Below are 57,671 nucleotides of genomic sequence, written 5' to 3'. Positions count from 1 at the left end.
ACTTTCCGTTGACAGTGACACGCAAATTACGCTGACCAGCAACGCTATTAACGTGACAAATGGTGCGGTATATGTTTCCAGCGTTTCCGGTGGGCATTTCTCCGAAGAACAGCCCTACTTTGCGGTCGAAGTGCGCAAGATCACGTCGGCCGTGGATTCCACCCCTGTTCCTGTGCCCGGTGCCCCCGCGAGCTCCCCTGGCCAGTTGTTCTTCACCTTCAACTTCTCCAACCAGCCAGGGACCGTGTGGCATGACACCACGAACAACACCCGGAACTACGCCTATTCGGAATTCATCACTTTTGACATAGCCCCCGGCAATGCCAAACTGCAGGTGGGCGACTGGATCGAGCTTGAACTGGTGGCGGCGGGTTGCTCTCCTGGCGGGCACGAAGGCCATGTGCATGTGGACAGCTTTAGCTTCAGGCTCCCCGACGTGTTGTGGGTGAGCGTCTCTGGCCCCGTGTCTGTCAGCAGCGCCAATGGCACTCAGATCACCTACACCTATACCTACACCAACAAGACCAGCGACCCAGTGAGCAACGCCACTGTGACGCCGGTGATGCCGCAAGACAATTCGGCCGTCCCTCAGAACGTGACCTACGTGTCTTCCAGCGGAGGAAACTGCACGCCGGCTTCTGGTGGCGCCACTGCCACACCGCCAACGCCAGGCGGCTCCCTGAGTTGCAACGTGGGTACGTTGGCGCCGGGGCAGTCAGGGTCTTTTACTGTCACCGTAGTTGTTCCCGATGGGGCAATGGGGCCCATCAACAACGGGAACTACACCATCGCGGGTGACGCGGTCGATCCGCTTCCCGGCCCCATGTGGAAAACGGATCTGGTCAGCCCTTCGACGCTCAGCGACATGGACGTGGATGCCGTGACTCTGAACCTGCCACCGACTGCCAATGTAGGCACGCTTTACACCGGCTCGTATACCTGCACCAACAAGGGGGCTGCTGCCGCGGATGTTGCAACATGCGATGCCGCAAACCTGCCCGCAGGCGTGGGCGTCTCGGCATGTACCGTCAGCCCGGCCAATACGCCCTGGACCCAGCCAGGTACCGTGCCTTCCGGAGAGACTGTGACATGTCAAGTTTCTGGAACACCCACCACAACGGGTAGCGTGACCGTGCATGTGACCACCGGGGCCGACAACGATCCGAATACGCTGAACAATGAACGTACCGCCATCATCGCCATCGCTGGTGTCCTACCTACGCCTGACATGGCGATCGACTTGGCAGGTATTCCGCCCTCAGGGACAGTTGGTGTGCCCTACAGCGGTAGCTTCACATGCCAGAACATCGGTGCCGCCACGGCGCTCACCGGCACCACCTGCGCCGTGGGAGGGCTCCCGGCAGGGGTGAACCAAGGGGCCTGCAGCATCAGCACAGGCGGCGCCTGGATCGCCGGAAACGCCGTACCTGCGGGGGCCTTCGTCACCTGTGCGGTGAGCGGCACGCCAACCAGCTCTGGTGGTTTGACCGTGAACGGCACCACCGGCGCCACGGGCGACATCAATGTCGGCAACAACACAGCATCGAGGCCTGTGTCTATGACGACGGCCCCGGATGTACTGGTGGATGTGAGCGGGTTGCCTGCCACTGCAAGAGTGGGTGTCTCTTACACGGGGAGCTACACCTGCACCAACGCTGGTTCTGCCGATGCGGTGGCCAGCACGAGTTGCTCTGTCGCCGGTCTGCCTCCGGGCCTGTCCACGAGCTCCTGCACGGTCAGCCCTGGGGCCTCGGCATGGGTCGCAGGGAACGCCATTCCCCAAGGCCAGACGGTGACATGCCAGGTGAGCGGCACCCCCACGACCTTGGGGACGGCTACCGCCAACGGCACAACGGGTGCAGCAGGCGACGGTGATACATCCAACAATACGCAGTCGCGCGTCATCGCCGTAGAAGCGGCCAATGCTCCGGCATCGATTCCCACGCTCTCGGAATGGGGACTTGTCATGCTGTCCAGCTTGATGGTCATGATGGGCCTGATCCGCCGCAAGCGCGCGCTCTTCCCGTAGTAAATGGATTGCGCTAGGCGGTCGTGATGGTGTCCACCAAACGATACCGGTGGACACCATGACGCGTTCAAGCTGCAACTCCTTTTCAATTGCGAAATATGTCGCCCAACTGCGCGTCCTCACTTCGGTCGGCTGCGCGGACGTCCGCTGTTGCCACGGCAGGCACGGTGCGAACCCGACAAGCAATGTGCGCAGACCGCATAGGGCCACGCCAAGCAGTCACACGGGCGCGCTGTCGGTGGACGTCCGTCAGCTGAGGCATATGCGCGTGAACGCAACGCGCGGGCACGCCATCCGGTTGCGTCCATTGCAGCGGCTTTTCATGGTGGCGCTGCCAGGGCCAGATCAAGGCGCAGCGGACAGCAGTTCGCGAGGAGGCTGCCAGCCCGGCAGTTGCTGGATTCGACGCAGCCAGGCACGCACGTGTGGCGGAACATCGAGCCCCACGTCATCCGCCCAGAACAGGTAGCCGCAGAGCGCGCAATCAGCGACCGATAGTTGCTCGTCGAGGATGAATGCGCGTCCGTCGCTCAGCTCGGCCTCAAGCCGCGCTATGTCGCGCTGATAGCGCGCCAGCAGCCATTCCGGTGTGCCGCCGGGATACTCCTGCGGGGCAAACTGGCGGGCAAACCGAACATGTGGCAGCGACAGGCCGAGACGATTGGCTTCCCAGAACAGCCATTCGCGCACACGCGCCATGCGCTGCGGGCTCTCGCCACCCAGGCGCTGCAGGCGCTCTGCCAGCAGGCACAGAATGGCGTTGGACTGCACAAAGCTCTCCGCTCCCCACACCAGGAGCGGTACCTCATTGAAACGCGCCAGGCTGCGAAATGGCTCCGGTCGTTGTTCAGGCGACACAAAGATGTCGATATGGACATAGTCATGCTCAACCTGCCCAAACACCAATGCCAGGCGCACCTTGTTGCTATGGCCAGATTCACGGTTGCCGTAGAGGGTGATGCCGGTTGGTGTGAGCGGGGGCGTCATATCGGGTTCCTGGGAGGTATCCATCTGGGAGTCATTCTCTGCAGAGAGCATACGAGACGAGCCCGTCATGCCGGATGCGGCGTGTGGGCGCCGTCAGGACCACATGATTGGCCGTTCACCGCTCACCACTCATCGCAATTGGCATTGAATGCGAGTCGGCAAAAAGCCGCGCAAGCGCATCGATCAACTCGGGCCCATGGCCCACCGAGCCCCCCGGAGCGGCACCGCAGACGGCTTCCATCACCGTCGTGGTGCCCGCCAGACCGAAGCCGTTGGAAACGGGCCTGCGAGCACCGTGCATGCTGACAGGATGCCGGTTTCCTTGCTGTCTTGCGGAAATGCCGGCCAGGGACCTCACTCAGATCAACTCGGTGCCTGCAGGTCCATCTCAGCCCTTGCGAAGCCGCAGGGCGTTGGTGATCACCGAGGCAGAACTCAGGCTCATCGCCAGGGCCGCGATCATCGGCGACAGCAGCCAGCCGGTGAAGGGATACAGCAGCCCTGCCGCAATCGGTATGCCCAGCGCGTTGTAGAGGAAGGCGAACATGAGATTCTGCTTCATGTTGCCCACCGTCGCCTCGGACAGTTCCCGCGCTGTGGAAATACCCCGCAGATCGCCCTTGACCAAGGTGACCTGTGCGCTGTTCATCGCCACGTCGGTGCCGGTGCCCATCGCGATCCCCACATCCGCCTTGGCAAGGGCGGGCGCGTCGTTGATCCCGTCCCCCGCCATGGCGACAACACGGCCTTCGGCCTGCAGCCGCGACACCAGGGCCAGCTTGTCCGCAGGCTTGACCTCGCCATGGACCTCATCAATCCCCAGCTTGGCCCCCACCGCCTTGGCGGTGGTCATGCCGTCGCCCGTGGCCATGACAATGCGCAGTCCCGCCGCGTGCAAGGTCGCCAGCGCTTCGGGCGTGCTGGCCTTGATGGCATCCGAGACCGCCAGCAGGCCTTGAAGCTGGCCATCGGCCGCCAGGTACATCACGCTGGCGCCTGTGGCGCGCAAGGCCTCTGCCTGCGCAAGCAGCGGATCCGCAGAAACGCCCACCTGCTCCATGAGGACCGTGTTTCCCAGGGCGATCTGGCGCCCGCCGACCCGTCCGCGTACGCCGATGCCCGACCCGGACTCGAAGTCCTCGGGCTTGTCCAGGGCCAGCCCCTTGGCGCGGGCCGCCTGCACAATGGCGTCGGCCAGCGGGTGCTCGCTGCCTTGGTCCAGGCTGGCAGCCAGACGCAACACTTCGTCGTTGGATATGCCGGGCATGGCCACCACACGCTCGAAGGAGGGTTTGCCCTCTGTGAGCGTGCCAGTCTTGTCCACGATCAGCGTGTCCACCTTGCGCAGGTTCTCGATGGCTGCCGCGTCCCTGAACAGCACGCCACGGGTCGCCCCCCGGCCCGTGGCCACCATGATGGACATGGGTGTTGCCAGGCCCAACGCGCAGGGACACGCGATGATCAGCACGGCCACGGCATTGACCAGGCCATAGACCCACCGTGGCTCAGGACCGAACAGGCCCCACGCGAAGAGCGTGAGCAACGCGATACCGACCACGGCCACCACGAAGTACCCCGCCACCTGGTCCGCCATGCGCTGCATGGGGGCCCGTGAGCGCTGTGCCTGGGCCACCATCTGAACGATCTGGGACAGCATGGTGGCGGAGCCGACCCGCTCCGACCGGATCACGAGCGCTCCGTTGGTATTGAGCGTGGCACCGATGACTGCATCCCCGGGCCCTTTGACGATGGGCACCGGCTCGCCAGTGAGCATGGCTTCGTCCACGGCGCTGCTCCCCTCGACGACCACGCCATCCACCGGCACCTTCTCCCCGGGGCGCACGCGCAGCAGGTCACCCACATGGACGTGGGACAGCGGCACGTCGCTCTCCTGGCCGTTGGCGTCGATGCGCCGCGCCGTCTTGGGAGCCAGGCCCAACAGCGATTTGATGGCGGCCGAGGTCTGGGAGCGCGCTTTCAGCTCCAGCATCTGGCCGAGGAGCGTGAGCGAGATGATGACGGCCGCAGCTTCGAAATACACCGCCACGCGCCCCATGGCCTGGAACGAGGCGGGAAACACCCCCGGCGCAACGGTCGCGACCACGCTGTAGACGAAAGCGGCACCGGTGCCCAGGCTGATCAGCGTCCACATATTGGGGCTGCGGTTCACGACCGACTGCGCACCGCGCACGAAGAAGGGCCAGCCCGCCCACAGAACGATGGGAACGGTCAACACCAGCTCGATCCAGCTCTGCGTGGCCATCTCGAACCACTGCAAGCGGTGCCCAAGCATGGCCAGGACGGTGACCACCACAGTGAGAGGCAGCGTCCACCAGAAGCGATGCCGGAAATCCACGAGTTCCGCGTTTTCTCCCTCATCGAGCGTAGGCAGCATGGGCTCCAGTGTCATGCCGCACTTGGGGCAGTTCCCCGGGTGGTCCTGCTGCACCTCCGGGTGCATGGGACAAGTGTAGATCGTGCCGGGTTGCGCCGCTGCGGGCTTGGGCTGAGGGGCACGGTCGCTCCGCGGCGTGGTGAGGAATTTTTGCGGCGCTTCCACAAAGCGTGTTTTGCACTTGACGCTGCAAAAGTAGTAGCGATGTCCTTCGTGCTCTGCCGAGTGATGCGACTGGTCCGTCACCTCCATGCCGCAGACTGGATCTTTCAACCCTGTTGATGGCGCAGGTGAATGCCCGTGATGGCCCTCATGATGCTGATGTCCGTGGCTTGCGTGATCGTGCGGTGCTGCAGCTGGCATGGATGGCCTCCCTATCGATGTGTTGAAAGTCTGCCGAGGTTATTTTTTGTCCGATTCCTCTCCAGGCGCTGTGTGGCGGGGTCGTTGTTCATGGCGTTCTCCAAGAAGTCCTCAAGATGGTGCGAGACCTTGTTGGAACGTTAAGGCTTGACACGGTGGGAATGTCAAGCGCCCACAGCGGCCGCCCTTGAGATCCAGTTCATGGTGATCGATGAGGGCTGCAAGACGGTCGTCAGCGCCATCGAGCCTGCCAGGCAAGCCGGTGCGTGAGGCCGCGCCGCACAAGAAGGCCCTGCCACGGTCGGCCACCATCGCGGCACAAGGCGATGGTTCCATGGTCCCACCGCGGCCTGGTTCAGTGCCCCCCTCGATGTACGTGGACACCTCGCATCCACGTCATGAGATCCAGATGACTGTTCGTCGGCGCGTGGGTCGCTTCAAGGTGTGTTCTGGACGCCTTGGCTCCGCGCCGAGTGGGCTTGACGAAACTGGCGTTGTGGTTGGGCTTCGACGGACTGTCCGCCGCCAGGTTGTCCAGGATTGCGCAATGCGCATGGTCGTCGCCAGCGCACACAGAAACCAACTGCTCCAACGCCGATTTCATCTCGACAATCTCCCGCAGCTTCTCCTCCAGATCCGCCAGATGGCGCTCGGCAATCGCTTTCACCTGCCGACTGGTGCGGTGCGTGTCGCCCCATTGGCCGATCAACTCCGCAATCTGTGGCATGGAGAATCCGAGGCGGCGCGACTGCCGGATGAAACGCAGTACCGAGACTTCGCGCTCACCGTACTTTCGATAGCCAGACTCGCTGCGCTCGGCTTCTGGCAACAATCCTGTTTGCTCGTAGTGGCGGATCATCTTGGCCGATACGCCTGCCGCCTTGGCTGCATCGCCGATGTTCATGGGTGAGGTCATGGATGCTCCTGTGCAATGGAATAACCCGGTAGCCAGGACTTTCCTCCTTGCCACCGTGTCAATGTCAAGTTCCTCGGACGTTCCTTTTTTTGTCCGGACCGAATCAGGCGGGTGGGTATCCGGCCTCGGTCAGTGCCTCGGCCAGTGTCTTGCGGTCTTCCGCGCTTTGCACCGTGACCATCCGCCTGGACATGTCCACCCGCACCTTGCAGTCAGGGTCTGCCATCTGCAGCGTCTGGTTCACCATCCCCGCACAGTGTCCGCAGGTCATGTCGGGAAGTTGGAATTCGTGCATTTTTCACCTCTGGGGAAAAGTTAAGAGGTGCCCAGTCTCCGGTTTGCCACAGGGGCAAGGTCAAGTGGCCGGATGGTGGCCTGTCCAAGACATGCTGACTCGTTTGCGTCTCCCACCGTGTCAACCCTGAAAGTCCGGGCTGTGCCGGATACCGCCGGAGTTGAACACCACTTGGAGATTGTCATGAATACCCCCGTGAATGAAGCGGCCTCGTCCGCCGCCCTGTCGAGCGCACACCTGAATCTCCCGATTCTGGGCATGACCTGCGGCTCCTGCGTTGGGCGGGTTGAAAAGGCACTGAAAGCCGTACCCGGTGTCCGCGAGGTGACCGTGAACATTGCCACGGAGCGCGCCACCGTGGTGGCCGCCGCCACGGTGGCAGTCACTGCTCTGGCTGCGGCCGTGCAAAAGGCGGGATACGCAGTGGCGGAGGAATCCATGGAGTTGTTGATCGGCGGGATGACGTGCGCTTCGTGCGTTGGACGTGTCGAAAAGGCGCTGAAGGCCGTGCCTGGCGTGAAGCATGCCGAAGTCAATCTGGCCACCGAGCGTGCGCAGATTCGTTTCGATGCAGGCTTGCCACCCGAACGTCTGGTAGCCGCCGTTGCAAAGGCGGGCTATGAGGCCCAGATGGTGGATGCGAGCACTCCGGCTGAACCCGCGAATCAGTCTGCGCCTTGGTGGCCGGTCGCGCTGGCGGGGGGCCTGTCCGTTCCTCTGGTGTTGCCCATGGTGGGCATGCTGTTCGGCCAGGACTGGACACTCAACGGCTGGATTCAACTCGCCTTGGCCACGCCAGTGCAGTTCTGGCTGGGAGCGCGGTTTTACCGTGCCGGCTGGAAGGCGCTGCGTGCAGGGGCAGGAAACATGGATCTGCTGGTGGCGCTGGGTACGTCGGCCGGGTACGGCTTGAGCCTGTATCTGTTGTTCAAGCACGCCGAGCACGGCACCCCCCACCTGTATTTTGAAGCCTCCGCAGTCATCGTCACGCTTGTCCTTCTGGGGAAGTGGCTGGAGGCCCGGGCCAAGCGGCAAACCACCGAGGCCATCCGGGCGCTGCATGCGCTGCGCCCGGAGATTGCGCGCGTGCGCACTGATGCCGGTGACATCGATCTACCGCTTTCACGTGTGAAAGTAGGTGATACGGTGGTTGTTCGTCCAGGGGAAAGAGTCCCGGTGGATGGCGCCGTGATCGAAGGCGCCAGCCAGGTGGATGAGTCATTGATCACCGGGGAGAGCCTGCCCGTGGCGAAGCACGTCGGTGACAAGGTGACGGGGGGCGCAGTGAACGCGGAAGGCTTGCTGCTGGTGCGCACCACCGCCATTGGCGCTGAGTCAACCCTGTCGCGCATCGTGCGCATGGTGGAGTCGGCACAGGCCAAGAAGGCTCCCATCCAGCGGATAGTGGATGAAGTGAGTGCGGTCTTTGTGCCTGTCGTGCTCGGCCTTGCTGCCATCACACTGATGGGCTGGGGCTTTGCCACTGGCCACTGGGAGCAGGCGATCCTCAATGCCGTCGCGGTACTTGTCATTGCATGCCCTTGTGCGCTCGGCTTGGCGACTCCCACCGCGATCATGGCGGGCACCGGCGTAGCAGCACGCCACGGTATTCTGATCAAGGATGCCGAAGCACTTGAAGTTGCCCACCGCATCGACACCGTGGCGTTCGACAAGACCGGCACCCTGACCGAGGGCAAGCCCACCTTGACGGCAGCGATACCCGCCGAAGGCCACCAGGATCAGCTGCTGCCGTTTGCGGCCGCCATTCAGAACGGCAGCGAGCATCCGCTGGCGAAGGCGGTGATGGATGCAGCGCGCATCCAGGGCGTGATCGTGCCTCGGGCCACCGAGGTCACTGCCGTGCCTGGCAGAGGTATGTCTGCTGTCGTCAAAGGACGCCAGATCCGCCTGGGAAGCACGCGTTACATGGATGAGCTAGGCGTCAACACGGCCAGCCTGACGGTGACCGCCGCACAGATGCAGCACGAAGGCCGCACTGTGTCCTGGTTGGCCGACGTGACCGACGCGCCGGAAGTGGTGGGACTCTTGGCGTTTGGGGACACCGTCAAGCCCAGCTCCCAACAGGCCATTGCCCAACTGCACAGCCTGGGCATCCAGACCGTCCTGGTCACCGGGGACAACAAGGGAAGCGCAGGCGCGGTGGCCCGCGCCTTGGGCATCGATCAGGTTCGCGCCGATGTGCTGCCGGAAGGCAAGGCGGATATCGTGGCCCAGCTCAAGGCCGGTGGCAGACAGGTGGCGATGGTGGGTGACGGGATCAACGACGCGCCCGCTCTGGCGGCTGCAAACGTGGGAATTGCCATGTCCACGGGCACGGACGTGGCCATGCATGCGGCGGGGATCACGCTCATGCGCGGAGACCCTGCGCTGATCGCGGATGCCATCGATATCTCCCGGCGTACCTACGCAAAGATCCGTCAGAACCTGTTCTGGGCATTCGCGTACAACGTGGTCGGGATTCCCCTGGCGGCATTGGGACTGCTGAATCCCATGGTGGCCGGAGCTGCCATGGCCCTGAGCAGCGTGAGTGTGGTGACCAACGCTCTCATGCTACGGTCCTGGAAGAAGTGAGGAACGACCACGGCAGAAAAAGAACCGCAGGCGCTGAGCCACCCCACCCTCGGTGTCTGTCGATCAGATATCGATCTGCCCGGAGTTCTCCCAGGCATCGCCCCCTCATGCCGAGGTAGCGCATGGTCGATTCCAGCCTGGAGTGCCCTGCACCGACAAGTGACTACCGATCTCTCGCTCAGTTTAGATATGCGTCGTTTGAGAGCCCCGAACGACGAAAGCACAACGATTGAAAACCTGCAGCAAGGCTCTTGAGCATCGTGGGACGCTAGGAGGAGCCCAATTGCACCAGCGCGTTTTGGAGGGCTGTTCTGAACCTCGGGTCCATCACCGCCCCCACGTTATAGCGTGACCATGGCGACGTCGCGGAGGTGTCAACGCTGAAAATCCTGCCCGGAGCCAACCGGATGTTGTGTGGGCGCAGCGAATCTGCAAGGGTCATCGAATCATCCACCCCGGGCATGGATACCCACAGGTAGAGGGACTGGGCGTTCTTTGCGAAGATGTTCGCTCCTACAGATTCGAACAGCGCGCGCGCACCCTCCGTCGCTTCGCCCAGCCGACTGCGCAACCGGGTCAGGTGTCGTTGATAGTGGCCTTCGCTCAACATGACATCGACGGTCCGTTCGCAATACTCAGAACTGCTCACGTGGATCAGCGCTTTCAGATCGGCAAGGTCACTGGCCAAATCCGCGCCGCAAGCAATGAAGCCCACGCGCAGTGCGGCCGAGAACGATTTTGAGAAGCTGCCGATGTAGATCGTGCGCTCGAGTTGGTCCAGAGAAGCCAGGCGTGGCGACGAGGTCGGCTTGAAGTCCGCAAGCGGATCGTTCTCAACGATCAGCAGGTCGTATTTCTGTGCCAGCTGCAGAACGCGAAAGGCCTTTGCCGCGGACAGGTCCGAGCCTGTCGGGTTGTGTGCGATCGACTGCGTAAAGAAGAGCCTGGGCCGCTGGGTGATCAACAACTGCTCCAGGGCCTCCAGGTCCGGCCCATCGTGCAGGCGTGGCACGCCCAGCACCTCGGCGCTGGCCATCTTCAACTTGCCGAACAAAGGGTAGTAGCCAGGGTCATCCACCAGAACCTTGCCGCCGGGCGGCACGAAGTAGCGAATAACGATGTCCATCGCCTCATTGGCACCGTGCGTCAGTACGATCTGCCGCGGTTCGGCGCCGATCCCAAAGTCCGCGAGTTTGCGCACCAAATGCTCACGCAGCGGCGCGTACCCGAAGCGGCTGCCATAGCGGAACAGGGAACCCAGCCCCGTGCGCACGACTTTCTGGTGGTACTTGTCCAGCCTCACATCCGAAAGCCATTCGACTGGCGGGAAGCCATCGGCGATTGCCAAGGCGCCCGGCTCGTTCTTGAGCTGCTCACGCATCAGCCAGACGATGTCCATGGCTCGCCCCAAGCTTCCCGCCTCGTCATCGGCCGCCCTGGAAGGCGGTTTGTCGACCACGAAGTACCCAGCACCGCGGCGGGGTTCAATCAGCCCACGCGAAACGAGCAATTCAAATGCGGTGACCACCGTGTTCTTGGCGTACTTGTGGAGTTCGGCCATCTCACGCAGCGAGGGCAATTTGTCGCCGACCTTGTAGGCACCGTCGCGGATCTGCCGCTCGATGTCGTCGGCGACCGCGACGGGCAAGGTAACCGATCTGGGGCGACGTGTCTGGGAGCTTCCTTCAACTGTCATTGATCAACTATGACACATCGCCGGTCCTTGCCCGGAAAGCAAACTGTTTGGCAAAACTGTACCTTCACTATTTGGTACGGCGGTTTTAAAGTTTGCCCATACCGTATCCACCACCCAGTAGACACCCAATGGTCGATTCACGACTCCCCAATTTCCGCTCACTCACCCCTGCGCAGCGCCTGGAACATGTCGCACGCATCACCAACCTGTCCGAGGGAGACGTCGCGCTCATCAACCAGCCCGGCGCGCTCAGCGTCGAACGTGCCAACGGCATGGTGGAGAACGTCATCGGAACATTCGAACTTCCGTTCGGCATCGGCGGCAACTTCCAGATCAACGGTCGCGATGTCCTGGTACCGATGGTGGTCGAAGAGCCGTCCGTCGTGGCGGCGGCCTCGTTCATGGCCAAGCTGGCCCGCGACTGTGGCGGCTTCGAAACCTCCAGCACGGGGCCGCTGATGCGTGCCCAGGTGCAGGTCATTGGCATCACCGACCCCTATGGCGCCCGCCTGGCGCTCCTGAAGCACCGTGACGAGATCCTGGACGTCGCCAACAGCCGCGACAAGGTCCTCATCGGCCTGGGCGGCGGCTGCCGCGACATCGAGATCCACGTGTTCCCCGACACGGCCCGCGGTCCCATGGTCGTCATGCACCTGATCGTCGACGTGCGCGACGCGATGGGTGCCAACACCGTCAACACCATGGCCGAATCGGTTTCGCCCCTGGTCGAGAAGCTCACGGGCGGCACCGTGCGGCTGCGCATCCTGTCCAACCTGGCCGACCTGCGTCTGTCACGCGCCCGCGTGCGGCTCACGCCCGAAACACTCAGAACCAAAGAGCGCAGCGGCGAAGAGATCATCGAAGGCGTGCTCGATGCCTACACCTTCGCAGCCATCGATCCGTACCGCGCGGCCACGCACAACAAAGGCATCATGAACGGCATAGATCCCGTCATCGTTGCCACCGGCAACGACTGGCGCGCGGTCGAGGCCGGCGCCCATGCCTACGCCTGCCGAAACGGCCGCTACACCTCGCTGACGACCTGGGAGAAAGACACCCAGGGCGCGCTGGTCGGCACCATCGAAATGCCCATGCCCGTGGGCCTGGTGGGCGGCGCGACCAAGACACACCCGCTGGCCCGGTTGTCGCTCAAGATCATGGGCGTCAGGTCGGCGCAGGAGCTGGGCGAGGTGGCCGTCGCGGTGGGCCTGGCCCAGAACCTCGGAGCGCTGCGCGCCCTGGCCACCGAAGGGATCCAACGCGGCCATATGGCCCTGCACGCACGCAACATCGCGCTGGTCGCAGGGGCAACCGGTGACGAGATCGAAGTCGTTGCCAGGCGCATGGCCGCGGAGCACGACGTACGCACCGACCGGGCGGTCGTCTTGCTTGAAGAGCTGCGCCAAAACTAAGACCGCCGCCATTGCCGGCGGGGCGGCTGATTCCGCCGGCCTCGAAGCCAGCCAGACCGTTCACCCATCTCATAACTTGGAGACTATCGACATGACACAACCTCAGGTCAAGCGCCGCACCGTGCTCGGTTCCCTCGGCGCCACGATGTTGTCAACGTGGGCGTGCCCCACGCTCGCACAGGGTGCTGTGTTCCCCCACCGTCCGATCAAGATCATCGTCCCCTGGGCTGCGGGGGGCGGCGGCGATGTGATCGTGCGCCTCATGGGCACGAGTCTTCAGAAGCGGCTCGGCCAGGCCGTCGTGGTTGACAACCGCCCCGGCGCCGTCGGAACCATCGGTAGCGTCGCGGCAGCGCGCAGCCCGGCCGACGGCTACACGCTCGTCTACGGCGGCATGGAGTCGCACACCATCGCGCCCCATGCGATGAAGAAGGCACCTTACGACCCCAAGAAGGAATTTGTTGCCATTGCGCCGCTGGGCTTCTTCCCTGCGGCCCTGGTCGTGAGCGCTTCACACCCAGCCAAGAACCTGAACCAGTTCCTGCAGATGGCCAAGGATGCCAAGACCCCGATGAGCTTCGGCTCGTGGAGCACCGCCACGTCCGGACACCTCATGATGGAGGCCCTGAAGGTGGCCAAGAGCGTCGATCTCCTGCATGTGCCCTACAACGGCACCGCGCCCCTGCTCAATGCCCAGCTGTCTCAACAGGTCGATTGTTCCATCAACGTCCTGTCGACCGTGGAACCCCACATCCGCAGCGGTACGCTGCGCCTGCTGGCGGTTTCAATGCCCCAACGCCTGCCGGAGTTTCCGGACGTCCCGACCCTGAAAGAAATCGGTCTCAATGTCGAACGGGGACCATGGGTGGGAATTTTCGGCCCGGCCGGAATGCCGGAAGACGTCATCTCGCGCGTGCACGAGGCAGTCGACGCCACCCTCAGGGAGCCAGCCATCGTCGAGCAGACCAAGAAGATGTTCTTCGTCGTCGAGCACATGGATCAGCGCGCGTACCAGAACTTCTATTTCAGCGAGATCGATCGCTGGGGCCAGTACGTCAAGACGGCCAAGGTGGCCATCGAGTGACCGTGTTGGCGTCGCTTGACGGCACGACGCTGACCGGACGGGCGACCTGCATCGCCCGGGCTTCGACCGGGTTGTTGCCCGGTCAGGAGAAAGGGTGTGCGCTCCAGGCCGGCCATGCCCGAAAAACGGGGCGCCCGTCGCTGCAGGCTGCGGCTTGCTGAAGCGCCCCGAGGCCGGTCATTCTCGCGTCTATCGGCGTGCGCCTGGCTTACCACCGGCGCACCAAAAAAAGCCACGGGACGCGAGGCTTGCCCGCGTCAAATCAACCTCGTCTCTCGCTCCCAGAAAGGCGCTCGCAGCTTCTTCTTGTCGATTTTTCCAAAGGGGGTCGTTGGCAGCGCATCTGCGAAGATGATTTGCTTCGGTGCAATCAGCGGCCCCTTGCGTTCCCGCACGTAGGCGATCAGGTCAGCTGCCTCGGCTTCCGCCCCGTCCCGCAACACGACGAACGCCGCGACGGCTTCACCCCACGTGGCATGGGGCACGCCGATCACGGCGGCGGATGCGACAGCGGCATGCGCGGCCAGAACATCCTCGACCTCCCGCGGATAGACGTTCGAGCCCCCTGACACGATCATGTCCTTCTTGCGGTCCACAATCGACAGGCGGCCATGCGGATCGGAAAAACCGATGTCCCCGGTGTGCAACCACTCGCCAGCCAGTGCTTGCCGGGTGGCCTCCGGCTGCTCGAGATAGCCTTGCATCACCGACGGGCTTCGCACGCAGATCTCACCGATTTCGCCCGCCGCCAGCGGCTGATTGCTGTCGTCGAGAATCGCGATTTCGGCCGTCGCCATGGGGTAGCCACACGCTGCCAGGGATGCAGGATCGTCCAGATCATGATCCTTGCGGCGCAAGATCGCGATGGGGGTGCATTCTGTCTGCGCATAGACCTGGGAAAAGACCGGGCCGATGCGTTGAATCGCTTCCCTCAGGCGGTCCGGCGAAATGACGGACCCCGCATAGACCACGAGCTCGAGGCTGTCCAGGTCGAACTCCTCGAGTGGCGCATCCAGAAGCTTGTAGATCATCGTGGGCACCATCAGGGTTGCACTGATGCGCTCGCGCTGGATGATCTCCAGTACCTGGCCTGCGTCGAACTTCTTTATCAAATGGACAGTGCCGCCACGCATCAGCGTCGGTGCAATCAACTGTCCTGTGACATGGCTGATCAACGCGATCGCCAAATATTGCACGCCATCGGGCAGCTCCAGTTCGCTGTTCATGGCGATGGACATCAGCGCGACCTGACCTGCCTCGCGCACGATGGCCTTCTGGCGGCCGGTCGTGCCCCCGGTGAAATTCAACGTGCCGATGTCGGTCGCGATCGCCCGCTCGACCGGTTCGACCTGTTCATGCCGGGCGACAAGCGCCAGAAGATCGGCACCGGGTCCAGCCTCTCCCACGTGGAACACGGAAACGCCCGGGAGCGCCTCGGCGAGTTCATGGGCTCGCGTTGTGAATCCATCCGTGTCGATGATCAGGACGGTAGCACCCACGTCGCGGATCTGGGACACCTGGGAGTCCAGCGAACTGAGCGGGTGCAACCAGCTGGTGGCAGCGCCGAGCCCCTGTGCCGCGACGGACGCGCACCAGGTCTCGTACCTGTTTTCCGTCAGCAATGCGACGCGCGCGCCCCGGCGCATGCCGTGCGAACTCAGCACCGCCTGAACTTTCCCCATGAAATCGATGGCGTCTTGATAGAGAACTGCCAATTCGCCCTGGCGGAAGGCTGTGCGGCCCGGGTACTTGCGCAAGGCACGCAGCACCAACGAGAAGAAGGTGGGGGGGTGATGCAGTTTCATATGGCTAAAAATCCCGATTGGTTCTCAGTCCAGCTTGATCTTGCTGTGCGAGATCAACTCGGCCCAAAGTGCCTGCTCGCGCCCGAGATACTGCGCAAACGCGTCCCTCGATCCACCCACGGGCTCCAGCCCCAGGGCCTCGAGACTGCGCTTGCGGAATCCCGGGTCGGCGAGAACCTTGTTGACTGCGAGATTGACGCGCTCCAAGACCGCCGGGGGCGTGCCGGCAGGAGCGGTCAGCCCGATCCAGTTCTCGCCGGAGAAAGCGAATTTCTGTTCGCTGATCGTCTGCACGCCAGGGAAGAAGTCGGACCGCTTTTCACCCATCACGGCGATCGCGCGCAGCCTTCCGGTTTCGATGTACGGGGCCACTGCGACGTGCGCCAACATCGCGGACTGCACGTCACCCGCCAACAAGGCCTGCATCAACGGCGCCGAGCCGTTGTACGGCACGTGGGTCAGCTGGGTTCCAAACACACGGTTGTACTCGGTCAAGAACACGTGCGAGGTGCTGCCCGTTCCGAAAGTCCCCCAGTTGACCTTCCCGGGATTCGCCTTGTCCAGTGCAGCCAGTTCGCTGAGGTTCTTCGCGCCGACGCCGGAGGAGACCACGATCGCCGCCACCATGTTCGCCATGCGGACCACGGGAACCAGGTCAGTCTTCGGGCTATAGGGCAGCTTCGAGTACAGCTGTGGATTGAGCGACATGATGTCGCCGTTGCTGATGCAAAGCGTGTAGCCGTCGGCGGAGGCCTTCGCACACCGCGTCGTCCCGATGATCCCATTCGCGCCGGCCCGGTTATCGATCACCACAGGCTGCCCAAGCTCCTTGCTGAGCGCCTCCGCCATCGGCCGAGCGAAGTTGTCCAGCACGCCTCCCGGCGGGTACGGCACGACCAGTTGCACCGGCTTCGATGGCCACGCCTGGGAAAATCCACTCTGAAGCGTCAAAGCGAGTACAGCAGCTATCGCGACCTTCACGCCATTTTTGATACACATATTCGTCTCCAATTTTGAAGTTGTCAGCAGGCGCACGTGTCCGCCAGACCCGCATATTCGCGAGGCGACGGCCTCCTGGCAATTCACTATTGGAAAACAGCAGTTTCGCCCTGCTTAACCCCCGTAACGTATCAACTCACGGTGCTCTGGCTATCGCGTGCATCCGCGCGCAGCATCTCGACGAATTCACGTGCGAACGGTGGCAGTTCCTCCAATCCTCTGATGCAGATGTACTGGGGTCGAATCGACCACTCGTCCTCCAGGCTCACGATGCGGATGTTCATCGACTTCGCATGGCGTGCGGCTGGCAGATGGGTGAGCACGCCGACGCCGATCCGTGCCTGAACCATCCGGCACAGTGCTTCGAAATTGCCGACTTGGGCTCGCAGATTGATGTGTCGCCTGAGCATTTCAGCCTGCTGGAGCAAGAAGTTGTGAAGCGTGCTCGATTGGGAAAGTCCGACGTGGTCAAAATCCAGCGTCTCGGCAAAAGAAACAGAACGCCGCTCGGCCAGAGGATGTCCTGCCGGCACAGCGAGCACCATGTGATCGGTGCGATAGGGAAGAATCTCCAGACCAGTTGTGCCAACGTCTTCGAGGATCACGCCGACATCAACCACCCCTTCCGCAACCGCTCGAACGATGTCGCTTGAAAGGCGTTCCCGCAAGTCGATGCTGGTTCCGGGCCGACTTGCGAGGAACTGCTCGATCACAGGCGGCAGAAATTCACTGATGGCAGTGGTGCTGGCCATGATCCGCAAGCGCCCATCGATGCCGTCGGAGATATCAAGCATCTCGGCACGCAACAGCTCGACCTGCTCCATGATCAGCCGCGCGTGCTTGATCATCGCCTGGCCCGCGGCCGTGAGCGTCAGCCCCTTGCTGGTCCGGTTGATCAGGCGCGTGGCCACCGATTGTTCAAGTTGCTTGATCCGATTGCTCGCAGCAGGCAGCGAGATGTGGACCTGTTCGGCAGCGCGCGTGAGGCTGTTGGTGTCGGCGATGCGCACCATCAGGCGAAGGTCGGCGAGATCGAAGTGGACAGAGCGCCTGGGCATGCCCTGTGGCCGCTCCTGGGGGCGGTCTAGCATGTGGATGACCAAATGCCGTCTTCGACATCCGGCCGCCTGCACTTTTCCATGCTGAAAGTCACCTTTCGTATTGTTGAATAGACGAGCGCCTGTGCAGCGGCGATGCTCGGGGACCGACAAATGATTGGTCCCGACATCATGCATTCCACCCCCGGCATCAACAAGACTCCCCTGCCCGTTTCACCCCTGGGCCGACTGAAGATCGCGATCACGATCGACGACATGCTGCTGCTTCGAGGGGTGCCAATGGCTCCCAGGCACAGTGTGCCATCAAACATTCGCGCGATCATCTCCGCCTTGAAGTCGCATGGCGTGGCCGGGGTTTACCAGTTCTCCAACACCGCCCCGATCGAAGACGACGCGAACTTGCTGGAGGTTTTCGACACGTGGGTCGAGAGTGGCCATCATGTGGCCAACCACACGCACAACCACCCACCGCTCAACTGGTTGGACGCAGACACTTACGCCCGCGATATCGAAGATGCAGAAAAGTACCTTGGCCGCTACATCAACCAGGCGCCAAGGCGCTGCTTCCGGTTCTGCATGGATCTGTGGGGCGACACCGCGTGCAAGTGCGGAGCCATCCTGGACAGGCTCGAGGACATGGGCTACACGCCGGTCCCGGTCAGCATCGGATTCCACGACATACGTTGGAATGCGGCGTACTGCCGGGTATTGAAACGCGGTTCGCCCGAGGAGGCGGCGCAGATACGTCGTGCCTATGTGGCCAGCGCGCTGCACGAGTTGCGTGTTCACGCGGCAAACGCGAGGGCGGTGTTCGGCCGCGACCCGATCCACATCTGGCTGATCCATGGCACGTCCATTGCCGCGGACTGCCTGGAGGAAATCCTGGACTGCTTTCGGGCCGCAGCAGTCGATTTTGTTTCGCTGGATGACGCCATGGGCGACCCCATGAACGCCGAGGTTCCTCCACGGATCAGTCCGGAATTCATCTTCCAGGTCGAGAAATGGGCACTTTCGCTGGGCGTCCCCGTCAGCGACCCCATCCCGTCAATCCTCGACGACATCGAAAAACTGCATCCCGCACCGGGCGAAATGCAGGCTGAGATCACCTTGCGGATGCGTGAGCACATCGCATCCGCCACGGGAGCCAAGATACAGCCGATCCCTCTTTACCCCAACCAGCAGCACTAACACAGCAGCCACTTCCATGCAGCCCACATTCTTCGACCCCCACACATACGACGGCGTGCGCTACGAGCACTTCACGCAGGACATCGTGAACATCGCGATGTCGCGACCGGCCGTGCGCAACGCGCAGAACATGGAGATGACGTACGCGCTGAATGCAGCGTTCGACCGCGCCGCGCAGGATGACGCAGTGAAGGTCATCATCCTCTCAGGGGACGGCGATCACTTTTCGGCCGGCCATGACATGGGCGGCGACCACAACAGAACCTGGCGTGACTTCCGCACGGTGGGCACCTGGGCTGCATTCGACGGCCCGGGCGTCGAAGGCCTCTATGGAAGGGAAAAGGAGATCTACCTGGAGATGTGTGAACGCTGGCGCAACCTCGCCAAGCCGACGATCGCGGTGGTGCAAGGGTCTTGCGTGGCCGGCGGTCTCATGCTTGCCTGGTGCTGCGACATGATCGTCGCGGCTGACGATGCCCGGTTTCGCGATCCAACGCTCGAGTTTGGCGTCGCAGGCGTCGAGTTCTTCATGCATCCGTGGGAACTGGGTTCCCGCAAGGCAAAGGAATGGCTGATGACCGGTGACTGGCTGACCGCTCAAGATGCAAAGCAATGCGGGATGGTCAATCAGGTTTTCCCGGCGGGTGCGTTGATGGAAAGCGCGCTGAACCTCGCCAAGAAGATCGCCAACAAGGGGAGTTTCGTCCTCAAGGCAGTCAAGGAATCCGTGAACCATGCACAGGACGTCGGAGCGCGTCGCAATGCCATGATGCACGCATTCGGGCTGCACCAACTTTCGCACCACCACAACAAGCAGCAGTGGGGATTGCTGGTGGACCCTCAAGGAATCCATCCGGCTCTTCGCGAGAAAATCCGCGTCCGGTTCAATCTGCAGGCACTGCCTGGCACCGGCGACAACCGGAAATCCTGACCATTGAACGTGCCTTGAACTTGATCCCGACGCCCTGCCGCCGACGCAGGCGCCGGACCATCTGTTGCGAACGCAGCAATGGCCTCAAGGGCGAGGCGGTGGTGCTTTTCGTCCTTGGGGCCGTTCAGTTGCTGCATGCGCGCACCAAGCCAGTGGCCGCCATCTACTCCTGCAACGCTTGACTGGCTGGACGGCAGGACGGCACTGCGGCATGCCGTCTTCCTCGAGCCACCGGGGTAACTACCGGACGGGATCAATTGCGATTCACCGGGCGTGGCGGCTTTGTGTGGTGAGCACCTCCTCTAGCCCACTGTGGCGTAGGCGAGGTCCTTGGGGGTCTTCACCAATACCTCCGGTTCATCACCGACCACTACCGTGTCATCGAGCCTGAAACCGCCCAGGCCATACACATAGAGACCGGGCTCTGATGAGTACACCTCGTCGGCCAGCAGCGCACGCGTATTGAAAGCCATGTCCTCGGGGTACTCATGCAGCATCAGGCCCACGGCATGTCCCGTGCGATGGAACACGTGGTCGGCCAGTCCGGCCTTCTCGATCACCGCCAGCGCCGCAGCGTCCATGTCGCACACGCGCCTGCCCGGGCGCGCGGCGGCGACGGCGGCATCGGTCGCGGCGCGCGCGGTCTCGAAGCATTGCACCTGCTGCGCGCTCGGCGCGCCGCAGAACCAGGTGCGTTCGTTCTCCACGTAGTAGCCATTCAAGCGCGGCAGCACGAAGTTGACGATGGTGTCGCCCGGTGCAATGCGGGCGCCGCATGAAGCGCCATCGCCGTGCGGCGAGGCTGAAGCGGGGCCGGTCAACGTCCAGCACTTCATGATTTCGAAATCCTCGCCGGGGAACCGCCTCGCGGCTTCCTCTGCCATCAACGCGGCCACGGTGTGATCCACTACCTGGACCAGGGCGCCGGCCTTGTAGAGCTCGCGGTAGCGGTCCTGCGCCCAGTCCGTCAAACTGCCGAGTTCTCGCATGATCTGCAGTTCCTCGGCATGCTTGACCCATCGCAGCGCACGCATCTCGCCGTGGGAGGGGCGCACCACCAGCTCAGGCAAATGGCGCTGCGCCAGCGCCAGCACCGGGTGCGGGAGATCCACCGCTAGCCGCGCACCGGCCAAGCCGTTCGAGTGCAGCAGGCCGGCCACCACCTCGGGCAATTGCGCTGGCAAGGGCAGCCTGTTCGTGATGCGGGGGTGCTCGCTGTAGTAGTGAATGCGGTCAGCGTCCAGCCACAAGCTCTGCTTTTCCAGGCAAAAGCGCAGGTGGTGGGTGGAGAGTTCGTTCATCACCGCGAACGGTGCGCCGTGGCGCGGCACAAAAAGGAACACCGGGCGCTCCCAGGGCCAGACGTCAAGCTGGAAGTTGCTCGCATACTGAAAGAAATCCGCAGTGGTGAAAACCAACGCATCAACGCGCAAGCGGTCCATCAGGGCCTGCATGGCTTGCGTACGGGCGTCGCGCACGGTGGTGGTGAGGCGGGGCATGGCGTTCTTTTCCTTCTTCGGGTTGCTCGCTTATTGCGCGATGTCGAGTTTCTTGATGAATGGCCCCCAGGCTGCAGCGTCACGCTGCATCAGCCGCTCGACCTCGGATGCAGGCGCCGAGATCGGCTCCAGCGTCTGCGCGGCCAGGCGCTCGCGCACCTCAGGGGTCTGGATCGCTTTGTTTATCTCAGTGTTGAGCCTCTGCACGATGGCCGGTGGCGTGCCTGTCTTGGCAACGATCGAGTACCAGCCCGGCACAGCTACGTCATAGCCAAGCTCCTTGAAGGTAGGCACATTTGGAAATGCATCCATGCGCTTGTCACCTGTCACGGCCAGCGCCACCAGCTTGCCGGTGCGCACCAGCTCCGTAATGCCGCCGGGCACGGTCGTCATGACCGGCGTGTCGCCAGCCATCAGGCTGGTGGTGGCGCCCGCGCCGTTGAACGGCACATGCTGTAGCTTCATGCCGCTGCGCTCAGCCACGAGCTCCATCGACAGATGGGTCGAGTTGCCGATGCCTGCCGATGCATAGCTGATCTGGCCCGGTGCTTCCTTGGCCTTTTTCACCAGCTCGGCAAAGCTGCGCACCTGCAGCGTGGGCGAGGCCAGCGTGACGAACTGCGTGTTGGCGAACACGGCCACCCCGGCAAAGTCGCGCGCAGGGTTGTAGCTCAGACGCTGATAGAGATAGGGATTCCAGGCCAGGTTGGACACCCCAGCGAGAAAAAGCGTGTAGCCGTCGGCCGGCTGTCCCACAGTGTAGCTCGCAGCAACACTGCCGTTTGCGCCGGGCCGGTTCTCCACCACCACGCTCTGGCCCAGGCCCTTGCCGAGCTGCTCGGCCAGGGTGCGCGCCAGCACGTCATTGCCCGATCCTGCGGCCTGGGGAACGATGAGCTTGATCGGCCGCACAGGCCAGGTCTGCGACCACGCTGGCAGCGCCAGCAAAACGCCCAAGGCGACGAGCACTTTCAACCCCGGACGACGGTTCAACGGCTTCATCATCAGCCCCTTTCAAAGAGTATGTACCGCATGGTACAGGTTGCAATGAACCGCATGGTACAGAAATCAAGGGAAAGCGCAAGTGCAAAAAAAAGCGCCCGAGCCAGAAGGCGCGGGCGCTAAGCAGAAGGCGGTTCGGGCGGCAGTCAGTCAGTCAGTCAGTCAGTCAGTCAGTCAGTCAGTCAGTCAGTCAGTCAGGATGAGGCGGCTGCGCGATGAGTTGGGCGAAGTACTTGAGGGCAGCAGTGGTCTCCTTGCGGTCCCCTGTCGCCAGCAGGTCCAGCATCAGGCCACGAAATGTCGCAAGCTGCAGCCTCGCACGCAGCCGGGCCTCTTTCGGGCGCAGACCCAGTTGGTGGATCATCTGGCGTTCCAGGGGTTCCAGCCAACTTGCCACTACGTCCTGTAGGAAATCCGCATGGCGCTCAGGGTTTCGCACTGCTCGGCCATAAAGCTCGAACAGCAGTTGCATCACGGGCAAGTAGCTCTCGGTCGAGAAGCGGTCCCATGCGCGCTCGATGTTGCCTGCCATGCCGAGGTCGTTGCCCAGGATCTCACGGCGCTTGGCCACCTCGTCGCGGCGGATTTCGTGTAGCACACGCTCCCAGAAATGATCGGCCGAACCGAAGTAGTAGATGAGCATGCGGTGGCTGGTACCAAGGTGCGGTGCGATGGCCCGCAATGACCAGTCCCCGAAGCCATGCGTCAGCACATGCTGACCCGCCGCAGCCAGCAACTGACGGGCTTGTTCGCCATCGCGCCTGGAAGGCGGTGTCGCGTTACTCCCGGAATCTTTGGGAGCTTTTCCGGGCTGTGCATTGGCAGTGTGCGAAGGGGGCGTCGTCATGCAGCGCATTTTCGCAGCACGATGGCCACTCTCCTCGTCCGAGTGTTCGCGTTCGCATGCGATCAACCTTGAACGGTGGACCTCCGCTATTGCAGGGAGGCCCAAGGCGCTGCCTGGTAGATTGCCCGTTGAGCGCATAAAGCTGTCGTATGTCAGATGGGGCACAAGCGGCTGCAACCAGCCTGAAGCAGCCCATCCGACTCCCCGCAGACCTTTGCGAACTTGACCCCAAAAGCGCCTCAACCGAGGCGCTTGGCATTTCGCGACACGGAATTCTTCCGACGGACTTTATGGTTGGAATCAACCCGTATGCGGGCCAATGAAAGTCGATAACAGGACCCCATCATCCATGCGGCTTTTTCCATGGTTGATCAAATGGGTTGTTGTCCTAGAGTCGGAAACACCGCCGAGTTCACCTTCGCACTTGTGCGGCACGCAATCACAGCGGTCAGAGTTCCACCAGGAATGCGGCAAGGAAGCAAGGATTCGCGCACCGGCACGGACAGGTGGCGCCTTACCTGATATGGAGCCGGTCGACGAGATAGGCTACGCCATCTGTGGTGTACTTCTCGACCACACGGCGGAGCCTGGACTCGGGCTCGAAAGCTTCATGAGCCTTCGCGACACTGGCGAGCCAAGCGGAAATGACCCCTGTGGGAGGTACAGGCTCCGCCCAGAGTCTCTCGCGCCGTGCCGTCGACACCGTCCAGTTCAGCACCGAACGCATCCCTGAAGCCTTATCCAAGTCTTGCAGTTCAGACCACAACGCATTGCGCGTCTCTGGTTGCGCATGGAACGGAATGAGCACCTTGGTGCATTGCTCTTGGGGTTCGTCGCCCTGCTCCTCCACAACGCACAACGTCCAACCCTTGAGGAACTGCGGCTCGTCGGCCGGAATGAACTTGGCCCCTACAACTGACGCTTGGGCCTGCCGCATGGCCTCGGCGTCGGAGAAAGACAGTTCGACGACACCATCCACGGTGAAGGCCGGCTCACCATCGCTCGCCCACAAAACCTTGTCCACCCGGTTGTGCGTGTATTTGACAATTCCATTCATCCCGAGCGCAAGCTGCGCATGAGGCCCCGCCCAATATGCACGGAAGTCACTCGTGGCCATCCCTTCCCTCTTGGCCAGGAGCGTCATACGTTTCATCATCTGAAGCCCTTACCGTCAGAGAATTTGCCGCTCGGCCACCACAAACGCCGTGATTTCAGACAAAAAAGTCTTGGCATGAGCCATTGTTTCCTTGCCAGCGTCTGAACCGAACGCTGCACCAAGCGTCTCCGCGTCCTTGAACCAAAGCTCGACGATCCCGTCGATAGGAAGATCGCTGTAGGCACAGGGGCGCCCTTTCACTCGTTCCCGTCCAGTGATCACATTCTGGCGGTAGGCGCTGACGCCAGACATCTTGCGAACCAGGTCGCCGTGAGTCTTCCATTCTCGACGGAACTCCTCTTCGCTCAGGGTCGGCAGACGCTTGATGACCGACATGCGCTTTAGGAGTTGGGAGCGCTCTTTCTGTGGAGGCACCGGAATGACCACGGACTGCTCGGCGGTCACGATGTGCAAGTCACCAAGGAAATACTGCTCGTCCTGGATGAGGTCGTTCGCCAAATCGCTATCGCTGAAAGCTCGGTCAGACTGCTTTGCGTCGTCAAAAGACAGTTGCGAAAATCCATCGAAATCCCATGGCCCCCTCGCGAAGTCAATGCCTCGCTGCAGTCGATCAACGATGGGGTTTTGCCAATACTCGCGCAAATTGGGCAACTGACTGGCGAGCGCTCCATGGCTATCGCGCCAATATGAATTGAAATTCTCAAAAGTCCAGCCGACTTTTTTTCGGATGAGTCCCATGCGTACCGCCATATGCGTGTCCTTCCCTTTTATGTCAGCTCTGCTGCTCGGCAGCCTCCGCACGTGCTCGCGCCAAGCCGGGTGCACGTTTTCCCAGCCATATGCCATGGCGAATGGGCCAGCGCTGGTAGTTCGAATCCATACCCAATGCACCCGCCGCGTGGTGAGCCCAATACGGATCGAACAAGGCCTCTCGACCCAAAGCGATCAGATCAGCCTTGCCTTCTTGAAGTACGGCCTCTGCCTGAACCGCATCGACGATCATTCCAACCGCCTGCGTGGGCACATTGGCGCCATGCCGAATGCGTTCAGAGAACGGCACCTGAAAGCCCAGTCCACGTGGCACCGGAAGTGCGCGCGTTTCCTCAGTCAACCCGCCCGATGAGCAGTCGATGACGTCCACGCCGACTTTGGCCAACTCGCTTGCGAGGACAACCGAATCCTCCAAGCTCCACCCGTCAACGCTGCCATCCACTGCGGACAGCCTGCAGAAGAGAGGCTTGCTGGCAGGCCAGACAGCCCGCACTCGGGTTGCCAGTTCGACCGCAAGTCTCATGCGGCCATCGAGGCTGCGGCCCCACTCATCGTCTCGGTGGTTTGAGTTCGGCGACAGAAAGCTGGCGACTAGATAGCCGTGACCGAAGTGCAACTCCACGACGTCAAAGCCCACCTTGTCCGCCCGCACTGTTGCATCGACGAAGCGTTGAATCGCGTCCTCAATCTCCTGAGCATCCATAGCTCGGGGCGGGGACCAACCTGGACCTGCAGCGAGCGCGCTGGGGCCGAGCCGCTGCCAAGGCTCGGTGTCGGCTTGCATTTCCGTGTCACTCAATGCCGCACCTCCCTCCCACAGCGGCTGGCTACCCGACTTTCTGCCCGCGTGAGCCAGCTGGACGCCAATTGCACAGTCGTTTGCGTGCACGAAATCGACCACTGCCTTCAGCGGCTCGATTTGGCTGTCATCCCACAAACCCAAATCCGCGGTTCCAATACGGCCACGCGGGTCGACAGCAGTACTTTCCGTCAAGATGAGACCTGCGCCACCAAGTGCGAACTTCCCGAGGTGAACCATATGCCAGGAAGTGGCCCGCCCCGCTTCGGCGGCATGCTGGCACATCGGAGATATGACAACGCGATTTTTCAACTGCAGCTCTCGAAGCCTCAAAGGCTGAAACAACAGCGGCTCATGGATAGTCATGATGAAATTTGAAAGGCTTAAGAGTTCGATGAAGGCGGCACTGGCGGTCTAGTGCCGAGGAAAGTGCCGGCCATGACTGCGAAAAAGCCCACGAGGTGCCACGTAGTCAAACGCTCGTCCAGCAACATCGCAGCAAAGAGCACGCCGAAAACAGGAACCCAGTAGAGGAAGACCGCTGTGCGTGCTACACCAATAGAGGCAATGGCGCGGTTCCAAAGCAGATTGCTCAAGGCCGTGGCCATCACCCCGGAGAACAAGATCAGCGCCCATTGCCACCATCCAGGGAAAATCGCTTCAGGGGCCAAGGAAGGACTTCTGATTGCCGCCTGCAGCACTAGCATCAAAGTGCCAACGAGGTAAATGGACCAGCTGATGGTCAAGGGATGTAAAGAGCGCGCAAGGCGCTGCACCAGCGCCCCCCCGGCCGCAAAGCTCACCACCCCCGCCACCAGCATCAGATCGCCAATGCTCGCACTAGACAGTCCGGCGCCGGGGTGACTAAGCACTACAGCAGAGACACCGCCAAAGCCCAAAGCAACACCGAGCAGACGTTGCGGGGTCAGGCGCTCACGGAACATGATCGCGGCAAGCACTGCAGACACCAAGGGGCTGAGAGCCATGATGAGAGCGCCGTTCGTCGCAGTAGACCGCTGCAACCCCTCTGCGAAGAGCAGTTGATTCAGGTAGACCATCAGTACGCCGCACCCAACCAGGGTACGAACTTGCTTCCAATCCAGGCCGGTAACTATCTGGCGTTTCCAGACCAGAATTCCTGACAAGACAGCTAGCGCCACAACCATCCGCAAGGCTGCGAGCATGGAAGTTTCGAAGCTGAGGGTCAGCTGCTTCACCACGGTGACATTGAGCCCCCAGATCGCCATCGCGGCGATGAGGGTCACCTGCACCCCAAGTGCCCGGCGACTCACGGTGCGCGGACTTTCAGGATGCATGGGTTCCGCGCTTCTTCATGACGCCGCGACCGTGCCAGCGCAATCCCCAAACCCAATGCGCACCGCACCTTCGGCTTCGCACCACCCGCGCAGGATCAGCGTATCTCCATCTTCAAGGAAGCTGCGGACCTCTCCGTTGGGTAGTTTGACCGGGTGCTTTCCACTTGTCGTCAGCTCCATCAACGAGCCCGCCTCGCTCGGATCTGGGCCAGACAGGGTCCCAGACCCCAACAAGTCGCCAGCCTGCAAGTTGCACCCATTTACAGTGTGGTGCGCTACCAATTGCGCGGGGGTCCAGTACGCCGCTCGACTGGCATTGGTTCTTGAAAGGGGCACAGGGCCCTCGCCCGCGTCGCGCATCGTTTGGGTCTGCAGAAGAACCTCAAGAGATATTGAGAATGCTCCCCTTTTGCGATTGCCGTCACCGTCAAGGTACGGGAGGGGTTGCGGGTCTTCGGGGGGCCGCTCGAACGCTACGCGAAAGGGAGCCAATGCCTCCATGGTCACCATCCAAGGGGACAAGGTACTTGCAAAATTCTTGGAGAGGAAGGGGCCCAGAGGCTGATATTCCCAGCCTTGGATATCACGCGCGGACCAATCGTTGAACAGGGCCACTCCAAAGAGATGAGACTCAGCATCTCCAATCTCGATGGACTCTCCCTGCTGATTGCCTGCCCCTACGAGCCAACCCAGCTCCAGCTCATAGTCCAGGCGCCTGGACGGCCCCAAACCAGGTACAGACATGTCGGGAGCCTTGATCTGGCCACGGGGCCGCTTGAAGGTGACGCCGCTCACACCGATCGAAGATGCGCGGCCGTGATACCCAATGGGTACCCATTTGTAGTTGGGCAGCAATGGGTTGTCTGGACGGAACTGCTTGCCCACCGTGGTCGCGTGGTGAACACTCGTGTAGAAGTCGGTGTAGTCGCCCACACGGCAAGGCACTGTGTACTCGCATTCAACCTGCGGCACCAGGGCGCCCAACCAGGTCGCACGTTGAGGACTTCCGTCACGCAAGCCTTCAGAAATCTTGTGACGCAGGGCCCTCCGATCGCTCATCGAAGCGCCCATGACGAGGTTCATGTCGTCGGTGTCAATCAAACCGGCGGCCCGAAGACCCAAGACCTGATCACCAATGGCCACGCCGATCTTCCAGTCGCCCTGACTATCCACTCGCTTGAATCGCCCGAAAGGCAAGTTCTGCACTGGGAAATCGCAGCCTGCAAGATTGGCCGAATCGACCCAGCTCTTTAGCTTCGGGTCGTGGGTAGCGTCGATGTCATACATAGTCTCTTAACTCCTTCCGGCAGGCTTGAACTGATCCTTGAGACCCGCCCAGCAGTCGGCATAGTCATGATCCAAAGGCGCCTTGCTGAGTGCGAAGGCTGAAGGAATGAAGCGATACCGGCTTTCAAACATGAACGCCAGGGTGTTGTCCAGCTTCTGTGGTGTCAGCTCCACGTTTGAGGCCTTTTCAAAGGCCTCTTCATCAGGGCCGTGCGGCACCATCGCGTTGTGAAGGCTGGCACCGCCAGGTTTGAACCCACCAGGCTTGGCGTCGTACTCGCCGTAGACCAGGCCCATGAACTCGCTCATCAGGTTGCGGTGGTACCAAGGCGGTCGGAAGGTGTCTTCCATGACGAGCCATCGCGGCGGGAATATCACGAAGTCGCAGTTCGCCGTGCCAGGCGTATCGCTGGGCGAAGTAAGCACCGTGAAGATGGACGGATCTGGGTGGTCGAAGCTGATGGAACCGATGGCCATGAAGTTGGCCGTGTCGTACTTCACCGGCGCCAAGTTTCCATGCCACGCCACAACGTTAAATGGCGAGCCCTTCGCAGGTGCAACCCAGAAGTGCCCACCAAATTTCTTTATCAGCTCGCAGGAACCTGTTTGCTCTTCGAAGGCAGCAACAGGAGCCAGAAAATCTCGCGCATTCGCAAGCCCGTTCGACCCAATGGGCCCCAGTTCAGGCAAGCGAAACTGCGCACCATAGTTCTCGCACACATACCCCCGCGATGGTCCATCCGGCACTGCAACTTTGAAGACCAAGCCACGAGGCAAGACTGCAATCTCCCCGGGCCTGAGATCCAGGACGCCCAATTCGGTTGTGATGACCAACCGCCCTTGCTGGGGGACGATGAGCAATTCACCATCCGCATTGACAAATGCGCGCCTGTCCATGGACTTGTTCGCCAGGTACACCAAAGAACCCACACCCGCTTGCGCATCCGCGTCGCCATTGGCTGCCAGGGTTCTCATTCCATCAACGAAGTCGATTTCCACGCCCTCCTCGAAAGGAATGGGATGCCAGCGCATTGGCTCTGGTGCGAGGAGCGTTCCGCGATCGCCACCCGTGGTCCACAACGGCTGGTGGTATGCCTTGTAGCGCCCCGCCACCACCGAGGGCTGGCGTCGGTACATCCATGTACGGCGGTTTTCATGCCTCGGCGCGGTGAACGCAGTTCCAGAAATAAGCTCGGGATACAGGTCAAACGGAGCCCTTTGCGGGCTATTGCGCCCCTGAGGCAGCGCGCCAGGCACGGCCTCCGTGGCATGCTCGTTGCCGAAGCCACTTTGATAGCGGCGTTCCGAATTCAAGTGGTCAATCACGCTTTGCTCCTTGACAGGTATTGCGGGCCGGCAAATCCCCAGAATGCAGGGACGGACCGACCCGTCCGCACCGTCCCAAAGGTCGGTCCGAGCCGAGATAACAGATGGTTAGGGACTGAAGGAGAAACCTCAGCCTTCCAGCGTCTTCCACATTTCGATGTCGCGCTCTGCAGTCCAGATGCGTGGATCAGCGTATTGAGTCGCCTCGTCGTAGCAACGGGTTACATCGAACGGCATGCAGTGGTCAAAGATGACCCAGTGACCATATTTGGGCTTCAGCGCTGCGAATGTCTCCTTGTAGATCGTGTTCAGATCCTTACCAGCAGAGACGCCCTTTTGCACATTCGCATACACGTCGGCAATGAATTCACCTGTCTCTGCAAGGCCTTTGGCGACCTCTACAGGAGTGGTCAGAGCCACTCCGCGTCCTGGCACCAACGCCGTTGGTTTGAGGGCAGCAAGATTTTTCAGGGTTTGCGGCCAGTCCTTGAAGTAGGCGTCGCCCGCATAGGGTGTGGCGCCGAACTCGACCAGATCGCCAGACAGCAGAGCACCCTCACCAGGCAGCCATACGACGGTATCGCCTTTGGTGTGACCACGGCCGAGTTGCAACAACTGGACTTCCACCTTGCCAAGCCACAGCGTCATTTTTCCGGTGAAAGTCATCGTGGGCCAAGTCATGCCAGGGGGTACGGTCTCAACTCCCGCGAAGAGACGAGGGAAGCGACCAATTTCGCTGGCCTTGTCCTGCTCGCCACGCTCAACGATCAAATCGTAGGTGTCCTGGCTCGCAAGGATGTGATCTGCGCCGTATGCACTGGCCCCGAGCACGCGCACAGCGTGGTAGTGCGTCAGAACGACGTACTTGATCGGCTTGTCGGTCACCTCGCGAATACGGCGGATGACGTCTTGCGCCATGGCCGGCGTGGCCTGTGTATCAGCCACGAGCACTGCGTCGTCGCCAATGATGATGCCGGTGTTTGGATCGCCTTCTGCTGTGTAGGCCCACGCGTGTTCGGATATCTGGCTAAAGGTGACCTTCTTCTCTTCAAGGTCGGCTTGCGAGGCAAACTTCTTGGTTTCTTGGCTCATGGGATATTCCTTCTGAAATAGATTGATGACGGTCAATGTGAGCCGAGGTACGCGGCCTTGACCTTGGGATCGTTAAGGAGTGCACTACCAGTCCCCTCCAAAGTGATGTGGCCAGTCTCGAGCACGTAGGCACGATCTGCGACACCGAGAGCCTGCTTGGCCATCTGCTCAACCAGCAGGATCGTCAGACCCGACTCGCGCAGCTGGCGGATGGCATTGAAGATGTCTTTGATGATCAAAGGCGCCAATCCGAGAGACGGCTCGTCCAGCAACAGGAGCCGTGGCTCACTCATCAGCGCACGCGAGATCGCCAACATCTGCTGTTCACCGCCCGACATGGTTCCGGACAACTGGTTCTGACGCTCACGCAATCTCGGGAAGCGGTTGAACTCTCGCTCGATCGCCGCTTCAATCGCGGCTGGATTGCGCCGGCGGGAGTAGCCGCCCAACATCAGGTTCTCGCGAACTGTCTGGTCGGCAAAGACACCTCTGCCCTCGGGCGACATGGCTACCCCCAGCGCGACGCGCTCGTGTGCTCTGACTTTCGAGACATCCTTCCCATCAATCTGTATGCTGCCTTCGGCAACGGGTTCCAGCCCGCAGATGCTTTTGAGAAGAGTGCTTTTGCCCGCGCCATTCGCACCGATGATGGTGACCACTTCGCCCTCTCGCACTTCCAAGCTCACGCCTTTGACGGCCTGGATCGCGCCATAGGCGACCTTCACTGAATCGAGTTTCAACATAGGGTGCTTTCCAGATCAGGGGGCGACAAGAGCGTCCGCCGGTTCGTCAACGCCTAGGTAGGCCTCGACGACACGGGGGTTGGCTTGCACTTCAGAGGGCTTTCCCTCTGCGATCTTGATCCCGTAGTCCAACACGATCACGTGGTCGGAAATCGACATGACGAGATCCATGTGGTGCTCCACCATCAAGATGGTCACACCGCACTTGCCAATACGGACAAGAAGATCGCCCAACTCCGCTGTCTCTTGTGGATTGAGACCTGCAGCTGGCTCGTCAAGCAACAGCAGTTGAGGCTCAGTGGCTAGCGCCCGTGCCAGCTCGACACGGCGCTGAAGGCCATAGGGGAGGCTGCCGGCCGGTTGATAGGCCAGATGCAGCAGACCGACCAAATCCAGCAGTTGCAAGGCGCGGGCGCGGGTGGCGGCTTCCTGCTTTCTAGCGCTGGGTAGCGCAAACAAGGATGCGAGAAACCCATTCGTCATACGCGTATGGCGGCCCAGCATGACATTGTCCAGAACCGACAGATCTGCAAACAGCCGCAGGTTTTGGAAGGTGCGCCCCATTCCCATACGACAGATCGCATGCACCGGTCGGCTCGATACCTCCTGGCCAAGAAACTTGATCGAGCCTTCACTTGGATCCAGAAGACCCGTGAGCATGTTGATCATCGTGCTCTTACCCGCACCGTTGGGTCCGATCAGCGCGTGGATATGCCCACGCTGAAGTCGGAAAGACACGTTTTGAGCAGGCCGTACTCCACCGAAGTTTTTGGTGACACCTTGGGCCACCAGCAACTCGCCCTCTCCCTGCGGACCAATGCGCGTCGGAGCTGCGGATTTGATAGGCATGCCAGGGGCAGCCGCCGGCCGGCGGAACCACGTCGAAAGAAGCCCCATGACCCCTCCCGGCATGATGTAGAGCGCAAACAGCAGCAGAAATCCATAGAGAAAGTGCTGGGCTGACGGCCAACGGGCCAGAGCAGCGTCGATCACAGTCAGAACCACTGTTCCAACCAAAGGGCCGTACTGCGAGCCGGCACCACCAAACAGCACCAACAGCAGAATAAAGATCGACAGATGGAATGTGATGAAGTCGGAGTTGATGTACTGGTTCTGTTGTGCCACCAGCGCGCCAGCAATGCCACAGGTAACTGCCGCAACCACAAAGGCTATGACCTTGGCTCGATAGACACGGACGCCCACCGAAGATGAAGCGATCTCATCGGCTTGCAGTGAGAGCAGCGCCCGGCCAAAACGGCCCTGCAAAAGATTGCGCAGCAGCAGATGCGTCACCGCGCACAGGGCGATGCCCAGCCACACCCATTGCAGGGACGTAAGGGGCTGTCCGTTCCAGGTCAGTGGCTTGATGCCGTAGATACCCTGGGCGCCCCCAAAAACGTCAGTCCATTCTCCGACGAGCTTTTCGACAACGATGCCGAACGCCAGCGTCACCATCGCGAGATAGGGTCCTTTGACCCGCAAGGACGGCAGCGCGATCAGCACGCCGCAGATGCCAGAGACAACAGCTGCCAACGACAGCGCGAACCACGGGTTGATCTCCGTGCGCGTTGTGATCAACGCCACCGCATATGCCCCGGCTGCGAACAGGCCAGCCTGGCCCAGTGACTTCTGCCCTGCATAGCCCACAAGCACGTTCATGCCTGCAGCACAGAGGTAATACACGCACATCATGAAAACGATGCGCAGGTAGTAGTCATTTCCCAGAAAGGAAACCAGGCCTGCGAGAACAGCGACGGCAAGCATGACCCCGAAAAGATGCTGGCCGCGCTTCATACCTTCTCCACCATCTGCTTGCCGAAAAGACCGGTCGGCCGGAACGCAAGAACAAGAATGACAAGGGCAAAAACAGCGACCTCGCGCCACTGCGCCGACCACAGGTTCACCAGGGACTCAAGGACGCCGAGAACGAACCCGCCAATCACACAACCACGTGGATTGCTCAACCCACCGATCATGGCGCCGGAGAATCCCTTCAGCCCCACGGTGAGGCCCATGAAAAGGGATGCCTGCGCAATAGGAGCGAGAAGGAAGCCTGAAAGGCCAGCCAGCGCAGAACTGACAACGAAAGCGCCAATCATCACTGCGTTGGTATTGATGCCCATGAGGCTCGCGACGTTGCCGTTAGCCGCAACAGCCCGCATGGCCTTGCCCACCATCGTTCGGTTCATCACAAAGTCGAAGCCAATCATGATGACCACGGCGACCCCCAACGTGAGCAGCTCCTGCGGTCGCACACCGACTCCCATGAGACGTATGACAGTGTCGCCCACCGGTCCCGGGACGACCACCGGCTTGGGGCCCCAAATGGCCAAGCCGATACTCTGGAGGATGACGCCAAAGCCCAGGGTGCTCATGACCCATGCCATGCCAGGCCGCCCAGCGAAAGGGCGTACGCCAATCACGTAGAGGAGCCATCCCAAAAAGCCCATCACTCCAAGGGCTGCAACAAGCGCCAGCAGCTGGGCACCGGCACCAGGCTGGGCCTGGCCGAACGTAGTGGAAGTCACAGGAAGACCGAGGACGAGGAAGAGCGCGCTCATGCCGATGAATGCACCCGCGGACACGAATTCCCCATGGGAGAAATTCAAGGTCTTGGTGGTTGTAAATGTGATGCTGAAACCCAGGGCTACCAGGGCGTAGGCACCGCCCACGGCCAAGCCACTGAGAATCGCCTGCAAGAGCGCCTCTGTCATTGTTATCTCCGAGATGATTTCCTGGACTGCTTCGCGCAGTCCAGACAAGCGTTGCGCGTTATTGCTTGAAGTCCGCGCTGCTCAGCGAGTTCACGATCGGATCCGCATAGGGCATCAGCTTGCCGTCCTTCCAGCGAATCCAGACCAGGTCTTTGGCTGTCAGAGCCTCATGGTTGGCCTTGCTGAACGGCTTGTCATAAGTCTTGAGTACGCCTTGAACCGGTGCTTTCAGATCTTCCAGCGCGACACGTACAGCCGAGCCATCAAAGCTGTTGGCTTGCTTGGCAGCCGCAGCGTAGAGCTGCACCGAGTCGTAGCCATGCAATGCAAAGGAGAACGAGCCGGGCGCCTTGAGTTTGGCCCCGATGCGATCAAACAGCTTCTGCTGGGAAGGTGTACGCGTCTCGCTCACCGTGCGCATGAAGATTGGCTTCTCGGCAAGCGCCTTGCCTGCCGCATCATAGAAAGTGATGTTGTCGGCAGCCCAGGAGGTCAGCACCAAGGGGAAGTAATTTGTCTTCTCCATGCTGCGAACAAGCTGCGCGATGGGCGTCCCCTGAGCCCAGACCACCACAGTGTCCACGTTCGCGGACTTCATCTTGCTCAGCTGAGACGTCATATCGGTATCGCCCACACCGAAGCGCTCAGTCGCTGCAATCTTGATATCTTGCAGCTTCGCGATTTCCTCCATGTCCTTGAGACCGCCCTGGCCATAGCCCGTGGTTTCCGCCATCAGACCGATTACTTTTGACTGGCCCGCATTCTTTTTCACGTAGGCCATCAAGGCCGCTACTTGCTCACGATCCACCATCGAGACTCGGAACATATAGTTGTCCGCACCAGGACTCATGGGCTTGGTGATATCGGTGCCCGAGCCCACGTTACCGATCACAGGGATCTTCTTTTGGTTGGCGATGTGCTTCCAGGCCATCGCATTGCCAGAGTTGGTCGGACCAAAGACCGCAGAGACCTTCTCGCTGTCGATCAATTCGCTCATGTTCTGGATCGACTTTGGAGGCGCAGAGGTATCGTCCCGCGTAACCAGCGTCAGCTTCTTGCCCAGAACGCCGCCTGCAGCGTTGATGTCGGCGATTGCGGCCTCCATGCCCAGAACCGCTGCCTGCCCACTTTGCGCCGATGGGGATGCGGACAAATCTCCGTTGTATCCAAGCTTGATGTCTTGCGCGCTTGCGGTGGCAGCAGCGACAACGCCGGCTGCCAGGATGGCTCGCTTGAAGAGCTTAGGAATACTCATGGCTGTCTCCTTTTTGGAATGGTGAACTCGGTGAGTTCTGGGTTGGAAATCTGGATGGAAACGACTCAAGGACTCAGGAGGCGAGAAACCCGCCATCCACAGGAAGCGTGACCCCCGTCACATAGGAGGCCATGCCGGATGCCAGGAAAACCACGGGACCGACCAATTCTTCGGGCTGGCCGACGCGTGCCATGGGCGTGCGCAGCATGAATTTGTCGAGTCGCTCAGGAGCCTCCCGTGTGTAGGAAGTCATCGGAGTTTCGATGACTCCGGGAGCGATTGCGTTCACCCGAACTCCGTCCTTGGCAAGCTCGACGGCGAGGGCTTGCGTCATGAGTTTGACGGCGCCCTTGGATGGTGAATAGCCCACCACGTTGGGGATTCCAGTGCTCGAGGCAATAGACCCCACATTGATGATCACTCCCCTGGTCTGCTTCAGCGCATTCAGCCATGCATGCGATGGAAGGAAGGATCCCATCACGTTGACATTCAGAGTGCGCTCGAGGTTGGACGCCACCTGGGGGCTGTCCAGCCCCTCGCGAATGATGATGCCCGCGTTATTGACCAGGATGTCGATATTGCCGATTTCAGTGGCCACAGTTTTTGCCAAGGCTTGGCAAGCATCATTGGAGGTCACGTCCAACTTGTACGCGATTGCATCACTGCCAGCGGCCCTGATTTCTGCGGCAACAAGCTTGGCGTTCTCTTCGTTCAAGTCCGTCACGACGACCCGAGCCCCTGCCTTTGCAAGGCCCTTGGCGATAGCCCTGCCATTGCCTTGTCCTGCGCCGGTCACAAGCGCGATGCGTCCATGGAGGACCTTGGGCGCCATGAGTTCAGAGATTTCCATTGCGGTCTTTCTTGGTATGTATTCGATCTATGCTGTTTGGGGTTGCAGGCGCCCAGCAGAGGTCCGATTCGGACTGGCTGTCGGTTCACTTGTTTTCCTTGCGAGCGTCTGACCGACGACATAGCCAAAAGTGAGCGCTGGACCGAGGGTGATGCCTGCGCCTGGATAGTTGCCGCCCATGATGCTGGCGGCGTCATTGCCAACTGCATACAAGCCCTTGACTGGCTGCCGGTCCTTCGAAAGGACTTGGCAGGACTCATCGGTTGCCAGCCCTGCGAACGTCCCGATTTCACCCACAACTATCTTGATGGCATAGAACGGACCTCTATGGATCGGGGCCATGCAGGGGTTGGGCTTGACCAGCGAGTCGCCCTGATACCGGTTATAGGCGGTGCTTCCCTTGGCAAACTTTGTGTCCACTCCAGACGCGGCATCCCGATTGAAGGCTTCGACCTCTTCTTGGAGGGCGGCGGCTGGAACGCCGATGAGGCTCGCCAGTTCCTGAAGGCTGCTGCCTCGCTTCAAATAGCCACTTTGGAGATGCTTGCCAATGGGCAGAGGGAATGGAGCTACCGCCCCCAACCCATATTCGCGCAGGTGCTCGTGATCACAGACGAGCCAGCAGGTCACTTCGGCGGACCCTTTGCAAGCTTTCACGAGGTCCTGAATGAAGTCGTGATAAGACATCGCCTCGTTGGTAAATCGCCGCCCCTTTGAAGTCACGGCGATCACACCGGGCTTCGCGCGATCGATGAAGTGCGGCATAACTCCCTGGGTGCCATCCTTGCGTTGGACCACCGAGGTTGGACACCAGGCGGCCGCATTCGGGATGGTGGGATCGACCCAGCCCCCTACGGATTCGCCGAGGCGCAACCCGTCACCGGTGTTCAGCGCAGGGGACGGAGTGAAGTGCTCTCGGCCGGTTGGCGCATGTGGGAACAACTGCTTGCGACGCTCGATGTCGTAGGGAAAGCCACCACAGGCAAGAACGACGCCTCTGCGCACTCGAACTTCCACTGACTTGCCGTCCCGCACCACAGTTGCACCCACGACCGCATCGCCTTCCACGATGAGTTTTTTGACCGGAGCATTCAGCCACACGGGGATGTTCAGGTCCATGCCGGCCTTGGCCAGCCGACCGGCCAGTGCATTGCCGTTGGTCAGCGTCATCCCACGGCCGTACCTGACAACATCCATGAGATGTCCGCCGAAGCGCTTGGCAACATACAAGAATGACTCGAGCGACTTGAAGGCACGCAAGAAGTGCCACAGCTCCTTACCTGATCCAAGCATCATCCCGAAAACCGTCAACTCGGGCACGGGGGGGGCGAGTTTTGAAACATAGGCTCCGAGTTCACGGGCATCGAATGGGCGGGTCACCATGGAGCGGCCACCTGGCTGGCCGCCGGGGGCCTCTGCGTGATAGTCCGGAAACACTGGCGGCATGTCGAATTGCACGCACGTTTTTTCCGTGAAGAAATCAATGGCCTTTGGCCCGTTCTCGATAAAGGCGTCTACGCGCGCGGGATCGAAATGCGTAGTGGTTTCGTGCTGCAGGTATGCCCGTGCCGCCCCTGGGGGTTCGCTGATGCCTTGCTCCCTGGCGAGCTTTGTCCCGGGAATCCACAACCAGCCACCAGACCGGGCCGTGGTGCCCCCATAGACAGGCGCCTTGTCGACAACCAGTACCTTCAACCCCTCGTACGCAGCCGTCACGGCCGCGGACATGCCGGACGCTCCAGTTCCAACTACCAAAACGTCATAGCTCGTTTCCAGCTCACTCATGGTCATCACTCCTTGGACGTAGGGGCCGCTTTCAGCGACCCAATGACGTTAGTATGGTGCTAATGCATTTTTTATAGACTAATGGTTTACCCCAATCAAATGCAATTGAATGGATCAGATACCATGCATCGACTACGGGGACATCTGTGATGGAAGAAATTGACGTGGCCCCAGACAAGGCGCGCCGAGGCATTCAAGCCATAGAGGCTGGTGGGCAGCTGCTTCTTGCGCTGGAGGCCCACGGGCACCCTCTTCCCCTCAAGAAGCTTGCCTGGGCTGCCAACATGGCTCCGGGAAAGGCACACCCCTACTTGGTGAGCCTCTCAAAACTCGGTCTGGTGACTCAAGACGCCTCAACCGGCCACTACTGGCTCGGTCGTACCGCCATGGAACTGGGTCTCCTGACGCTTCGCACCGTCAATCCCTTGCGCGAAGCCGCACCGCTTGCGGAACTGCTCGCGCAAGAAACAGGGCACAGCGTTGCACTGTCTGTTTGGGGAAATCAAGGGCCGACAGTGGTATCGCTTTTCGATGCGACCTATCCCCTTCATACCAACATGCGTGTGGGGACGGTGATGTCTCTTGCCGGAACAGCAACGGGGCGCTTGTTCGTGGCCTATCTACCTCGACAACTCATAGAAGAGTCACTGCTGGAGGATGACCGTCGACTGGGCCCAGATATCGCAAAAACCGTTGGGCCGAGCGAACTGCAAGATATGCTCAGCTTGGTGCACGAACATGGACTCTCACGTTCCGTGGATATGCCTACCGTGGGGGTCAGCTCGTTTGCAGCCCCGGTTTTCGACTATTCGGGCAATGTTGTGATGGCGGTCACACTCCTGGGGCGTACCCGGTCATTTGACACAGCCTGGAGCGGAAACCAGGCAAAGGCGGCAAGAGCATGCGGCTCAGCGATCTCCACGCGCCTCGGGAGCCTCCGGCGCGGCGCCTGAGTGCAGAGCAAAAAAATGAACAGACGGAAACAAAAGCCCCATGGCTCCCGATTCAGCGCCGTATTGCGCCTGGTCACAGACATCCTAATGCATAAGCACTAGACTAAAAATTCATCTATGGCAAACGAGACCGCCAAATTTAACTCCAAGGACAAGACCATGGGCGCACTTGATGAAGACGGCAATGAAGGTGGTTCCGAGAAGGAGCGCCGAGGAATTCAGTCTATTGAAGCCGGCGGTCAGTTGCTTCTCGCACTGGGTGCGCAAGGTCGCCCGTTGCCGTTGAGAGAACTGGCGCGAGCTGCCGACATGGCTCCAGGAAAGGCGCACCCCTATCTCGTGAGCTTTGCCAAGTTGGGGCTTGTGACCCAGGAAGCCTCGACGGGTTTCTATTGGCTAGGCCCCACGGCAATGCAACTAGGCCTTGTGACCCTCCGCATGCTCAATCCAGTACGCGAAGCCACTCCCTTCGCCGAGCAGCTGGCGCGGGAAACTGGGCACAGCGTCGGATTGTCCGTCTGGGGAAATCAAGGCCCGACGATGGTCTTCCTCTTTGACGCCATCTATCCGCTGCACACCAACATCCGTACTGGAACGGTAATGTCCCTTGCCGGTACTGCGACTGGTCGATTGTTCGCCGCATACCTTCCCGCGAAACTGATCGAAGAGTCGTTGCTGGAAGACGAGCGGCGCTTAGGGCCGGACATTGCGAAACCCGTCGACACGGAAGAACTGCAGAGAATGTTGATCGAGGTGCGCAAGCATGGGGTATCGCGCTCGGTCAACAACCCCACCCCTGGTGTTTGCTCCTTTGCCGCGCCCGTCTTTGACTATTCAGGCAACATCGTCCTGGGCGTCACGCTCATGGGGCGCTCAAGGTCTTTTGACACGGACTGGAATGGCACCCAAGCCACAGCCGTGCGCGCATGCGGCCAAGAGGTATCCAAACGCCTAGGCGGACCTTCAAGAGCCTCTCTGGATCCGCGCTGACATCCATTGGCCGGGATGGCCTGCCGCTGGCGAGGTTCACCTACGCCTTCCTGAATCCGAGCCTCTGCGAGATAGCGAGGGCACAAGTGCGCAGGGCCACGGCCATCGGACCATTCCAATCAGGGTCAAAGGTACCCGTAGGGCCCATCATCGTGATAGTCAGGGCAATCGCGCCGGAGTAGTCAAAGACTGGTGCCGAGAACGAAACAATCCCCGGCGTTGGATGATTCACCCCTCGCGACATTCCCCGCGCCCTCACCTCCTCGATCAGATCCTCAACCGCCTTGCCATCAAGCGGATGGGCAATGTCAGGGCCCAAACGGATGTAGTCATCCTGAAGCATCCGGTCGATCAATGGCCTTTGCAAATAAGCTGAATACACCCTGCCGGTTGCTGTATTGGCCAGCGACATCACCGTTCCGGTACGGATGTTGGTGTTGATCGGGTACGCGGCGTCGATCAGGCGAACGATGACGGGCCCGAGGTTTCCCCAGACCGCGATCGCAACCGTGTGCCCGGTTTCAGCAGCCAACGCCTCCGCCATGGGCGTCGCTTCGCGAATGGGATTGAGAGTCTGCAGCCCGGTGAGCCCCAATTGGATCGCCATAGGTCCCAGCAAGTACTGACCAGTTACGGGGTCCTGTGCCACGAGCCCGATCTTCCCAAAGCTCACCAAGTAGGGATGGATCTTCCCGGAAGGCATGCTGACAGCCTTGGTCAGGTCCCTGAGGGCCATAGGCCTTGGCTCAGAAGCCAACACCCTCAGTATTTCCCCCCCCACCTCTATTGACTGGATTCCACGGCGCTCACGGCCACTAGGGTGCGACGGACTCAAATCGTCATCTTGCGGGGCAGTCAGTTTCATAGGGCGAAATCATAGGCCCAATCAGATAAGCAGGTGAAATTCAACAATGACTAACGCACTTGCATAGGGTAAATACTAGTTATAGTTTAGCGAGCTAGATAAATACTAGCGACTGACAGCGCGGAGTGCGTGACTCACATCCGCCAACTCGCCGCATCCGCCCTTTTTCACTCGGAGACAAACATGAGAAACCTTCTGACAGCACGTCGACTGGCCCTTGCGGCAGTTGCATTCGTTTCACTGGCAGCCGCAGCGCAAGACATCAAGCTGGGGTTCAACGGTGACCTGTCTGCCTCGCCATCTGCACAAAGCGGGGCGGCAGGCGTGCTCGGAATTCGCGCCGCTATTGACGACATCAACGCTGCAGGGGGCGTGCTTGGCCGCAAGCTCACACTGGTGATCCGTGACGATCAATCCCAGCCACCCAAATCGATCCAGAACATGAGCGAGTTGATCGACAACGAGAAGGTGGTAGCCGTGCTTGGCCCCACCAACTCTGGGAACGCGATGGCCTGGAAACACATTCCCAATCAGAAAAAAGTTGTCTCCATGGGCATGATCGGCGGCGGAACCGACATCACCAAACCGATGAGCCCGGGTGCTGAAAACTACATGTTCCGCGTCTCCATCGTTGACAGGGAGCAGGTGGTGGGTTTGATGGCCTATGCGAAAAAAGCGGGAGCCAAGAAGCTCGGCCTGGTGGCGGAGACCACGGGTTATGGCCAAGGTGGGCTCAAGGACATGACCGAGATCGCAAAGCTGCAAGGCCTGGATGTCGTTGCCACGGAGAGATTCGCTGTTGGTGACACAGATATGACCTCACAGCTGAGCAAACTCAAAGCAGCAGGTGTGGACACGCTCGTGGTTTGGGCTCAGGGAACGCCCACTGGCCAGCTAGTCCGCAGCATGGAGAAGGTCAACTATTTCCCGAATGTCCTGTCATCCTGGGCCGCAGACAACATCACGTTTTATGACGCGGCGGGCCAAGCCTTGGCCGAAAAGCCAATTTTCATGCGCACCATGGTTGATGCCGTCGCCCCCAAGCAGAAGGCCCTCTTTGAGCGCACCAAGGACAAATTGGCCGCAGCAAGTGCATTTCCGTTCGTCGCCCATGGATACGACGCAACGCTGCTGCTGGTAGCCGCCATCAAGCAAGCGGGCTCCACCGACGGAGCAAAGATGCGCGAGGCACTGGAAAACCTGCAAGCGCCGATCGATGGCATCAAGAAGACTTATGAACGCCCCTTCTCGCCGACAAGTCATGAAGCACTGACCGCTAGCGACTTCGCTTTCGTCAAATGGACAGGGGGCAAGCTCACTCAGGTGAACGATGCAACGACCAAGTTGCTGCAATCGCCTGATTTCAAGCGCTAGATGCCGTCGCAGGCCCCATCGGCAGCTGCTTTGCTGGGGCCTCCGCCTTCGATTGGCTTATCGCGCCTAGGCGCGATGCCACTGGAATTCAGTCCCCCGCAGAAGCACCCAATGAACATCCTCGAACTTCGGCCCGACATGTCAGGGCATGAGATACAGGCACTCAAGTTTGCCTACGAGCCTTCGCCCGACCAGCGCAATGAGCATCCTACGCACCACCCTGTCGTTGTCATCGGCGCTGGGCCAGTGGGTCTCAGCCTCGCCATAGACCTCGCTCAACGCGGACAGAACGTCCTGCTGCTGGACAACGATGATCGGCTGTCGAACGGATCGCGCGCCATCTGCTTTGCCAAGCGCACACTGGAAATTTGGGATCGATTGGGCGTGGGCGACGCCTGCGTCGACAAGGGCGTCTCGTGGAATGTGGGCAGGCTGTTCCGCGGTAGCGAGCAGGTATACCAATTCGACCTGCTGCCGGAACAGGGCCACGAACGCCCCGCCTTTATCAATCTTCAACAGTACTACGCAGAAGCGTACCTGCTGCAACGAGCAACCGCGCTTCCCAATTTGGAAATCCGCTGGAAGAACGCTGTGGTCGCCTTGGATCAGATAGAGGGCGAAAACGGAAAAGTCATTGTGGGAGTCGATACGCCATATGGCCCGTATCAAGCGACTTCCGACTATGTCGTCGCGTGTGATGGTGGACGGTCCAGCATTCGCGCGCTCATGGGTCTTGAGAGCAAGGGGCAGGTATTCCAAGACCGGTTCCTGATCGCCGATGTCAAGATGACTGCGGACTTCCCCGCCGAACGCTGGTTCTGGTTTGACCCACCTTTCCATCCGAACCAGAGCGTCCTTCTACATCGCCAACCCGACAACGTCTGGCGAATCGATTTCCAGCTCGGGTGGGATGCAGATCCAGACGAAGAGAAGAGGTTGGAGCGAATCACTCCGCGCATCAACGCAATGATGCGTCAGGCGCTTGGCCGAGAAGTCCCCTTCGAACTGGAATGGGCGAGCGTTTACACGTTTGTTTGTCTACGCATGGAGCGCTTTCGTCATGGCAGAGTGATATTTGCAGGAGACAGCGCCCACGGAGTTTCGCCGTTCGGAGCCCGCGGCGCGAACTCTGGCATTCAGGATGCGGAGAATCTCGCCTGGAAACTGGACGCTGTCCTCAAAGGGAAAGCGACAGCGCTGGCGGCTGAGGCCCTCCTGGACAGCTACGGCACCGAACGTGAATACGCCGCAGACGAGAACCTGCTGAACTCAACCCGCGCCACCGACTTCATCACCCCCAAAAGCGAAATCAGCAAGCAGTTTCGCGATGCGACCCTTGATCTCGCAACCGAATTTCCATTCGCGCGTCAACTGGTCAACAGCGGGAGACTGTCTGTTCCGGCTACTTTGGAGACCTCGCCTCTGAACACTCCAGACAGCGAGAAATTCGACTCGCCGATCCGTCCGGGTGCCCCTGCCGCAGATGCCCCGATAACCCATGCAGGAAAGACAGAATGGTTTCTGCGGCAATTGGGTCAAGACTTCACATTGGTGGTCTATTCGAATGAAATACCTGCCGACCTTGCTCAAACTGAAGTTGACAAGGTACTGGTGGTGACCGGAGTGACATCACTGCAGGACGGTCCAGGTCTCAGGGTGATCTGCGACAACGAAGGTCTGTTCGCCCGCCGCTACGACGCGCGCCCCGGCAACGCATGGTTGATGCGCCCCGACCAGCATGTATGCGCGCGCTGGCGTGCACCTCGAGCCGCAGACGTCGGGGCCGCATTGTTGCGAGCTCTCGGAAGCCCCATCCAGGACTGATATGAATCTCATCACGACACCGAACTTCGAAGCCGCGGACGAATTCTATGAAAGCTTGATAGAGACGCATCGCGAGCTCGACCTGACGCAGAGCCACGAACTAAACATAAAGCTCGTGCTATTGCTCGCTAACCATGTAGGAAAGCGTGATGTATTGTCGGCCGCACTGACCGCGGCGCGACGCAACACCTGCGCTGAAAAACCATAGGCCAGCGCGATGCGGGGGAAATGGGGTGAAGGTGACCTGCACCGGCCAGGATGGTTGAGGAACTGTTCATCAGCGAGCCCGCGCCGGTCGCCATGCGGGGTTGTCCACAACGAGCTACCGGGAACCGCCCAAGGTGACCGAGGCAGCTGCCTGGCTGAGCGCGCGCATCGTCGAGCTGGTCTACCAGCGCCGGCGCTTATTCTGGGTAATTAAAGTCGTAAACCCAGGCCCAGCATCCATGCGGCCCAGCGCACTGCTCAGCCAACTGTCCGTCAATCGAAAGTCGTAAACTCCTCATGGTGCACTGCGGCAACAACTCAAGTACGGCTCGCGGCGGTTGGGCTGCTGCCGGTTTCGATGACACCTTGTTAAGGTGGAAGATGAAACTGGAGGTGGCAGATGGTCACAAGAAGGAAGTTCAGCCGAGAGTTCAAGCTTGAGGCGGTGAAATTGGTCAAAGAGCGCGGGGTGTCGGTTCCCCAAGCGGCCAAAGATTTGGACGTTCACGAGAACGTTTTGCGCAAGTGGGTACGGGAACTGCGCGAGGAGCCGCAAGAGGCGTTTCCCGGCAACGGCAAGCAAAAGGTCCAGGAAGCCGAGATAGCGCGGTTGCGCAAGGAGGTGGCCAAGCTCAAGATGGAGCGTGACATCTTGAAAAAAGCCGCGGCCTACTTCGCGAAGGAGTCGATGTGAAGTTCGGCTTCGTGGCGAAACACCGAGGGGCCTGGCCAATCAATCAGATGTGCGAGGCGCTCGGTGTCGCGTGGTGGCTTCTATGCCTGGCTGGTGCGCCCCAGGAGCCAGAGGAGTCTCAGCGACGAGGTGCTGGGTGTCCAAGTGCGTCAGAGCTTTGTGCTCGGCGACCGCACCTACGGTGCAAGGCGTGTGTGGCGTGATGTGCTGGAGCTGGGCGAGAACTGCGGGCTGCATCGCATCGAGCGATTGATGCGTGAGCAAGCGCTGCGCGCCAGGCCCAGGCGACGCGGACTGCCCAGGGACCGGGGCGAACGCTGTGCGGCGGCCGACAACGTGCTGGACCGTCAATTCCAGGCGGACGCACCGAACCAGAAGTGGGTGGCGGACTTTACCTATATCTGGACAGCCGAGGGCTGGTTATACGTGGCGGCGGTGCTGGACCTTTACTCGAGGCGCATCGTGGGCTGGTCGATGCAACAGAGCATGACCTCGCAACTGGTGGTCGATGCGCTGATGATGGCCGTGTGGCGGCGGGGTAGGCCCGTGGCACTGCTGCATCACTCGGATCAAGGCAGCCAATACACCAGCACCCACTTCCAGCAACTGTTCAAGGAGCAAGGTATCACCTGCAGCATGAGCCGCGCTGGCGAGGTGTGGGACAACTCGGCCATGGAAAGCTTCTTCAGTTCGCTCAAGACCGAGCGCATAGCCAGGAAGGTTTACCGGACTCGGGAACAGGCTCGTTCGGATGTGTTCGATTACATCGAGCGTTTCTACAACCCCATGCGCCGTCATTCAACACTGGGGTATGTCAGTCCTATACAGTTCGAGGAAGCTCAAAAAGCTTAAGCCGGTGTCAACCGAACCGGCAGCAGCCCATATCTTCCAACCCTCCAAGAGGGCGACCTCGTCTTGATCCGAAAGTCCACAAGAGACCTCGTTTACCCATGGAGAAAGGACTGCTCGCACGTTCCTGCTCACAAACAGAAGGATGCGAAAGAAAAATCCGAGTGCGACTGGCACTCCTCGTATAACCCTGGGACCGGCCACTTTGCACCGAGCAACTCTGCCCCAAATCTGACGAACTATATGGTCTTCACATTCGTCAAGAACATGCCGGGCCCAAACCTATCGCCCAACACGACCACGGAACAGTTGCTCGAGAGAATCAGGTCATCAAACTCCACAAACATTACGGAATCGCTGGGAGACTACGTAAAAGCGAAGCAGAAAGATGCAGCCTGGGATCAGGCACAACGAAAAGTTGGGCAACTTGCTGAGCGAAACACCAGCACCTTCTATCGAGAGTTCGTTGCGAGGGATATCGCGTTTACGGCACAGTGCATCATGCTTCATCGTTCTGCACAAGCTGTAGACAAGAACGCGGTGGATGCGGCAAGGACATACTGCCGCTCCAGCGAGACATTTAACGATCAATTCGCACCTTCGGACTATGAGACCCTTGCACGCAGGCTCGGCGACGTTTGCGAAAGTGGAAGCAAGCCGGTAAAGGATCTGGGCTCTGTTATTTCAAGAACAGCGCTACTTGGAACCGCCTCGGTCGACTACTCCAAGCTCGCCGGGACAATGCCTGCGAACGTCGACACTGCCGCTACCAAGATTGCTGCGTGTGGACTCTGAGGAGATGCATCAAGGATATAGGGGGCCAATCTTGGCTCCTCGGTACCCGATGCCGACGGCTTCAGTACCTCTACGCAGCATCACATCAGCCTGGAAAACGCCAGGAAATCCCTTTGGAGAGTTATTCCCCACGGATCGTTGCGCACGTAGCAACCCTAGGGCGAGCAGATCCAAAGCTTCATCGTCGAAGAGTTCAGGATGACTCTCGGCCGCCTCTTTCCACATTTGCACGCTTCGACGCAGATCCTTTAATGAGTATAGATTTTTGTGCTTGGCGGTTGGTGACGAGAATCTCTCACAGTTCGTGGTCCACTCCTCCAGCTTTGCGAGGACACTCGCAGCGTCTGGATGAGATTTTCGAAATGCAGCTACATGCTGCACCCAAACATCAGCGAAGCCGCCGTTGTAGATGACTACGTCGTAGAAGTTTGTGAAGAGCTTTAGTGAGACTGGTTTCTTTGGATCCTTCTCGGCTTGCCATGCCTTTGCCAGACGCCAGGCTGAATCGAGACTCTCTGCTGTAAGTTTCTGCTGCACTGCCACGATTTCCGGGCTCGCAAGCCACTCTGAAAGAGCACTTCTGACGGAGCGCCGCACACCTTTTTCGAGCGAATCACCTTCACGCGGCACAAGCCAGGAATTGATGATCTCCTCCCGGCGGCTCTTGTCGGTCTTGAGTGCAACAAGATCATCCCTTATCGCCGATGGCGCCCTATTCAGCATGTCCTGAGAGATCAATGGAAAGAACATGCTGTAGAGACTGCCACTTCCATGATTCCATTGGCTTATTCCCACCGACAGTTTGTCCGTCGACGAAACCTTTTCATAGCCCTTCGCTGAACCCGTCTCGAATTTCGAAACAATAGCTTGTGCTGCTGCAGCTAGATTCCCAGGGGCATGATCATTCGCGTATGCAACGAGGTTGGGCTGATACTCTGGGGGCGTCAACTGCTGTCGTTTGCCTTCAGGCGTGAGCCCCGGACATGCTGAAGTGGCAGCAATAGAGCTTGAACCAAAACCGGTGAGAACAAAAAAAGTCAGCACTGATAGCGATCGCATTTCACCCTCTCTTCGTGTCGTTGAAGCTAAGAAAGGGTAGTTCTCATCGAACTAAGGCGCAAGCAAACGATTGCCAAAACTAGGAGCCCGGGAAGTTGAGGTTAACTTCAGATTGGCAGCAGTCGAACGCAGGCTACAAACGGAGTTGCCCCACCTCGATGGACCGGTAGGGGTTGGATTCTCAAACCGTTTCGGACATTGTCTACTCATGCACCAATGGATTGATCTTCAATGTTGGATGTCTGCTTCTTGGCCGATAGAGCTCGTTCGACGGCCAAGTCTGGAAGACGGCAACCGCTGCAAGGCAGGCCACAGTCACCCCTTGCCATTCTTCTCCAGCTCGCACTTCACGACCTGAACCACTACTGCAGAGGCGCTATCAACCCTTCACGCGCCTGCTGGATCAGTTGGAACTTCTGCACCTTCCCAGACCCCGTGAGCGGAAACGCCGTACTTGCAAAATAGCGCGAAGGTGCCTTCTGTGGTGTGAGCGTTTGTCTGCAAAAGTCGCGCAGCTCCGTCGCGGTAGGTGCGTTCTCCGGAGTGCGGAACCGCAATGCGGCACAGACCACCTCGCCCCAATGCGAATCGGGTAACCCGAACACCGCCGCATCCACCACTTCGGGGTGTTCCAGAAGCCGGGCCTCCACCTCTACAGGATAGATGTTCTCTCCACCACGAATGATCATGTCCTTGAGGCGCCCGGTAATGCGCACGTATCCTCGGTCATCCATCACCCCGAGATCCCCGGTACGCAACCAACCGTCCTGGGTGAATGCCTGGGCTGTAGCCTCAGGCATGTTGTAGTAACCAAGCATCGTCTGGTAACCCTTTGCTTGCACTTCGCCGCCTACGCCAATCATCACAGCAGAGCTGCTTACCGGGTCTGCGATCCTCACCTCAACATTCCAAAGGGGGCGCCCAGCTGTTTCTGCCTTGTCGGCAGGGGCATCGTGCGGCGCCGTCTGGAAGATGATGGGACTGGCCTCAGTCTGGCCATAGACCGACAGCAGATCGCAGCCAAGACCAGCCTGGACACGCCGCAGCAATTCTGGAGGTACAGGGGCACCACCTGAATTGGCAAAGCGCAAGCTCGACAGATCGTATTGATCCCGCTTGGGATGCTCCAGCAGAGCAATGAGCATGGTGGGCACGCCGTACAAGACGGTGGCCTTTTCGCGCTCGATAGCCGCCAACACCGTCTCGGTATCAAAGAACTGCGGCAAAACCAGTGTGGCGCCACTGGCCATGCTGCCCAGCACGCTCATCACCGAACCCGCCGTGTGGAACAAGGGCATGGGGCTGATCAGCACGCCATCGCCCAGTTCCAACCGTGCGGTGACATAGCTGGCATTCGTCAGCAGCCCCATGTGGTGCAACAGTGCGCCCTTGGGCTGCCCAGTCGTACCGGACGTGTACTGCAGTTGCGCGGGAGCTCGCGGATCCACTTTGGGAAGCTCACCGGTTTGAGGCCCACCGCGAACCTCCCCCCAGCGGCTCAGGCTGAACACTTCCTTGACTTCTTCAGCCACCTGCAATGCAACCGCTGCCATGTCCGTGCCGCGGAAAGCGTCCACATGGATCAGCGCCACCGATCGTGACTGCTTGAGCACATAGCGCAACTCCTCGGCCCGCAGGGCGGGATTCGCAGTGACCAAAACCATGCCTGCCAAGGCAGCACCGTATTGCAGGATGACCCACTCAGGTACGTTGGGGGCCCATACGCAAATGTGGTCTCCAGGTGCAAAGCGACCGAGCAGCCAGCGAGCGCATCGCTCGGAATCTGCGAGCAGCTCAGCATAGGTCCATCGCCTGTCTGTGCGATCCGCACCAGTCAGCGAAGGGAGGCCTTCTGGCACCACCTCGACCAGTGCGCAACGATCAGGGTGGCGTAACGCCGCCAGGCGCAGCGCATCACCCGCAGTCAGATTGAGGACTGGCCGGGATGTGTCGGCCGGCCAGTAGGAAACGGAGGGGTCAGGCAGTCTCGGCATTGTTTTTACTTCCAGTGTTCAAGGAGGATCTGGGTGGCCCGCACCCAGTCGGAGATCATTTGCTGGCGGCGCACAGGGTTCCTGCGCAAAACGCCAGACAGAACGAATCCACGCAGAAATTCAGTGGTCATCGCAATCACGGCGTCGTGACCAGGCCGATCAGCTACTGGGGCAAACAGCGCGCGCAAAACGCGCTCGCTTGCTTTGCGGGCATCTCGCTCGACCTTCACCAGCGCCTCCCGCAGACCCTCGTCGGTGCGGGCCAACGCCCACAGCTCCAGTTCCGCCATGAACGGTGGCTGACCCATCATCAGTGCCAGGGACCGGATGGCGCGTTCGACAGCATCTGGGGCGTTGTGGAGCTTTTCCTGCAACTCGAACACGCTTTGCTCGTTGCGACGAACCAGATCGTCCACCGTGGCGGACAACAACTCGGCATGGGTGGGGAAGTGATGGAGCAGGGCTCCACGGCTCACACCGGCTTTCTTTTGCACCTCAAGGGTAGTGGTGCGGGCGGCTCCCTGCTCGATCAGTGACTGGACAGCGGCATCCAGGATGCGGTCACGTGTGGACCGCTCCGGTGGGATATCGCCTTTTGAGGTTTTGGATTTGATGATGGATTGCATAAGTGCGATCAATTAAACAGTCAGTGTTGACTGTATGTGTATTGCGTCTTACAGTCAACACTGACTGTTTTCAATCGATCAACGTTTTCCCTTAATCAAGGACAGACCATGCCCACTTTCAGCACTCTGCAAATCGAGAAAGACCCAAAGAACGCACGCATCGCTCGCCTGCTTCTTAACCGGCCTGAACGGCTCAATGCCATCAGCGACGAAATGCCCCGGGAGATCCGGGCGGCTGTGGAATGGGCCAATGCTGACGAAGAGGTCCATGTGATCGTGATCGAGGGCGCAGGCAAAGGCTTTTGTGGAGGCTACGACCTCGCGGGATACGCAGAACAGCACATCGAGCATCCCTGTCAGCAGGAGAAGTACCCCTGGGATCCCATGGTGGACTACGCCTACATGAAGCGAAACACAGAGGATTTCATGACGCTCTGGAAAAGCGCCAAGCCCACCATTGCCAAGGTCCACGGCGCAGCGGCCGCGGGGGGAAGTGACATTGCCCTGTGCTGCGATTTGCTGGTAATGGCGGAAGACGCCCGTATCGGCTACATGCCAACACGCGTTTGGGGCTGCCCCACTACTGCGATGTGGACCTTTCGCCTGGGCCCTATGCGGGCCAAGCAGATGATGTTCACCGGGGATCTCATCGATGGCAAGAAGGCTGCGGAATGGGGGCTTGCGACCATGGCCGTACCGGCGTCAGAGCTGGAAGGCACGGTAATGAAATTGGCCAACCGGATTGCAGGCGTGCCGCGCTCGCATTTGGCAATGCACAAGATGGTGGTGAACCAGGTCATGCTGAACACGGGCATCGAGCAGACCCAGATGATGGCCACGGTGTTCGATGGGATCACCCGGCACAACCCGGAGGGATTATGGTTCCGCCGCCATGCGCAAGAGCAGGGATTCAAGTCGGCAATCGAGTGGAGAGATAGTGGGCGGCCAATTCCCGAGGGAGATGAGGCAAGGGCGTTGATCCGCGAGATTGATGAAAAGGCGGAGTAGCGCACTACTCAGTCCACGCGACGACCATGTTCTGAAAACCAAGGTGTGCGTGGACTGTTTGTGAAACTACGGGAGTTTGCTGAGGATGGCATGACCGCGGAGCTAACCTTCAACGCGGTCTGTTTGAGGCTGGTAGCAGCCGATCAAGTCACGGGCATCCAGCGGCAGCTATCGACCCATTCCTCCCGGTCGCTGCATCTACAAAGCGGTCCTCCCTAGGCCGCTTGCATGTGCACATGTCCAGCGACGCGGCAGCAGCTCATGGGCCATGCATGCCTGGTATTGCTGGTGTTCGCGCTCGCTGATTGACCTTCACACCTGCGGCTGCCGGTGCCCATGCATCCCAAAGCGCCTTTGGCCGGCGTTAAGAAAGCCTGTACAAAATGGCTCCATGCGCCCACCACCTTCCGCCCGCACCGCACGCTCCTCTCCCTTGTTGACCGGCACAGCCAAGCCATACCGGGCGCGCACCGCCGGCCTGTTGCTGCTCTGTGCGCCGCTGCTGGCGCTGCTGGGTGCGCCGGCCACCGCGCAGCAACCCACACCGGCGTTGGAAGCACCCACGGCACCGGCAGCAGCCACAGCCTGGCCAGCCTACATGCCAGGCCTGAGCCCAGCCCTTTCGGAGAGTGCGGTGGCGGCCCAACTGCCCCCAGACGTGGTCATCACCCCGCCCAATGCCGCGCTGCCTGCGGGCAAGGCCCACTTCAGCGGCGTGTGGCAGGGCTCGGCCTGCATGGCGCGGGCTTGCGACATCCGCATCGCGGTCGAATCGGTCACCGCCACGGGCGCCACTGTGGTCTACGCCGGGGCGAACGAACAGCAGCCACAGGTAACGGACCGCACGCAGGCGAGCTTCGTCGGCAGGGAGTTGCACGCGCGGCTGCGCACCGGTGCGCGCCTGGTGATGCGCCTGCGCGAGGGCCCTGGCGAAAGTGGCGAGATGGAGATCGCCGCCTGGCGCCCCGAGACGCAACTGCTGCTGGCCGGCGTGCTAAGCAACCGTCCCATCGCGCCGCACTACACCCGCTCCGTTCAGCGCCTGCCCACACCCTGGGTCAGCGACGACGGTCGCGCCCAGACGCTGGAGGCAGTGGTCTACCGCCCCCTCGATGCCAAGGGTCCGCTCCCCACGGTGGTCTTCAACCACGGCTCCACCGGCGCTGGCAACCGGCCCGCGTGGTTCACCTTCACCTGGACCAGCCCAGAAGTGGCGCAGTACTTCACCTCCAAAGGCTGGCAGGTGGTGTTTCCCCAGCGGCGCGGGCGCGGCAAGTCCGACGGCCTGTACGACGAGGGCTTTGGCGCCACCCGCTCGGCCGGCTACTCATGCCAACCAGACCGCTCTTTGCCGGGCCTGGACAGGGCCATCACCGACCTGGACGTGGTGATGTCGCACCTGCAGCAGCGCCCCGACGTGGACAAGACCCGTCTATTGATCGGCGGCGTCTCGCGCGGGGGCATCCTCTCGGTGGCCTACGCGGGCACGCGGCCTGGCATGTTCCTAGGCGTCGTCAACTTCGTAGGCGGCTGGTTGGGCGAGGCCTGCAGGGAGGCCGGTGCCGCCGTCAACCGCACGGGCTTCGTGCGCGGCGCGGCCTTTGCCCGGCCCACGCTGTGGCTGTATGGCGAGCATGATTCGTACTACACGCTGGCCAGCAGCCGCGCCAGCTTTGAGGCGTTTCGCGCCGCAGGCGGGCAAGGCCGCATGGTGGACTATGCGCCGCCGCAGGGGCAAGACGGGCATGGCATCCACCAGTACCCCGCGCTCTGGCAGGCCGACCTGGACCGCTACTTGGCGCAGGTGCTGCCGCCCGCGACACCCGTGCCCTTCACGCCCCGCTCGCAATGAGTCCATGCCCCCCAAACTGCCAGTTGAGCCAGCCCGAGAGCTTCGATGCGAAGGGATCGAGCTTGGAAGGACCGACCCGCTTGGCGTAGTGCGGCTCGGCCTCGCCTGCGCGCCGGTACTTGCGGATGGTGTTGCGCGAGAGGCCCGTGCGGCGGGCGATCGCCCTGATGGACAGCTGCTCTCGCAGGGCCCAGCGCTTGATGACACTCAGTGTTGCCACGTCTATCACTCCTGGTCTCCTGCCGTTCAGCAAAGCAGCAGGTTAGGGTTAGTACGTGGGTCAGGTTTGGATGGAAATTCCGGGGGTTAGTGGGTCACTTCTGCGTGGAAATCAACACTCGCTTGAATGACCGCTGTCAGACGGCCATTTGATTAGTCGCTACACCCGCTTTGGGTCGGCAGCACCTATTCGCGATCGTCGAAACCGGACCTTTGTGGCGTTGCCCTGATTCTGCCGGGCGAAAACGACAGCTACCCACCAGATATCCGCCGTCCGATTGAACAAAGTACAGGCGCGGCCAATGACCGCTTTGGGTTGGTCACCGTGCTGTGGAAGCGCGTCAGTGAATGAGCAACCGCTGCAGAACCGACCTCCAGCGTGGCAGCTTCAGGCTGGCAACTGACACCCAACCTGGACAGCCAACGCTGAATGCCTATGTCGGCTGGTTCAACAAGGCCTACCGCAACGAGGTGCTGGACTGCCAGGTCTCCGATTCTTTGCTGGAAGCGAGTGAAATGACGGCAGACTGGTTACACCGCTACGACCACCATCGACCTCGTGAAGCCCTCGGCCAAATACCCATGATTGAGTCCGTTTCGAACTGCCCTCCAACCTCAAATCCTGATTGACTCAGGACTAGGGGGACTTCATGCGTACAAAATAAAAGCTGCAATGGTGAGGTGCACTATGGCGAGTGCATTTCCTGGGCCCTCGTCCGGGTCATATCCCCCCCATGCACAGGTACTTGGTGTCCACGTATTCCTCGATGCCATGCATCGAGCCCTCGCGCCCCATGCCCGACTGCTTGACGCCGCCGAACGGGGCCACCGCCGTGGAGATCACACCCGCATTGATGCCCACCATGCCGTATTGCAGCGCGCCGCTCACGCGCCAGACCCGCCCCACATCGCGCGAGTAGAAGTAGGCGGCCAGGCCAAACTCGGTGTCGTTGGCCATCTGGACCGCCTCGGCCTCGGTCTTGAAACGGAACAGCGGCGCCACCGGGCCGAAGATCTCCTCGCGCGCCATGCGCATGTCCGGGGTGATGTCCGCCAAGATGGTGGGCTCGTAGAACGTGCCGCCCAGCGCATGGCGCTTTCCGCCCGTCACCACACGGCCCCCCCGGGCCTTGGCGTCGGCCACCAGTTCCTCCACCTTGGCCAGCGAGGCCGCGTCGATCAGCGGGCCTTGCTCCACCCCCTCCTCCAGGCCATTGCCCACCTTCAGCGCGGCCACGGCATGGGCCAGCTTCTCGGTAAAGGCGTCGTACACGCCGTCCTGCACCAGCAGGCGGTTGGCGCACACGCAGGTCTGCCCCGTGTTGCGGTATTTGGAGGCCATGGCGCCCTGCACGGCGGCGTCCAGGTCCGCGTCGTCGAACACGATGAAGGGCGCATTGCCGCCCAGCTCCAGCGACATCTTCTTGAGCGTGGGCGCGCATTGCGCGGCCAGCACACGGCCGATTTCGGTCGAGCCCGTGAACGTGAGCTTGCGCACCACGGGGCTGGCCGTGAGCTCGGCGCCTATGGGCCGCGCATCGCCGGTGATGACGCTGAACACCCCCGCCGGCACACCGGCCCGCACCGCCAGCTCGGCCATGGCCAGCGCCGACAGCGGCGTCTGCGTGGCGGGCTTGACGATGATGGTGCAGCCCGCCGCCAGCGCCGGCGCCACCTTGCGCGTGATCATGGCGGCCGGGAAGTTCCAGGGCGTGATGGCCGCGCACACGCCCACCGGCTCGCGCGTCACGACGATGCGCTTGTCCTGCCAGGGCGAGGGGATCATCTCGCCATAGATGCGGCGAGCTTCCTCGGCAAACCATTCGATGTAGGACGCGGCGTAGGCGATCTCGCCCCGGGCTTCGGCCAGGGGCTTGCCCTGCTCGCTGGTCATGATCAGGGCCAGGTCCTCCTGGTGTTGCAGCATGAGTTCGAACCAGCGGCGCAGGATGCGCGCGCGGTCTTCGGCCGTACGGGCCTTCCAGGGGCCAAACGCCCGGTCGGCAGCCGCGATGGCGGCCCGGGTTTGCGCGGCGCCTGCGTTCGGGATGGTGCCGATCCGCGCGCCATTGGCGGGGTTGTTCACGGGGAGCGTGGCCCCGCTGTCGGCGTCGACCCACTGGCCGTCGATGTAGCAGCGGGCCTTGAGCAGGCCGGGGTCCTGGAGTGCAAGTGTGTGCATGGCGTAGTCGTGGGGTGGCTGTGGTGTATGGGGCTGGCGTGCGCGCATCGCTTATTCGAGCTTCAGGCCGATGTCCTTGATGAGCTTGCCCCAGCGCGCGCGCTCGGCTGCGGCAAAGGTGTTCATCTGCGCGGGCGTGCCGGGCATGGCTTCCACGCCCAGGGCCTGGAAGCGCGCCTTCACCGGCGTGGAGTTCAGCGCGGCCTGCAGCGCGGTGCTCAGGCGCTTGATTTCCTCGGGCGGCGTGGAGGCGTGGACCGACATGCCCTGCCAGGCAAAGGCCTCGAAGTCCTTGAGGCCCTGCTCCATCAGCGTGGGCACCTCGGGCAGCGTGGCCATGCGCTGGGCGCTGGCCACGCCAATGGGGCGCAGGTTGCCGCCCACGATGTTCGGCATGCCGCCCGCCGACTCGACGAACATGAACGGAACCTGCCCGCCCATGATGTCCTGGATCGCGGGGGTGACGCCCCGGTAGGGCACATGGGTCATGTTCAGCCCGGTGCGCTGGCGAAGCAGCTCCATGGTCAGGTGGTGGGGCGTGCCCGCACCGGGCGACGCATAGTTGACGCCGCCAGGCTGGGCCTTGGCCCAGGCCAGGAACTCCTTGAAGTTCTTGACGGGCAGCTTTGGCGAGACCACCAGGATCAACGGGAAGCGCACCAGCATACCCACCGACGACAGGTCCCGGTCGGCGTTGTACGACAGCTTGCTGTACAGCCAGGGGTTGGTGGCCAGCACGGCATAGTCGCCCGTGAGCAGCAGGTTGGCCGGGGTGGGCGAGCGCGCCACATAGTCCGCCGCGATGTTGTGCGCCGCGCCGGGCTTGTTGACCACCACGATGGTCTGGTTCAGCGTCTTGCTCATCTGGTCGGCCACGGTGCGCGCCACGATATCGGTGCCGCCGCCGGCCGCCATGCCCACCACCCATTCGAGGGGGCGCTTGTCCTGCGCCAGGGTGGCCAGCGGCAGGCTGCTCAGGGACATCGCGGCCGTGCACAGGGCCGCGCGGCGGGAGAGATTGAATGTGGACATGGGGTGTCTCCTCACAGGGATGGTTGGAAAAAAGGTCGGCTTGGTGGCTGACTCGGGGAAACCGGAAAAGGCTGCGCTGCGGGTGCTGCCTGCGGCAGCGCCCGGTGCTGGGGTGTCTGTCTGTGGATAGGCCCGTCAGTAGGGATTGCCGCCGCCGGGCAGGGGCGCAGGCGCCGGCACCCGGTCTCGGCCAAAGCTGCGCGCCAGCTCTGTAGCGCTGCGCACCAGCAGCGTGGTGTCCACGCCCACCGCCACGAACAGGGCACCCGCATCCAGGTAGCTCTGGGCGAGTTGGCGGTCCGCCATCAGAATGCCGGCGGCCTTGCCGGCGGCACGCACGGTGGCAATGCCGTCCAGGATGGCCCGTTGCACGGCGGGGTGGCTGGCCTGGCCCCGGTAGCCCATCGACGCCGACAGATCGGCGGGGCCGAAGAACACCCCGTCCACGCCCTCGGTCGCGGCGATGGCCTGCAGGTTCTGCATCGCCAGCGGGGTCTCGGCCTGCACCAGCAGGCACATTTCGCCGTTGGCGCGGTTCAGGTAGTCCTCCACCTGGTTCCAGCGCGAGGCGCGCGCCAAGGCCGCGCCCATGCCCCGGATACCCTCCGGTGCGTAGCGCATGGCGCGCACCATGAGGGCCGCCTGTTCGGGCGTATCGACCATGGGGATGAGCAGGGTCTGCGCGCCCACGTCCAGGTACTGCTTGACCAGCGCCACATCGGCCTGCACCGGGCGCACCACGGGGTGCACGGGGTATGGGGCCACGGCGCGCAGCTGATCGAGCACGCTGCGCACATCGTTGGGCGCGTGCTCACCGTCCAGCAGCAGCCAGTCAAAGCCGCAGCCGGCCAGCGCCTCGGCGGCGTTGGCATCGGCCAGCCCCACCCACAGGCCGATCTGCGGTTGGCCTGCGCGCAGCGCGTTGCGAAAGCGGTTGTTGGGGATCTGCATCATGGCAAAGGCCTCACACAAAACGGAAGGACACTGAGCCCAGC

49 protein-coding genes and 2 pseudogenes (2 of these 51 running past the window's edge) are annotated in these 57,671 nt (G+C 61.0%); 17 read left to right on the top strand and 34 right to left on the bottom strand.

Annotated elements, in window-relative coordinates:
- Positions 1–2,029: the 3' portion of an IPTL-CTERM sorting domain-containing protein gene (locus tag AC07OC_RS17050; protein WP_494601788.1), read on the top strand. Its footprint begins 764 nt before the window's first position; the window shows 2,029 of its 2,793 coding nt (coding positions 765–2,793); its start codon lies beyond the left edge, outside the window; the stop codon is at positions 2,027–2,029.
- A gap of 345 nt (positions 2,030–2,374) precedes the next feature.
- Here AC07OC_RS17050 and AC07OC_RS17045 read toward each other — a convergent pair whose 3' ends face one another.
- From AC07OC_RS17045 to AC07OC_RS17030, 4 genes are all read right to left on the bottom strand, one after another.
- On the bottom strand, positions 2,375–3,016 hold the full coding sequence (locus tag AC07OC_RS17045) for a glutathione S-transferase family protein (protein ID WP_218339791.1): 642 nt from the start codon (positions 3,014–3,016) through the stop codon (positions 2,375–2,377).
- 388 nt (positions 3,017–3,404) lie between these two features.
- Positions 3,405–5,774 (bottom strand): heavy metal translocating P-type ATPase, encoded by a 2,370-nt coding sequence (locus AC07OC_RS17040; protein WP_494601786.1) that lies wholly within the window; start codon positions 5,772–5,774, stop codon positions 3,405–3,407.
- A gap of 355 nt (positions 5,775–6,129) precedes the next feature.
- Complete coding sequence (gene cueR, locus AC07OC_RS17035) at positions 6,130–6,690, bottom strand: Cu(I)-responsive transcriptional regulator (RefSeq protein WP_370627778.1); 561 nt, start codon at positions 6,688–6,690, stop codon at positions 6,130–6,132.
- A 103-nt stretch (positions 6,691–6,793) separates the two neighbouring features.
- Positions 6,794–6,985: a heavy-metal-associated domain-containing protein gene (locus tag AC07OC_RS17030; protein ID WP_218296197.1), complete on the bottom strand. Its 192-nt coding sequence runs from the start codon at positions 6,983–6,985 to the stop codon at positions 6,794–6,796.
- 183 nt (positions 6,986–7,168) lie between these two features.
- Here AC07OC_RS17030 and AC07OC_RS17025 point away from each other — a divergent pair, with 183 nt between their 5' ends.
- A complete protein-coding gene (locus AC07OC_RS17025; RefSeq protein WP_255591050.1) occupies positions 7,169–9,577 on the top strand; it encodes a heavy metal translocating P-type ATPase in 2,409 nt (802 codons plus the stop codon).
- A gap of 268 nt (positions 9,578–9,845) precedes the next feature.
- Here the strand turns inward: AC07OC_RS17025 and AC07OC_RS17020 are convergent, their stop codons facing one another.
- Complete coding sequence (locus tag AC07OC_RS17020) at positions 9,846–11,273, bottom strand: aminotransferase-like domain-containing protein (RefSeq protein ID WP_218339794.1); 1,428 nt, start codon at positions 11,271–11,273, stop codon at positions 9,846–9,848.
- Between the two features lie 128 nt (positions 11,274–11,401).
- Between AC07OC_RS17020 and AC07OC_RS17015 the strand changes: the two genes are divergently transcribed.
- On the top strand, positions 11,402–12,685 hold the full coding sequence (locus AC07OC_RS17015) for a hydroxymethylglutaryl-CoA reductase, degradative (protein ID WP_218339795.1): 1,284 nt from the start codon (positions 11,402–11,404) through the stop codon (positions 12,683–12,685).
- Between the two features lie 91 nt (positions 12,686–12,776).
- On the top strand, positions 12,777–13,769 hold the full coding sequence (locus tag AC07OC_RS17010; RefSeq protein WP_218296201.1) for a Bug family tripartite tricarboxylate transporter substrate binding protein: 993 nt from the start codon (positions 12,777–12,779) through the stop codon (positions 13,767–13,769).
- A gap of 257 nt (positions 13,770–14,026) precedes the next feature.
- Here AC07OC_RS17010 and AC07OC_RS17005 read toward each other — a convergent pair whose 3' ends face one another.
- The 3 genes from AC07OC_RS17005 to AC07OC_RS16995 all read right to left on the bottom strand — a co-directional run bounded on the left by AC07OC_RS17005 (position 14,027) and on the right by AC07OC_RS16995 (position 17,631).
- On the bottom strand, positions 14,027–15,574 hold the full coding sequence (locus AC07OC_RS17005) for an AMP-binding protein (RefSeq protein ID WP_218339796.1): 1,548 nt from the start codon (positions 15,572–15,574) through the stop codon (positions 14,027–14,029).
- 24 nt (positions 15,575–15,598) lie between these two features.
- Positions 15,599–16,573: a Bug family tripartite tricarboxylate transporter substrate binding protein gene (locus tag AC07OC_RS17000; RefSeq protein WP_218366903.1), complete on the bottom strand. Its 975-nt coding sequence runs from the start codon at positions 16,571–16,573 to the stop codon at positions 15,599–15,601.
- A 131-nt stretch (positions 16,574–16,704) separates the two neighbouring features.
- A complete protein-coding gene (locus tag AC07OC_RS16995; RefSeq protein ID WP_218296204.1) occupies positions 16,705–17,631 on the bottom strand; it encodes a LysR family transcriptional regulator in 927 nt (308 codons plus the stop codon).
- Between the two features lie 171 nt (positions 17,632–17,802).
- Here AC07OC_RS16995 and AC07OC_RS16990 point away from each other — a divergent pair, with 171 nt between their 5' ends.
- Both AC07OC_RS16990 and AC07OC_RS16985 read left to right on the top strand, forming a co-directional pair.
- Entirely contained in the window at positions 17,803–18,819 is a 1,017-nt protein-coding gene (locus AC07OC_RS16990; protein ID WP_494601782.1) for a polysaccharide deacetylase family protein, read from the top strand.
- Positions 18,820–18,835: 16 nt separating this feature from the next.
- On the top strand, positions 18,836–19,750 hold the full coding sequence (locus tag AC07OC_RS16985) for an enoyl-CoA hydratase (protein WP_218339799.1): 915 nt from the start codon (positions 18,836–18,838) through the stop codon (positions 19,748–19,750).
- 302 nt (positions 19,751–20,052) lie between these two features.
- Here AC07OC_RS16985 and AC07OC_RS16980 read toward each other — a convergent pair whose 3' ends face one another.
- From AC07OC_RS16980 to AC07OC_RS16905, 16 genes are all read right to left on the bottom strand, one after another.
- Positions 20,053–21,249, bottom strand: coding sequence for a M24 family metallopeptidase (locus AC07OC_RS16980; RefSeq protein ID WP_369643424.1), 1,197 nt, complete (start codon positions 21,247–21,249; stop codon positions 20,053–20,055).
- 30 nt (positions 21,250–21,279) lie between these two features.
- On the bottom strand, positions 21,280–22,251 hold the full coding sequence (locus AC07OC_RS16975; protein ID WP_494601779.1) for a Bug family tripartite tricarboxylate transporter substrate binding protein: 972 nt from the start codon (positions 22,249–22,251) through the stop codon (positions 21,280–21,282).
- 190 nt (positions 22,252–22,441) lie between these two features.
- Positions 22,442–23,098 carry a TetR/AcrR family transcriptional regulator gene (locus tag AC07OC_RS16970; protein ID WP_255591051.1) on the bottom strand — a complete coding sequence of 219 codons (657 nt, stop codon included), beginning with the start codon at positions 23,096–23,098 and terminating at the stop codon, positions 22,442–22,444.
- A gap of 514 nt (positions 23,099–23,612) precedes the next feature.
- Positions 23,613–24,242 (bottom strand): EthD domain-containing protein, encoded by a 630-nt coding sequence (locus AC07OC_RS16965; protein WP_494601777.1) that lies wholly within the window; start codon positions 24,240–24,242, stop codon positions 23,613–23,615.
- Positions 24,243–24,269: 27 nt separating this feature from the next.
- Positions 24,270–24,965 (bottom strand): EthD domain-containing protein, encoded by a 696-nt coding sequence (locus AC07OC_RS16960; protein ID WP_494601775.1) that lies wholly within the window; start codon positions 24,963–24,965, stop codon positions 24,270–24,272.
- A 22-nt stretch (positions 24,966–24,987) separates the two neighbouring features.
- Positions 24,988–26,151, bottom strand: coding sequence for an NADH:flavin oxidoreductase/NADH oxidase (locus AC07OC_RS16955; RefSeq protein ID WP_218339805.1), 1,164 nt, complete (start codon positions 26,149–26,151; stop codon positions 24,988–24,990).
- A gap of 17 nt (positions 26,152–26,168) precedes the next feature.
- Positions 26,169–27,101, bottom strand: coding sequence for a DMT family transporter (locus AC07OC_RS16950; RefSeq protein ID WP_255591052.1), 933 nt, complete (start codon positions 27,099–27,101; stop codon positions 26,169–26,171).
- A gap of 15 nt (positions 27,102–27,116) precedes the next feature.
- The gene (fahA, locus tag AC07OC_RS16945; protein ID WP_218296211.1) at positions 27,117–28,388 is read right to left on the bottom strand and encodes a fumarylacetoacetase; all 1,272 of its coding nucleotides are present in this window, start codon (positions 28,386–28,388) and stop codon (positions 27,117–27,119) included.
- Between the two features lie 6 nt (positions 28,389–28,394).
- Positions 28,395–29,714: a homogentisate 1,2-dioxygenase gene (hmgA, locus tag AC07OC_RS16940; RefSeq protein ID WP_370627779.1), complete on the bottom strand. Its 1,320-nt coding sequence runs from the start codon at positions 29,712–29,714 to the stop codon at positions 28,395–28,397.
- 129 nt (positions 29,715–29,843) lie between these two features.
- Positions 29,844–30,806 (bottom strand): MBL fold metallo-hydrolase, encoded by a 963-nt coding sequence (locus AC07OC_RS16935; protein WP_218339806.1) that lies wholly within the window; start codon positions 30,804–30,806, stop codon positions 29,844–29,846.
- Positions 30,807–30,838: 32 nt separating this feature from the next.
- Complete coding sequence (locus AC07OC_RS16930; RefSeq protein WP_218296213.1) at positions 30,839–31,549, bottom strand: ABC transporter ATP-binding protein; 711 nt, start codon at positions 31,547–31,549, stop codon at positions 30,839–30,841.
- A gap of 15 nt (positions 31,550–31,564) precedes the next feature.
- The gene (locus AC07OC_RS16925) at positions 31,565–33,343 is read right to left on the bottom strand and encodes a branched-chain amino acid ABC transporter ATP-binding protein/permease (RefSeq protein ID WP_218339807.1); all 1,779 of its coding nucleotides are present in this window, start codon (positions 33,341–33,343) and stop codon (positions 31,565–31,567) included.
- Entirely contained in the window at positions 33,340–34,263 is a 924-nt protein-coding gene (locus AC07OC_RS16920) for a branched-chain amino acid ABC transporter permease (protein ID WP_218296215.1), read from the bottom strand. The genes AC07OC_RS16925 and AC07OC_RS16920 overlap by 4 nt, the downstream gene beginning before the upstream one ends.
- 58 nt (positions 34,264–34,321) lie before the next feature.
- Entirely contained in the window at positions 34,322–35,518 is a 1,197-nt protein-coding gene (locus AC07OC_RS16915) for an ABC transporter substrate-binding protein (RefSeq protein WP_218339808.1), read from the bottom strand.
- A 73-nt stretch (positions 35,519–35,591) separates the two neighbouring features.
- Positions 35,592–36,368: an SDR family NAD(P)-dependent oxidoreductase gene (locus AC07OC_RS16910; protein ID WP_255591053.1), complete on the bottom strand. Its 777-nt coding sequence runs from the start codon at positions 36,366–36,368 to the stop codon at positions 35,592–35,594.
- 27 nt (positions 36,369–36,395) lie between these two features.
- The gene (locus AC07OC_RS16905) at positions 36,396–38,153 is read right to left on the bottom strand and encodes an FAD-dependent oxidoreductase (protein WP_218339809.1); all 1,758 of its coding nucleotides are present in this window, start codon (positions 38,151–38,153) and stop codon (positions 36,396–36,398) included.
- A gap of 149 nt (positions 38,154–38,302) precedes the next feature.
- Here AC07OC_RS16905 and AC07OC_RS16900 point away from each other — a divergent pair, with 149 nt between their 5' ends.
- Positions 38,303–39,106 carry an IclR family transcriptional regulator gene (locus tag AC07OC_RS16900; protein WP_218339810.1) on the top strand — a complete coding sequence of 268 codons (804 nt, stop codon included), beginning with the start codon at positions 38,303–38,305 and terminating at the stop codon, positions 39,104–39,106.
- Positions 39,107–39,265: 159 nt separating this feature from the next.
- Positions 39,266–40,096, top strand: coding sequence for an IclR family transcriptional regulator (locus AC07OC_RS16895; RefSeq protein ID WP_218296328.1), 831 nt, complete (start codon positions 39,266–39,268; stop codon positions 40,094–40,096).
- 40 nt (positions 40,097–40,136) lie between these two features.
- Here the strand turns inward: AC07OC_RS16895 and AC07OC_RS16890 are convergent, their stop codons facing one another.
- Complete coding sequence (locus AC07OC_RS16890; protein WP_255594795.1) at positions 40,137–40,703, bottom strand: IclR family transcriptional regulator; 567 nt, start codon at positions 40,701–40,703, stop codon at positions 40,137–40,139.
- Positions 40,704–40,742: 39 nt separating this feature from the next.
- Positions 40,743–40,961: pseudogene (locus AC07OC_RS16885) on the bottom strand (helix-turn-helix domain-containing protein); the annotation flags it as partial.
- A gap of 183 nt (positions 40,962–41,144) precedes the next feature.
- On the opposite strand from AC07OC_RS16885, the gene AC07OC_RS16880 reads away from it, so the two are divergent.
- The 6 genes from AC07OC_RS16880 to AC07OC_RS16855 all read left to right on the top strand — a co-directional run bounded on the left by AC07OC_RS16880 (position 41,145) and on the right by AC07OC_RS16855 (position 46,704).
- Complete coding sequence (locus AC07OC_RS16880; protein WP_218296220.1) at positions 41,145–42,335, top strand: ABC transporter substrate-binding protein; 1,191 nt, start codon at positions 41,145–41,147, stop codon at positions 42,333–42,335.
- Between the two features lie 111 nt (positions 42,336–42,446).
- Positions 42,447–44,159, top strand: a complete 1,713-nt coding sequence (locus AC07OC_RS16875; protein ID WP_218339812.1) for an FAD-dependent oxidoreductase — start codon at positions 42,447–42,449, stop codon at positions 44,157–44,159.
- Position 44,160: 1 nt separating this feature from the next.
- Positions 44,161–44,367, top strand: coding sequence for a DUF2783 domain-containing protein (locus AC07OC_RS16870; RefSeq protein ID WP_218296222.1), 207 nt, complete (start codon positions 44,161–44,163; stop codon positions 44,365–44,367).
- 399 nt (positions 44,368–44,766) lie between these two features.
- A complete protein-coding gene (locus AC07OC_RS16865; RefSeq protein ID WP_255591054.1) occupies positions 44,767–45,060 on the top strand; it encodes a transposase in 294 nt (97 codons plus the stop codon).
- 42 nt (positions 45,061–45,102) lie between these two features.
- A complete protein-coding gene (locus AC07OC_RS16860) occupies positions 45,103–45,912 on the top strand; it encodes an IS3 family transposase (RefSeq protein WP_370627783.1) in 810 nt (269 codons plus the stop codon).
- 240 nt (positions 45,913–46,152) lie between these two features.
- Entirely contained in the window at positions 46,153–46,704 is a 552-nt protein-coding gene (locus AC07OC_RS16855) for a hypothetical protein (RefSeq protein ID WP_218339813.1), read from the top strand.
- Positions 46,705–46,713: 9 nt separating this feature from the next.
- Here the strand turns inward: AC07OC_RS16855 and AC07OC_RS16850 are convergent, their stop codons facing one another.
- From AC07OC_RS16850 to AC07OC_RS16840, 3 genes are all read right to left on the bottom strand, one after another.
- On the bottom strand, positions 46,714–47,763 hold the full coding sequence (locus AC07OC_RS16850) for a hypothetical protein (RefSeq protein WP_218339814.1): 1,050 nt from the start codon (positions 47,761–47,763) through the stop codon (positions 46,714–46,716).
- Between the two features lie 362 nt (positions 47,764–48,125).
- Positions 48,126–49,757 carry an AMP-binding protein gene (locus AC07OC_RS16845; RefSeq protein ID WP_218339815.1) on the bottom strand — a complete coding sequence of 544 codons (1,632 nt, stop codon included), beginning with the start codon at positions 49,755–49,757 and terminating at the stop codon, positions 48,126–48,128.
- Between the two features lie 5 nt (positions 49,758–49,762).
- Complete coding sequence (locus AC07OC_RS16840) at positions 49,763–50,383, bottom strand: TetR/AcrR family transcriptional regulator (RefSeq protein WP_494601768.1); 621 nt, start codon at positions 50,381–50,383, stop codon at positions 49,763–49,765.
- Positions 50,384–50,491: 108 nt separating this feature from the next.
- Between AC07OC_RS16840 and AC07OC_RS16835 the strand changes: the two genes are divergently transcribed.
- Positions 50,492–51,391, top strand: a complete 900-nt coding sequence (locus AC07OC_RS16835) for a crotonase/enoyl-CoA hydratase family protein (RefSeq protein WP_218339817.1) — start codon at positions 50,492–50,494, stop codon at positions 51,389–51,391.
- A gap of 391 nt (positions 51,392–51,782) precedes the next feature.
- A complete protein-coding gene (locus AC07OC_RS16830; protein ID WP_494601766.1) occupies positions 51,783–53,243 on the top strand; it encodes an alpha/beta hydrolase family protein in 1,461 nt (486 codons plus the stop codon).
- 25 nt (positions 53,244–53,268) lie between these two features.
- Here AC07OC_RS16830 and AC07OC_RS16825 read toward each other — a convergent pair.
- Positions 53,269–53,472 (bottom strand): annotated as a pseudogene (locus tag AC07OC_RS16825) (IS21 family transposase); the annotation flags it as partial.
- A 338-nt stretch (positions 53,473–53,810) separates the two neighbouring features.
- On the opposite strand from AC07OC_RS16825, the gene AC07OC_RS16820 reads away from it, so the two are divergent.
- Positions 53,811–54,092: an integrase core domain-containing protein gene (locus AC07OC_RS16820; protein ID WP_218339819.1), complete on the top strand. Its 282-nt coding sequence runs from the start codon at positions 53,811–53,813 to the stop codon at positions 54,090–54,092.
- A gap of 91 nt (positions 54,093–54,183) precedes the next feature.
- On the opposite strand, the gene AC07OC_RS16815 is transcribed toward AC07OC_RS16820, so the two are convergent.
- From AC07OC_RS16815 to hpaH, 4 genes are all read right to left on the bottom strand, one after another.
- A complete protein-coding gene (locus AC07OC_RS16815; RefSeq protein ID WP_218339820.1) occupies positions 54,184–55,644 on the bottom strand; it encodes an NAD-dependent succinate-semialdehyde dehydrogenase in 1,461 nt (486 codons plus the stop codon).
- A 51-nt stretch (positions 55,645–55,695) separates the two neighbouring features.
- On the bottom strand, positions 55,696–56,676 hold the full coding sequence (locus AC07OC_RS16810) for a Bug family tripartite tricarboxylate transporter substrate binding protein (RefSeq protein WP_218339821.1): 981 nt from the start codon (positions 56,674–56,676) through the stop codon (positions 55,696–55,698).
- Positions 56,677–56,811: 135 nt separating this feature from the next.
- Positions 56,812–57,627, bottom strand: coding sequence for a 4-hydroxy-2-oxoheptanedioate aldolase (gene hpaI, locus AC07OC_RS16805; protein ID WP_218339945.1), 816 nt, complete (start codon positions 57,625–57,627; stop codon positions 56,812–56,814).
- Positions 57,628–57,640: 13 nt separating this feature from the next.
- A protein-coding gene (hpaH, locus tag AC07OC_RS16800) for a 2-oxo-hept-4-ene-1,7-dioate hydratase (RefSeq protein ID WP_218339822.1) crosses the window boundary here: on the bottom strand, positions 57,641–57,671 show its end. Its footprint extends 773 nt past the window's final position; only the last 31 of its 804 coding nucleotides appear in the window; its start codon lies beyond the right edge, outside the window; it ends in the stop codon at positions 57,641–57,643.

The organism is Acidovorax sp. GW821-FHT10E04, assembly GCF_059415185.1.
Note: the sequence above shows the minus strand (reverse complement) of the source record. Positions and strands in the feature narration are given on the sequence as shown.

Coding starts and splice junctions, on each gene's coding strand:
- AC07OC_RS17045 (WP_218339791.1), bottom strand. CDS start 3,016: ATGACGCCCCCGCTCACACCAACCGGCATCACCCTCTACGGCAACCGT.
- AC07OC_RS17040 (WP_494601786.1), bottom strand. CDS start 5,774: ATGCCAGCTGCAGCACCGCACGATCACGCAAGCCACGGACATCAGCAT.
- cueR (WP_370627778.1), bottom strand. CDS start 6,690: ATGACCTCACCCATGAACATCGGCGATGCAGCCAAGGCGGCAGGCGTA.
- AC07OC_RS17030 (WP_218296197.1), bottom strand. CDS start 6,985: ATGCACGAATTCCAACTTCCCGACATGACCTGCGGACACTGTGCGGGG.
- AC07OC_RS17025 (WP_255591050.1), top strand. CDS start 7,169: ATGAATACCCCCGTGAATGAAGCGGCCTCGTCCGCCGCCCTGTCGAGC.
- AC07OC_RS17020 (WP_218339794.1), bottom strand. CDS start 11,273: ATGACAGTTGAAGGAAGCTCCCAGACACGTCGCCCCAGATCGGTTACC.
- AC07OC_RS17015 (WP_218339795.1), top strand. CDS start 11,402: ATGGTCGATTCACGACTCCCCAATTTCCGCTCACTCACCCCTGCGCAG.
- AC07OC_RS17010 (WP_218296201.1), top strand. CDS start 12,777: ATGACACAACCTCAGGTCAAGCGCCGCACCGTGCTCGGTTCCCTCGGC.
- AC07OC_RS17005 (WP_218339796.1), bottom strand. CDS start 15,574: ATGAAACTGCATCACCCCCCCACCTTCTTCTCGTTGGTGCTGCGTGCC.
- AC07OC_RS17000 (WP_218366903.1), bottom strand. CDS start 16,573: ATGTGTATCAAAAATGGCGTGAAGGTCGCGATAGCTGCTGTACTCGCT.
- AC07OC_RS16995 (WP_218296204.1), bottom strand. CDS start 17,631: ATGCCCAGGCGCTCTGTCCACTTCGATCTCGCCGACCTTCGCCTGATG.
- AC07OC_RS16990 (WP_494601782.1), top strand. CDS start 17,803: ATGCATTCCACCCCCGGCATCAACAAGACTCCCCTGCCCGTTTCACCC.
- AC07OC_RS16985 (WP_218339799.1), top strand. CDS start 18,836: ATGCAGCCCACATTCTTCGACCCCCACACATACGACGGCGTGCGCTAC.
- AC07OC_RS16980 (WP_369643424.1), bottom strand. CDS start 21,249: ATGCCCCGCCTCACCACCACCGTGCGCGACGCCCGTACGCAAGCCATG.
- AC07OC_RS16975 (WP_494601779.1), bottom strand. CDS start 22,251: ATGAAGCCGTTGAACCGTCGTCCGGGGTTGAAAGTGCTCGTCGCCTTG.
- AC07OC_RS16970 (WP_255591051.1), bottom strand. CDS start 23,098: ATGACGACGCCCCCTTCGCACACTGCCAATGCACAGCCCGGAAAAGCT.
- AC07OC_RS16965 (WP_494601777.1), bottom strand. CDS start 24,242: ATGACGCTCCTGGCCAAGAGGGAAGGGATGGCCACGAGTGACTTCCGT.
- AC07OC_RS16960 (WP_494601775.1), bottom strand. CDS start 24,965: ATGGCGGTACGCATGGGACTCATCCGAAAAAAAGTCGGCTGGACTTTT.
- AC07OC_RS16955 (WP_218339805.1), bottom strand. CDS start 26,151: ATGACTATCCATGAGCCGCTGTTGTTTCAGCCTTTGAGGCTTCGAGAG.
- AC07OC_RS16950 (WP_255591052.1), bottom strand. CDS start 27,101: ATGCATCCTGAAAGTCCGCGCACCGTGAGTCGCCGGGCACTTGGGGTG.
- fahA (WP_218296211.1), bottom strand. CDS start 28,388: ATGTATGACATCGACGCTACCCACGACCCGAAGCTAAAGAGCTGGGTC.
- AC07OC_RS16935 (WP_218339806.1), bottom strand. CDS start 30,806: ATGAGCCAAGAAACCAAGAAGTTTGCCTCGCAAGCCGACCTTGAAGAG.
- AC07OC_RS16930 (WP_218296213.1), bottom strand. CDS start 31,549: ATGTTGAAACTCGATTCAGTGAAGGTCGCCTATGGCGCGATCCAGGCC.
- AC07OC_RS16925 (WP_218339807.1), bottom strand. CDS start 33,343: ATGAAGCGCGGCCAGCATCTTTTCGGGGTCATGCTTGCCGTCGCTGTT.
- AC07OC_RS16920 (WP_218296215.1), bottom strand. CDS start 34,263: ATGACAGAGGCGCTCTTGCAGGCGATTCTCAGTGGCTTGGCCGTGGGC.
- AC07OC_RS16915 (WP_218339808.1), bottom strand. CDS start 35,518: ATGAGTATTCCTAAGCTCTTCAAGCGAGCCATCCTGGCAGCCGGCGTT.
- AC07OC_RS16910 (WP_255591053.1), bottom strand. CDS start 36,368: ATGGAAATCTCTGAACTCATGGCGCCCAAGGTCCTCCATGGACGCATC.
- AC07OC_RS16905 (WP_218339809.1), bottom strand. CDS start 38,153: ATGAGTGAGCTGGAAACGAGCTATGACGTTTTGGTAGTTGGAACTGGA.
- AC07OC_RS16900 (WP_218339810.1), top strand. CDS start 38,303: ATGGAAGAAATTGACGTGGCCCCAGACAAGGCGCGCCGAGGCATTCAA.
- AC07OC_RS16895 (WP_218296328.1), top strand. CDS start 39,266: ATGGGCGCACTTGATGAAGACGGCAATGAAGGTGGTTCCGAGAAGGAG.
- AC07OC_RS16890 (WP_255594795.1), bottom strand. CDS start 40,703: ATGGCGATCCAATTGGGGCTCACCGGGCTGCAGACTCTCAATCCCATT.
- AC07OC_RS16880 (WP_218296220.1), top strand. CDS start 41,145: ATGAGAAACCTTCTGACAGCACGTCGACTGGCCCTTGCGGCAGTTGCA.
- AC07OC_RS16875 (WP_218339812.1), top strand. CDS start 42,447: ATGAACATCCTCGAACTTCGGCCCGACATGTCAGGGCATGAGATACAG.
- AC07OC_RS16870 (WP_218296222.1), top strand. CDS start 44,161: ATGAATCTCATCACGACACCGAACTTCGAAGCCGCGGACGAATTCTAT.
- AC07OC_RS16865 (WP_255591054.1), top strand. CDS start 44,767: ATGGTCACAAGAAGGAAGTTCAGCCGAGAGTTCAAGCTTGAGGCGGTG.
- AC07OC_RS16855 (WP_218339813.1), top strand. CDS start 46,153: ATGGTCTTCACATTCGTCAAGAACATGCCGGGCCCAAACCTATCGCCC.
- AC07OC_RS16850 (WP_218339814.1), bottom strand. CDS start 47,763: ATGCGATCGCTATCAGTGCTGACTTTTTTTGTTCTCACCGGTTTTGGT.
- AC07OC_RS16845 (WP_218339815.1), bottom strand. CDS start 49,757: ATGCCGAGACTGCCTGACCCCTCCGTTTCCTACTGGCCGGCCGACACA.
- AC07OC_RS16840 (WP_494601768.1), bottom strand. CDS start 50,383: ATGCAATCCATCATCAAATCCAAAACCTCAAAAGGCGATATCCCACCG.
- AC07OC_RS16835 (WP_218339817.1), top strand. CDS start 50,492: ATGCCCACTTTCAGCACTCTGCAAATCGAGAAAGACCCAAAGAACGCA.
- AC07OC_RS16830 (WP_494601766.1), top strand. CDS start 51,783: ATGCGCCCACCACCTTCCGCCCGCACCGCACGCTCCTCTCCCTTGTTG.
- AC07OC_RS16820 (WP_218339819.1), top strand. CDS start 53,811: ATGAGCAACCGCTGCAGAACCGACCTCCAGCGTGGCAGCTTCAGGCTG.
- AC07OC_RS16815 (WP_218339820.1), bottom strand. CDS start 55,644: ATGCACACACTTGCACTCCAGGACCCCGGCCTGCTCAAGGCCCGCTGC.
- AC07OC_RS16810 (WP_218339821.1), bottom strand. CDS start 56,676: ATGTCCACATTCAATCTCTCCCGCCGCGCGGCCCTGTGCACGGCCGCG.
- hpaI (WP_218339945.1), bottom strand. CDS start 57,627: ATGCAGATCCCCAACAACCGCTTTCGCAACGCGCTGCGCGCAGGCCAA.